Source organism: Bradyrhizobium cedriense, assembly GCF_054602315.1.
The window spans coordinates 1-55,534 of the sequence record NZ_JBTSWB010000011.1; the positions used below are offsets into that span (position 1 = coordinate 1).

General features: G+C 63.0%; 56 protein-coding genes, 1 tRNA gene and 4 pseudogenes (1 of these 61 cut by a window edge). 34 read left to right on the top strand and 27 right to left on the bottom strand.

What is annotated here, in order from left to right; genetic code table 11:
- On the top strand, window positions 1-164 hold a 164-nt coding region (locus ACYCVF_RS33775; RefSeq protein ID WP_459606558.1), incomplete at its 5' end, for a transposase.
- Window positions 165-268: 104 nt separating this feature from the next.
- Here ACYCVF_RS33775 and ACYCVF_RS33780 read toward each other — a convergent pair.
- The 13 genes from ACYCVF_RS33780 to ACYCVF_RS33840 form a co-directional block, all read right to left on the bottom strand.
- On the bottom strand, window positions 269-460 hold the full coding sequence (locus tag ACYCVF_RS33780; protein WP_459607284.1) for a hypothetical protein: 192 nt from the start codon (window positions 458-460) through the stop codon (window positions 269-271).
- 121 nt (window positions 461-581) lie between these two features.
- Entirely contained in the window at window positions 582-728 is a 147-nt protein-coding gene (locus tag ACYCVF_RS33785; RefSeq protein WP_459604034.1) for a hypothetical protein, read from the bottom strand.
- A 776-nt stretch (window positions 729-1,504) separates the two neighbouring features.
- Window positions 1,505-1,687: a hypothetical protein gene (locus ACYCVF_RS33790; protein ID WP_459604035.1), complete on the bottom strand. Its 183-nt coding sequence runs from the start codon at window positions 1,685-1,687 to the stop codon at window positions 1,505-1,507.
- Between the two features lie 862 nt (window positions 1,688-2,549).
- Complete coding sequence (locus ACYCVF_RS33795) at window positions 2,550-2,816, bottom strand: hypothetical protein (RefSeq protein WP_459604036.1); 267 nt, start codon at window positions 2,814-2,816, stop codon at window positions 2,550-2,552.
- Window positions 2,817-2,919: 103 nt separating this feature from the next.
- The gene (locus ACYCVF_RS33800) at window positions 2,920-3,147 is read right to left on the bottom strand and encodes a hexameric tyrosine-coordinated heme protein (protein ID WP_459604037.1); all 228 of its coding nucleotides are present in this window, start codon (window positions 3,145-3,147) and stop codon (window positions 2,920-2,922) included.
- Window positions 3,148-3,177: 30 nt separating this feature from the next.
- Complete coding sequence (locus tag ACYCVF_RS33805; protein WP_459604038.1) at window positions 3,178-3,567, bottom strand: c-type cytochrome; 390 nt, start codon at window positions 3,565-3,567, stop codon at window positions 3,178-3,180.
- Between the two features lie 36 nt (window positions 3,568-3,603).
- Window positions 3,604-4,599 (bottom strand): FAD:protein FMN transferase, encoded by a 996-nt coding sequence (locus ACYCVF_RS33810; RefSeq protein WP_459607286.1) that lies wholly within the window; start codon window positions 4,597-4,599, stop codon window positions 3,604-3,606.
- A complete protein-coding gene (locus tag ACYCVF_RS33815; RefSeq protein WP_459607288.1) occupies window positions 4,596-5,162 on the bottom strand; it encodes a nitrous oxide reductase accessory protein NosL in 567 nt (188 codons plus the stop codon). Before ACYCVF_RS33815 ends, ACYCVF_RS33810 begins: the two co-directional genes overlap by 4 nt.
- Entirely contained in the window at window positions 5,159-5,986 is an 828-nt protein-coding gene (locus ACYCVF_RS33820; protein ID WP_459607290.1) for an ABC transporter permease subunit, read from the bottom strand. The genes ACYCVF_RS33815 and ACYCVF_RS33820 overlap by 4 nt, the downstream gene beginning before the upstream one ends.
- Window positions 5,983-6,903 carry an ABC transporter ATP-binding protein gene (locus ACYCVF_RS33825; RefSeq protein ID WP_459607292.1) on the bottom strand — a complete coding sequence of 307 codons (921 nt, stop codon included), beginning with the start codon at window positions 6,901-6,903 and terminating at the stop codon, window positions 5,983-5,985. The genes ACYCVF_RS33820 and ACYCVF_RS33825 overlap by 4 nt, the downstream gene beginning before the upstream one ends.
- A complete protein-coding gene (locus tag ACYCVF_RS33830) occupies window positions 6,900-8,240 on the bottom strand; it encodes a nitrous oxide reductase family maturation protein NosD (protein ID WP_459607331.1) in 1,341 nt (446 codons plus the stop codon). The genes ACYCVF_RS33825 and ACYCVF_RS33830 overlap by 4 nt, the downstream gene beginning before the upstream one ends.
- Window positions 8,241-8,271: 31 nt before the next feature.
- Window positions 8,272-10,218, bottom strand: coding sequence for a TAT-dependent nitrous-oxide reductase (nosZ, locus tag ACYCVF_RS33835; protein ID WP_459604043.1), 1,947 nt, complete (start codon window positions 10,216-10,218; stop codon window positions 8,272-8,274).
- 23 nt (window positions 10,219-10,241) lie between these two features.
- On the bottom strand, window positions 10,242-12,554 hold the full coding sequence (locus ACYCVF_RS33840) for a 4Fe-4S binding protein (protein WP_459607294.1): 2,313 nt from the start codon (window positions 12,552-12,554) through the stop codon (window positions 10,242-10,244).
- Between the two features lie 202 nt (window positions 12,555-12,756).
- Here ACYCVF_RS33840 and ACYCVF_RS33845 point away from each other — a divergent pair, with 202 nt between their 5' ends.
- On the top strand, window positions 12,757-13,632 hold the full coding sequence (locus tag ACYCVF_RS33845; RefSeq protein ID WP_459612955.1) for a ferritin-like domain-containing protein: 876 nt from the start codon (window positions 12,757-12,759) through the stop codon (window positions 13,630-13,632).
- Between the two features lie 17 nt (window positions 13,633-13,649).
- Here ACYCVF_RS33845 and ACYCVF_RS33850 read toward each other — a convergent pair.
- Window positions 13,650-13,832 (bottom strand): annotated as a pseudogene (locus ACYCVF_RS33850) (SOS response-associated peptidase); the annotation flags it as partial.
- A gap of 612 nt (window positions 13,833-14,444) precedes the next feature.
- Between ACYCVF_RS33850 and ACYCVF_RS33855 the strand changes: the two are divergent.
- From ACYCVF_RS33855 to ACYCVF_RS33865, 3 genes are all read left to right on the top strand, one after another.
- Complete coding sequence (locus ACYCVF_RS33855; protein WP_459607298.1) at window positions 14,445-15,950, top strand: glucan biosynthesis protein G; 1,506 nt, start codon at window positions 14,445-14,447, stop codon at window positions 15,948-15,950.
- Window positions 15,938-18,061, top strand: a complete 2,124-nt coding sequence (mdoH, locus tag ACYCVF_RS33860) for a glucans biosynthesis glucosyltransferase MdoH (protein WP_459607299.1) — start codon at window positions 15,938-15,940, stop codon at window positions 18,059-18,061. Before ACYCVF_RS33855 ends, mdoH begins: the two co-directional genes overlap by 13 nt.
- 244 nt (window positions 18,062-18,305) lie before the next feature.
- A complete protein-coding gene (locus tag ACYCVF_RS33865; RefSeq protein ID WP_459607301.1) occupies window positions 18,306-18,497 on the top strand; it encodes a CsbD family protein in 192 nt (63 codons plus the stop codon).
- A gap of 129 nt (window positions 18,498-18,626) precedes the next feature.
- Here the strand turns inward: ACYCVF_RS33865 and ACYCVF_RS33870 are convergent, their stop codons facing one another.
- Entirely contained in the window at window positions 18,627-18,929 is a 303-nt protein-coding gene (locus tag ACYCVF_RS33870) for a hypothetical protein (protein ID WP_459612956.1), read from the bottom strand.
- 297 nt (window positions 18,930-19,226) lie between these two features.
- A complete protein-coding gene (locus tag ACYCVF_RS33875) occupies window positions 19,227-19,517 on the bottom strand; it encodes an exonuclease domain-containing protein (protein WP_459607305.1) in 291 nt (96 codons plus the stop codon).
- A 670-nt stretch (window positions 19,518-20,187) separates the two neighbouring features.
- Between ACYCVF_RS33875 and ACYCVF_RS33880 the strand changes: the two genes are divergently transcribed.
- The gene (locus ACYCVF_RS33880) at window positions 20,188-20,607 is read left to right on the top strand and encodes a CopG family transcriptional regulator (protein WP_459607306.1); all 420 of its coding nucleotides are present in this window, start codon (window positions 20,188-20,190) and stop codon (window positions 20,605-20,607) included.
- A 4-nt stretch (window positions 20,608-20,611) separates the two neighbouring features.
- Entirely contained in the window at window positions 20,612-21,799 is a 1,188-nt protein-coding gene (locus ACYCVF_RS33885; RefSeq protein ID WP_459607308.1) for an extracellular catalytic domain type 1 short-chain-length polyhydroxyalkanoate depolymerase, read from the top strand.
- 98 nt (window positions 21,800-21,897) lie between these two features.
- Here ACYCVF_RS33885 and ACYCVF_RS33890 read toward each other — a convergent pair whose 3' ends face one another.
- On the bottom strand, window positions 21,898-22,107 hold the full coding sequence (locus ACYCVF_RS33890) for a hypothetical protein (protein ID WP_459604053.1): 210 nt from the start codon (window positions 22,105-22,107) through the stop codon (window positions 21,898-21,900).
- A gap of 766 nt (window positions 22,108-22,873) precedes the next feature.
- Window positions 22,874-23,239, bottom strand: a complete 366-nt coding sequence (locus ACYCVF_RS33895) for a PRC-barrel domain-containing protein (RefSeq protein ID WP_459607310.1) — start codon at window positions 23,237-23,239, stop codon at window positions 22,874-22,876.
- 506 nt (window positions 23,240-23,745) lie between these two features.
- Here ACYCVF_RS33895 and ACYCVF_RS33900 point away from each other — a divergent pair.
- Window positions 23,746-24,168, top strand: coding sequence for a hypothetical protein (locus ACYCVF_RS33900; RefSeq protein ID WP_459607312.1), 423 nt, complete (start codon window positions 23,746-23,748; stop codon window positions 24,166-24,168).
- Between the two features lie 61 nt (window positions 24,169-24,229).
- Here ACYCVF_RS33900 and ACYCVF_RS33905 read toward each other — a convergent pair whose 3' ends face one another.
- A complete protein-coding gene (locus tag ACYCVF_RS33905; RefSeq protein ID WP_459604057.1) occupies window positions 24,230-24,649 on the bottom strand; it encodes a hypothetical protein in 420 nt (139 codons plus the stop codon).
- A gap of 273 nt (window positions 24,650-24,922) precedes the next feature.
- On the opposite strand from ACYCVF_RS33905, the gene ACYCVF_RS33910 reads away from it, so the two are divergent.
- The 5 genes and pseudogenes from ACYCVF_RS33910 to ACYCVF_RS33930 all read left to right on the top strand — a co-directional run bounded on the left by ACYCVF_RS33910 (window position 24,923) and on the right by ACYCVF_RS33930 (window position 27,734).
- Window positions 24,923-25,123, top strand: a complete 201-nt coding sequence (locus tag ACYCVF_RS33910; RefSeq protein WP_459604058.1) for a hypothetical protein — start codon at window positions 24,923-24,925, stop codon at window positions 25,121-25,123.
- Between the two features lie 12 nt (window positions 25,124-25,135).
- Window positions 25,136-25,537 (top strand): annotated as a pseudogene (locus tag ACYCVF_RS33915) (hypothetical protein); the annotation flags it as partial.
- Window positions 25,538-25,973: 436 nt separating this feature from the next.
- Window positions 25,974-26,531 (top strand): annotated as a pseudogene (locus ACYCVF_RS33920) (glycosyltransferase); the annotation flags it as partial.
- Window positions 26,528-26,996 (top strand): annotated as a pseudogene (locus ACYCVF_RS33925) (Ku protein); the annotation flags it as partial. The pseudogenes ACYCVF_RS33920 and ACYCVF_RS33925, both read left to right, overlap by 4 nt.
- Window positions 26,997-27,206: 210 nt before the next feature.
- A complete protein-coding gene (locus ACYCVF_RS33930; protein WP_459607314.1) occupies window positions 27,207-27,734 on the top strand; it encodes a hypothetical protein in 528 nt (175 codons plus the stop codon).
- Here the strand turns inward: ACYCVF_RS33930 and ACYCVF_RS33935 are convergent.
- A complete protein-coding gene (locus ACYCVF_RS33935; protein ID WP_459607316.1) occupies window positions 27,709-28,095 on the bottom strand; it encodes an isochorismatase family protein in 387 nt (128 codons plus the stop codon). The two genes, ACYCVF_RS33930 and ACYCVF_RS33935, sit on opposite strands and share 26 nt — an antisense overlap.
- 705 nt (window positions 28,096-28,800) lie before the next feature.
- Between ACYCVF_RS33935 and ACYCVF_RS33940 the strand changes: the two genes are divergently transcribed.
- The 15 genes from ACYCVF_RS33940 to ACYCVF_RS34010 all read left to right on the top strand — a co-directional run bounded on the left by ACYCVF_RS33940 (window position 28,801) and on the right by ACYCVF_RS34010 (window position 43,755).
- Window positions 28,801-29,388 carry an RNA polymerase sigma factor gene (locus ACYCVF_RS33940; RefSeq protein ID WP_459604063.1) on the top strand — a complete coding sequence of 196 codons (588 nt, stop codon included), beginning with the start codon at window positions 28,801-28,803 and terminating at the stop codon, window positions 29,386-29,388.
- 187 nt (window positions 29,389-29,575) lie between these two features.
- Window positions 29,576-31,531: a vWA domain-containing protein gene (locus ACYCVF_RS33945; protein WP_459604064.1), complete on the top strand. Its 1,956-nt coding sequence runs from the start codon at window positions 29,576-29,578 to the stop codon at window positions 31,529-31,531.
- Between the two features lie 113 nt (window positions 31,532-31,644).
- The gene (locus tag ACYCVF_RS33950; RefSeq protein WP_459604065.1) at window positions 31,645-32,874 is read left to right on the top strand and encodes a TetR family transcriptional regulator; all 1,230 of its coding nucleotides are present in this window, start codon (window positions 31,645-31,647) and stop codon (window positions 32,872-32,874) included.
- A gap of 288 nt (window positions 32,875-33,162) precedes the next feature.
- The gene (locus ACYCVF_RS33955; protein WP_459604066.1) at window positions 33,163-34,395 is read left to right on the top strand and encodes a branched-chain amino acid ABC transporter substrate-binding protein; all 1,233 of its coding nucleotides are present in this window, start codon (window positions 33,163-33,165) and stop codon (window positions 34,393-34,395) included.
- A gap of 115 nt (window positions 34,396-34,510) precedes the next feature.
- On the top strand, window positions 34,511-35,458 hold the full coding sequence (locus ACYCVF_RS33960; protein WP_459604067.1) for a branched-chain amino acid ABC transporter permease: 948 nt from the start codon (window positions 34,511-34,513) through the stop codon (window positions 35,456-35,458).
- A complete protein-coding gene (locus ACYCVF_RS33965; RefSeq protein WP_459604068.1) occupies window positions 35,455-36,753 on the top strand; it encodes a branched-chain amino acid ABC transporter permease in 1,299 nt (432 codons plus the stop codon). The genes ACYCVF_RS33960 and ACYCVF_RS33965 overlap by 4 nt, the downstream gene beginning before the upstream one ends.
- Entirely contained in the window at window positions 36,750-37,499 is a 750-nt protein-coding gene (locus ACYCVF_RS33970) for an ABC transporter ATP-binding protein (RefSeq protein WP_459604069.1), read from the top strand. Before ACYCVF_RS33965 ends, ACYCVF_RS33970 begins: the two co-directional genes overlap by 4 nt.
- The gene (locus tag ACYCVF_RS33975) at window positions 37,499-38,194 is read left to right on the top strand and encodes an ABC transporter ATP-binding protein (RefSeq protein ID WP_459604070.1); all 696 of its coding nucleotides are present in this window, start codon (window positions 37,499-37,501) and stop codon (window positions 38,192-38,194) included. Before ACYCVF_RS33970 ends, ACYCVF_RS33975 begins: the two co-directional genes overlap by 1 nt.
- 229 nt (window positions 38,195-38,423) lie before the next feature.
- A complete protein-coding gene (locus ACYCVF_RS33980; protein WP_459604213.1) occupies window positions 38,424-38,816 on the top strand; it encodes a DUF2231 domain-containing protein in 393 nt (130 codons plus the stop codon).
- Entirely contained in the window at window positions 38,813-40,147 is a 1,335-nt protein-coding gene (locus ACYCVF_RS33985; protein ID WP_459607318.1) for a PQQ-dependent sugar dehydrogenase, read from the top strand. Before ACYCVF_RS33980 ends, ACYCVF_RS33985 begins: the two co-directional genes overlap by 4 nt.
- A gap of 58 nt (window positions 40,148-40,205) precedes the next feature.
- The gene (locus ACYCVF_RS33990; RefSeq protein ID WP_459604072.1) at window positions 40,206-40,409 is read left to right on the top strand and encodes a hypothetical protein; all 204 of its coding nucleotides are present in this window, start codon (window positions 40,206-40,208) and stop codon (window positions 40,407-40,409) included.
- Between the two features lie 39 nt (window positions 40,410-40,448).
- Window positions 40,449-40,619, top strand: coding sequence for a hypothetical protein (locus tag ACYCVF_RS33995; RefSeq protein WP_459604073.1), 171 nt, complete (start codon window positions 40,449-40,451; stop codon window positions 40,617-40,619).
- Window positions 40,620-40,739: 120 nt separating this feature from the next.
- Complete coding sequence (locus ACYCVF_RS34000) at window positions 40,740-41,945, top strand: MFS transporter (protein WP_459604074.1); 1,206 nt, start codon at window positions 40,740-40,742, stop codon at window positions 41,943-41,945.
- Between the two features lie 176 nt (window positions 41,946-42,121).
- Window positions 42,122-43,351 (top strand): CaiB/BaiF CoA transferase family protein, encoded by a 1,230-nt coding sequence (locus ACYCVF_RS34005; protein ID WP_459604075.1) that lies wholly within the window; start codon window positions 42,122-42,124, stop codon window positions 43,349-43,351.
- A gap of 188 nt (window positions 43,352-43,539) precedes the next feature.
- A complete protein-coding gene (locus ACYCVF_RS34010; protein WP_459604076.1) occupies window positions 43,540-43,755 on the top strand; it encodes a hypothetical protein in 216 nt (71 codons plus the stop codon).
- Window positions 43,756-43,833: 78 nt separating this feature from the next.
- On the opposite strand, the gene ACYCVF_RS34015 is transcribed toward ACYCVF_RS34010, so the two are convergent.
- Window positions 43,834-44,499, bottom strand: a complete 666-nt coding sequence (locus ACYCVF_RS34015) for a TetR/AcrR family transcriptional regulator (RefSeq protein ID WP_459604077.1) — start codon at window positions 44,497-44,499, stop codon at window positions 43,834-43,836.
- 313 nt (window positions 44,500-44,812) lie between these two features.
- Here ACYCVF_RS34015 and ACYCVF_RS34020 point away from each other — a divergent pair, with 313 nt between their 5' ends.
- On the top strand, window positions 44,813-46,048 hold the full coding sequence (locus ACYCVF_RS34020; protein ID WP_459604078.1) for an acyl-CoA dehydrogenase family protein: 1,236 nt from the start codon (window positions 44,813-44,815) through the stop codon (window positions 46,046-46,048).
- Between the two features lie 140 nt (window positions 46,049-46,188).
- A complete protein-coding gene (locus tag ACYCVF_RS34025; RefSeq protein ID WP_459604079.1) occupies window positions 46,189-47,247 on the top strand; it encodes a phosphotransferase family protein in 1,059 nt (352 codons plus the stop codon).
- A 113-nt stretch (window positions 47,248-47,360) separates the two neighbouring features.
- Here the strand turns inward: ACYCVF_RS34025 and ACYCVF_RS34030 are convergent, their stop codons facing one another.
- On the bottom strand, window positions 47,361-47,657 hold the full coding sequence (locus ACYCVF_RS34030; RefSeq protein ID WP_459604080.1) for a GIY-YIG nuclease family protein: 297 nt from the start codon (window positions 47,655-47,657) through the stop codon (window positions 47,361-47,363).
- 305 nt (window positions 47,658-47,962) lie between these two features.
- Window positions 47,963-49,135, bottom strand: coding sequence for an acetylornithine deacetylase (gene argE, locus ACYCVF_RS34035; RefSeq protein WP_459604081.1), 1,173 nt, complete (start codon window positions 49,133-49,135; stop codon window positions 47,963-47,965).
- 53 nt (window positions 49,136-49,188) lie between these two features.
- Here argE and ACYCVF_RS34040 point away from each other — a divergent pair, with 53 nt between their 5' ends.
- Window positions 49,189-49,737, top strand: coding sequence for a hypothetical protein (locus tag ACYCVF_RS34040; RefSeq protein ID WP_459604082.1), 549 nt, complete (start codon window positions 49,189-49,191; stop codon window positions 49,735-49,737).
- 362 nt (window positions 49,738-50,099) lie between these two features.
- On the opposite strand, the gene ACYCVF_RS34045 is transcribed toward ACYCVF_RS34040, so the two are convergent.
- Window positions 50,100-50,885, bottom strand: coding sequence for an SDR family NAD(P)-dependent oxidoreductase (locus ACYCVF_RS34045; RefSeq protein WP_459604083.1), 786 nt, complete (start codon window positions 50,883-50,885; stop codon window positions 50,100-50,102).
- Between the two features lie 133 nt (window positions 50,886-51,018).
- On the opposite strand from ACYCVF_RS34045, the gene ACYCVF_RS34050 reads away from it, so the two are divergent.
- Both ACYCVF_RS34050 and ACYCVF_RS34055 read left to right on the top strand, forming a co-directional pair.
- Window positions 51,019-51,717 carry a histidine phosphatase family protein gene (locus ACYCVF_RS34050; protein ID WP_459604084.1) on the top strand — a complete coding sequence of 233 codons (699 nt, stop codon included), beginning with the start codon at window positions 51,019-51,021 and terminating at the stop codon, window positions 51,715-51,717.
- Window positions 51,718-51,838: 121 nt separating this feature from the next.
- Window positions 51,839-52,606, top strand: a complete 768-nt coding sequence (locus ACYCVF_RS34055; RefSeq protein WP_459604085.1) for an SDR family NAD(P)-dependent oxidoreductase — start codon at window positions 51,839-51,841, stop codon at window positions 52,604-52,606.
- 196 nt (window positions 52,607-52,802) lie between these two features.
- Here the strand turns inward: ACYCVF_RS34055 and ACYCVF_RS34060 are convergent, their stop codons facing one another.
- Complete coding sequence (locus tag ACYCVF_RS34060) at window positions 52,803-54,038, bottom strand: serine hydrolase domain-containing protein (RefSeq protein WP_459604086.1); 1,236 nt, start codon at window positions 54,036-54,038, stop codon at window positions 52,803-52,805.
- A 147-nt stretch (window positions 54,039-54,185) separates the two neighbouring features.
- Between ACYCVF_RS34060 and ACYCVF_RS34065 the strand changes: the two genes are divergently transcribed.
- Window positions 54,186-54,261, top strand: a tRNA-Trp gene (locus ACYCVF_RS34065).
- Window positions 54,262-54,388: 127 nt separating this feature from the next.
- On the opposite strand, the gene ACYCVF_RS34070 is transcribed toward ACYCVF_RS34065, so the two are convergent.
- Together ACYCVF_RS34070 and ACYCVF_RS34075 are read right to left on the bottom strand one after the other, a co-directional pair.
- Window positions 54,389-55,150: a glycosyltransferase family 2 protein gene (locus tag ACYCVF_RS34070; RefSeq protein ID WP_459604087.1), complete on the bottom strand. Its 762-nt coding sequence runs from the start codon at window positions 55,148-55,150 to the stop codon at window positions 54,389-54,391.
- A 131-nt stretch (window positions 55,151-55,281) separates the two neighbouring features.
- Window positions 55,282-55,534, bottom strand: the 3' portion of a protein-coding gene (locus ACYCVF_RS34075) for a hypothetical protein (RefSeq protein ID WP_459604088.1). Its footprint extends 227 nt past the window's final position; 253 of the gene's 480 nt are visible here — the last part of the coding sequence; its start codon lies off the right edge, out of view — the gene reads right to left on this strand; the stop codon is at window positions 55,282-55,284.

Consider the following 55,534-nt stretch of genomic DNA (forward strand, 5'->3'; position numbering starts at 1 on the left):
CGCATCGCTACGATAAGATCGCCTACAAAGGCCGAAACGTCATCGAACGGATGTTCTGCCGCCTCAAGGACTTCCGCCGGATTGCAACTAGATACGACAAGCGAGCAGACATCTTCCTGTCTGCAATCCTTCTGGCCGCTGCGATCACTTGGTGGATCAATTGAGTCCGGACCCTAGGGCGGGCTTGATTTGCTTAACCTGAGTTCTTCGCAGTTTGACCCGTAGCTGAAGTGGACATGGCGCCTTCAACTCCGTTTGGGAATGAGCCTCAAATGACGTTCGGCGCAATCAACTCTTTCACGCCGACGAGGTGCTCGAGGTCTTCGATCGCTTCAAGATCCCGGCGCCGAGACGTTCTTTCGCTATGTGATGTCCCGACTTCGATGACGTGTGGGTGACGCCCGTCGCGCTCAACGCACACATCTACTTGCGGATCAGGATCCCTTGAACTGAAGGTCATGCCTATCTTCGTCTAGGTCTCCGCGCCGGGCCGACCAAGCGAGCCCGTAGCCGCGAGCAGGGCTTTCGCCTCGAGGTATCTGTGACCTCAGAATATCTTCGGCACGTCACGGTGGCAGAATTCACACACTAGACCTCACCGGAATTTTATTCTTGCAGTGCGGACATTTCCGCACCCCGTAGTATCGGCGTATTTGGCCGCCGCTGCCGGCGCGGTTGGCGATGACGATCACTAAAATGATCACGATGACGACGATGAAGAGTTCCATGTTCTGTCCGCTGCCCATGGGCCAATCTAATTCTCGCGGTATGGCGGGGGGCGGGGCAGCCGGCTCCTGACAGTTTCCGGCAGCCTGTTCAGGCCGGGGTACCGGGAGTCGCTCGCTCAATTTCGTCTGCCAATGCGTTGAGATGATCGGCCAACCGCGAGAACAGCTCGCGCTTTTTTGGGGCAGTCGCAAGATCGCGGATCAGAGCGCATTCGGATGCGTCAGTGCGCAACTTCTCTGCTTGGGCCCGTATGTCCTTCATTGGTCGCCCCATGGTTGGGAAGGCTGGCTTTAGAAATGCTGAACTACGAGGCAAGGCGGGCAGGCGGCTGCGCAGGAGGTGAGGTTGTTTAGGGCGTTATACTCATTTTGTTCGAGGATCGTTCTTACCTAGGAGAACTACGGTGTCCCTCTAGAGGACACATCCTTTGTTACGGCCGTAGGCCGTCGAGCTGGTAAGGTTGCGAGCGAGCCTTGAAGCTCGCAACCCGTTTATCCAGCAACCAAAGCTCAGCGCTGTGAGTGTTCACCAACTGCGCGGCGCGAAGCATCGCTGCTCGGTCGTTCGGACAGTTCAGATCGTGACGGTCAATGATGTGTCCGCGGTCATCCAGAAGATAAAGCCGATAGCCTGGCATCAGCGCCGATCCACAGCATGATTTTAGCTTTCAATAGTGCCTGATCCCATCAGCTGACTTTTTGCGCTAGCGCAAAGACGAGCTTGAGGAACTCTCCCGAATCCCAGCGCCGACCTAGGAGCTGTATGCAATGCGGCATCAGTTCAGAGCATCAATCGTTCGTTGCAGCCGGACGATGTTCTTCTCTTCGGCTTCGATCTGGCGGGCAGCGTCAATGCGCAGGGATGGCGCATCGTCGGCCGCTCTGGTCTTCAGGCGCCGGATGCGGTCACGGGACAGGTCGATAACTTGTTGAAGCTGCTCTTTCCAGTCAGCGGACATGGTTGCAACGCCCACGCAAAACTAATCGGCTTCAGCGTCATCTCTAGTGTTAATAATATTTCTTGCTGCAGGTCGTGCCCACCCGGAAGAATACCGGCTGTCTTATGGGCGCGACCGTCGGTGGTGGCATACAATTGAAAGGGGCAGCCTCGCACCGACCCCTTGCCGGTCAAATGCTTGTTCGGAATGAAAATCCAGCCCCGGCATTTGACAGCTTAGAATTTTTCACGGGCTCGAAAATCCGTTGGAATACTGAAAGCGTTGCTGACCAATTTTTGGTCTTCCGTCTTTTCCAAACCGAGGACTAAAGTGCTCCGGTCGAGGAACGACAAGTTACCGTCAGATGGACGTGCTCCGACGAGCATTTGAACAGCTCAGTGCCCCGATCTGCACTGAGTGCGGCGTCGAGATGGCTTGGCTGCGCTCCAGCCTTCTCAAGGAGAAGCACGCAGTCTCGCACATATTCACGTGCGCCAACTGCAACAGCATCAGAGAAGCAAAAATGCCTTGGAAGGCTCAGGAAGAGTGACGTTGCCTCACCGATGGTGTGACTTGCCAACTGTCCGAGTTTCTCTCGCCTCTTCGTCGGCCAGCAGCTTCCGATCATGCTGCGCTTCTCCTCGTGCGTCTTCCTCAAGGAGCTTGCAATAGTGGCGGATGTTCGCGTTTTGAATGTAACGGTTCGCGGCACAACCCATGCTGCTAAGAGCATCAAATTGCCGCTAAGCTCCCGTCCCAGTCGACCCGTAAAACCACGGGGTGCGCAGCACATCACGAAAAATTTGTATTGAGGCAGCAATTCCCGAGGTCGCGACACTCGCCCTGAACACCCCCGGCGCAGCGGGCAATCGCGACGTTTTTTCTACGGGTCGCGGCCCTCCTCCCGGTGGCGGAACGGATCGGCGGCCTCGTCATGGCCTGAGCGGCTACTGAAGAACATCAGCGCCATGAGTCCGCACCCAACGAGGAGGGAGAAGAAGGCCCCGAGCCCCAAGGCGATCCAGCCGTGCTTGCCCATCTCGACGCCGCTGCTCGCGTTCCAAACGGAGACGGCCCAGAGCCCGGTAAGGATCAATATGGCGCCCAGAAAGACCAGCAGGACGATTTGACCGGTACTGAGAGCTCTCATGGCTGCACCTGTTCGTGCCTGGACTGGGTAAACCGCGAACGCGAGTCGGCGTTCCGGAGTGCGGCAATCCCGCCTCCCGAGCAGACGCGATGGCCGCGTCTCATCAGCGCCACCAATTGTTGGCGGCGGCGACCGTCTGGAAGTGGACCGCCACCACGTGGGATGTTGCGATCAATTGCTCCGAGTCCTGCTCATAAGCCGTCCGCAGGCGCGTACGGACCTCGTCCGATGGCTGCGTGATCTTCACCGCCATTCGTGAGAGCTTTACGGCCAGTTCGAAGCCTGCCTGGGGTGTATCGGTCTTCAACGATGGCAGCCAATTTTCGCTCATATGCCGTATCCTTTGTTGGGGCTGGAGTGCTCACTGCGTCAGCTTGACGGGCGCCTTGTCGAAAGTGTGCAAGTAGGCGATCAGGTCTTTGATCTTGTGCTCGTCCTTGATTCCGGCGAAGGCCATCTTGGTACCCGGGATCTTGGCCTTGGGGTCCTTGATGTATTCGGAGAACGTCGCGTCGTCCCAGGTGATTCCGGATTTCTTGTTGGCCTCCGAGTAGTTGTAGCCCTCGACCGATCCCGCTTTCCGTCCGATCAGGCCGTTGAGCACCGGGCCGACGACGTTCTTGGCGGTGTCGCCGACCTGGTGACAGGCCTTGCAGACGGCGAAGACCTTCTCGCCCGCGGCGGCGTCCTGGGCGCCAGCTTGGCCGAGACCTGCTGTGAGAAACAGGGCCACAAGTGCTGTCCGATTCATCAAGTTCTCCTTTTCCATGGGTTTGAATTCGATCGATCAAGCAGTGATTTCGGATGACTTGCCCGAAGCATCGATGAGATGCACGCGATCCACGTCGACGTAAGGTAGCAGCCAACGGATTCGCTCCTCGGGCATCAGGCTGAACGCGGTCGAGAGCGCATCGGCTGCAGTGGCGCTTCGAGCGACGGTTGTCACGCTTTGATAACGATGGGCGCTGCCTCCCGTCGCCGGATCGAACAGGTGGTTGAAGCGACCTTCGGCATCGAACCGGAACCCGTAGCTCCCCGAGATCGACACCGCCCGGTCGACGATCGGAAGGATCGTGGCGGAGCGGCTCGCGATCTCCGGATCGGCGACGCCCACTTCCCAGGGGCGGCCGTTCGGCCGCGCGCCGATGGCCCTGGTCTCGCCCATGTCGACCAGGCTGTGCGAGATGCCCTGGGCCTGGAGCAACTCGACGACCTTGTCCGTCACGTAACCCTGTGCAATCCCGTTCAGGGTCAAGGCCATTCCATGAGGCATCGCAATCCGATCGCGGCTGACAGACAGACGACGGTGGCCGACGCGCCGGAGCGCGGCCTGGATCGCCGTCGGCGGCGGACCGGCGGGCTCCGCCCCTTTTTGCGCAAAGTGGTCCTTATAGACCTCCCACAAGGGCTGCACCGTCGGATCGAACGCGCCTTCGGTTAGCGCCGAGTAGCGCTGCGACGCCGTCAGCAGTTCGACCATTTCGGGGGCGGGGCCGACGAGGATGCCGGTCCGGTTCAGTTCCGCGAGAGCGGAATCCTTCATGTAGAGACTGAACTGCCGTTCGAGCCGCCGCGCCTCGGCGCACGCCAGCGCGATCAGCCGCTCCGCCCGGCCACGATCCTCGTCGTGAATCTCCAACGTCGCAACCGCGCCCAGCATCGTGCCGCGCCAGGTCACCGGCGCGACCTCTGCACGAGCGGGATGACCTGAAGACAGCGCGCCGAGGCCCGCTGCCGCCGCGCTGATCCTGATGAAGCGTCGGCGCGTCAAGGTTGGCATCATGGCGTCCTCCTCGGTCGCTCGCTTGGCGGGCCTCCCGCCGTCTCGTCGGCCGCAACTGCGCCTGTAGTGTTCGTGGACGCCAGGACATAGTCCCGCGGCACTTCGTCAAACTCGACCACCCTGCCGCCGTTTTCACCGGCAAACTTCTCCGCCGCTGCCCGGTCCGAGAACGGAACAGCTTCGTCCCCACCCATGCCGCTCTTGACCCGGCTCTCGATCACAAACAACGCCTTGCGCGCCTCGATCCAATTGTCGGCGCCGGGCTTGTCCCAGTCGGGGGTCTTGCCCATGTCGGACACGTAGATCGCCAAGATGTCCTTGGGTTCGTCCGGCAGCATGGTGAAGGCGATCGTGTCCCGCACCGACGAGAACCACACGGGCTCCATCAGGCTCGCGGCGAAGATATGCCCCTTCGGTCCCGGGTGCTCGAGCACGTTCATGCCGCAGTAATGCCCGATGTCCTCCGCCGTCATCCGATGCGGCGGCGGGATCTTCGCCGCCTGCTTCTCGTTGCAGCCCGCGAGCGCAATCAGCAAGGCACAGGCGATTGCCAAGAGCCTCATAGCTCTCTCCGTGAGAAGGCGAGCGCGGCCAGCCCCAGCGGCAGCAGCGTCCAGCAGAGCAGGGCGGTCAGAAGGACCGGGATCGTCAGGGACGTGGTTTGGGCAAGGCCAGCCATGCCGGCGAAGGTGCTGACATTGGCGAACCCCGTCAGGTTGATCAGCCGGTAGGCGTCGGTGGGGTTCGCGAGCAGCATGGCGTTGAGCGCGCCCGCCGAGATGCTGCGTCCCTGATCAAGCGCAAGCACGCCCAGCAGCGCCATGTCGTAGATCAACACAAGCAACAGCCACAATCCGATGCAGATGCCCGCTGCCGTTCCGCGGTCGCGCACGAGCGAGCTGACCAGATATCCGATGGCGACGAAAGCGGCGCCGAGCAGCACCGAGGAGCCCACCATCGCCGCGAACGCCAGAAAGCTGTCGCTGTCGATCTGGCTGCCCGTCGCCGCCAGCGCTCCGACCGCCGCGCCGTAGCCGAGGCAGGTCGCAAAGCCGAGGACGGCGAGGTGGCCCAGGAACTTGCCGAGCAGCACCTGCCATCGCGCGACCGGATAGCTCAGCAGCAACAGCATCGTCCCCCGTTCCATCTCGCCGACGATGGCGTCGTGCGAGATCAGAAGCGCGATGAGCGGAACGAGAAAGATCGTCAGGCTCGACAGGCTGACGACCACCACGTCCAGCGTGCGAACGCCGACGTTCCCGGTTGGCGCGCTGCCGAGAAAGGTCAGTGACAGGGCGAGCCCTGCGAGCAGGAGCGTTGCGGCCAAGACCCAGCGATTGCGGATGGCCTGGTGGATTTCCTTGGCGGCGATGATCAGGACGTTCATGGCGCCTTCTCGGATTGCCGGAGGAAATGAGCATAGAGTTCGTCGAGAGTCGGCGGGACCACGTCGACGTCCTCGACGGAGTTGCCGGCGGCCGTCGCGCGATGCAGAAGCTCGATTTTCCGCTCCGGCGAGGCGTCGATCTCGACGATGTGGCCGTTCAAGCGGCGGCAGGTCGCGTCCTTGGGCGCCCAGCCCGGCAGCTCGCTCGAAGCAAGCCCTCCGACCCTGAGGCGGATCCTGGTGGGCAGCCGGGCGAGACGACGCAGCTCGTCGATCGACCCGTCCGCGACCTTGATGCCTCGGTTCATGATGATGACCCGGCCGGCGCGCTCTTCGAGCTCGGTGAGCGCGTGCGACGACAGCAGCACGGTCGCGCCCGCAGCGGCGAGCTGCGCGATGATGTCGTAGAAGGTCTGCCGCAGCTCCGGATCGAGGCCGGTGGTCGGCTCGTCCAGCAGCAGCACGCGCGGGTGACCGAGCAGCGCCTGCGCGAGCCCGAGCCGCTGGCGCATGCCCTTCGAATAGGTGTTGACCCTGCGGCGGCTGGCGGCGCCCAGGCCGACGGCGTCGAGCAGCTCCATCGCCTTGGTGACCGGCTCACGCTTCAGCCTGGCGTAAAAGGCCTGCGTCTCCCGGCCGGTCAGGGCAGGGTCGAAGGAGACGTTCTCCGGCAGATAGCCGAGTTGTCGTCGACCGGCGAACTCACCGGCGGCGGGATTGTCTCCGAGGACCTCGACGGCGCCGCTGGTCGGCCTAATCAAGCCGAGCATGAGCTTCATGAGTGTGGTCTTGCCGGCGCCGTTGTGACCGATCAAGGCGACCAGCTCGCCTTGGCCAAGCGCGAACGAGGTCCCGCGCACGGCCTCGACCCGACCATACGTCTTGGTGACGTCGCTGACGCGTACCGTCCCGGTCATCGCTTTTCCTTCCGCGCGCCGACCTTCGGCGGCGACACCAGGGGATGGCTGTCGACCACGCCGCCGGGCAGCAGTGCCGGAAACTGTGCCTGCGCCCAGCGGATCACCTGGACGGCGGGGCTGTTGATCAGGACCTTCGCAGCGGGGGCGGTCCACAGCACCCGATCGATCAGGTCGTTCGGCCGGTATGCCGTGTCAGCGATTCCATCCCCGTTCAGGTCGAAGGCGGGGTTGTCGCTCCAGTAGTTGCCGCGCCCCCCGATCGACCAGTCCAGATGCCGGGTGCCGACATACTTCACCTGGTTGGCGTTGCTGACGAAGGCATTGCCCGTGATCACGTTGCCTTCTGAGCCGGCCGTGAAGTGCACGCCGATGGCGCAGCGTTCGAACCAGTTGTTGCGGAATTTGTTGTGGTTAGTGTTGTAGATGAAGACACACTTCTCCGGGCCAGTCCTGAGACTGCGCTCCCGTTTCGGTTGCGGAAGCATGCCTCGCTCGTCGGACGGATTATCTTCCGTCCTGTCTGTTACCGTGTTCACCGGACCGCCTGTGACACGGTTGCCCTCGATCTCGGCATAGTTGGCGTAGTTGAAGAGAAGTCCGTAGTCGCGATCGCGATCGGAGCTGTTGCCACGGATCACCAGGCGGTTCGAATACATGATCGCGTAACCGACATGGTTGCCGATCGAGATGTTGCCGCTGACTTCGCTGTCGTTTGTGTACATGTAGTGGACCGCGAAGCGAACCTGCTCGAAGCGATTATCGACGAAGCGGTCCTTGCTGCTGGAGATCGAGAAGATGCCGTCGCGGCCGTAGCGGAAAATGTTGTTGGCGATGGTGACGTCAGGCGCATTCCACAGCGAGACGCCGTTGCCCGCTTCGCTGAGACGACCGCCGCGCAGTCCCTCGATCTCGTTGCGGACGACCCGGGAGCCCCTGGCGCCATGCACATAGACGCCGAACAGGTTTCCGACCAAACGGTTGTCCTCGATCCTCGCGCGTTCGGCCGTCTTCTGCAGGAAGATCCCGGAGTTCATCGCCTGCAGGTCGCGGCCGGACCCGCGAATGGTCACACCGCGAATTGTGACTTCGGGCGCGCTGACGGTGATGACGCTGTCGGTTCCGTCACCATCGAGCACAACGTCCGGACCGCCAATCAACTGCAAGGGACGATCAATCCGGATCGAACCGTGATACTCCCCCGGGCCAAGCTCGACGACGTCGCCGGCGCGCGCGCCGTCCAGCACCGCTTGCAACGGCTGGCCAGGCGCGGCCGTCAGCGTCGCCGCATCGGCGATGCCGGACAATCCGGCGGCGACCAGCGCCGCCGGAAACATGTGCGACAATAGACCCAACGGGCGGCTCCGATCAGACCGATTTCGGCTCGACGAACATCCGGCCCTTCATCTCCATATGCATGGCGTGGCAGAACCAGGAGCAGTAGTACCAGTAGACACCCGGCTTGTCGGCCGTGAAGGTCACCGACGAGGTTGCCATCGGCCCGACCTCCATGTTGATGCCGTAGTTGACGATGCAGAAGCCGTGCGTCAGGTCTTCGACCGCATCGATATTGGTGATGAAGACTGTCACTTCTTCACCTTGCTTGACCTGGAACTGTTCGAGGCCATAGGCCGGCGCGGTCGACGTCATATAGACCCGCACCTTGTTGCCGTCCCGGATCACCTTGGAATCCGCCTCGAGATCGATCCCGTCGGCCTTGGCCTGCTTGACCGCGTCTGCGAACATCGGATCCGCGCGATCCCAGATCGAGATCGGGTTGATCTTGGAGCGGTGGACGATGGTCGCGTCATGCGGCTCGGCGAAGCTCGGGCCGTCATGCACCAGCTTCATCTGATCGCCTGAAATGTCGATCAGCTGATCGTTCTCGGGCTTGAGCGGTCCGACGTTCAGGAAGCGGTCCTTCGAGAATTTGTTCAGCGAGATGAGCCACTTTCCATCCGCCTCCTTGGTCTGTCCCATCGAGGTATGGTTGTGACCGGGCTGATAGTGCACGTCGAGCTTCTGGATGATGGGGTTGACCTTCTCACCCTTGAAGGCCCGCTTGGCGAGATCGATGTTCCACTTGCAGACCTGGCTGTCGAGGAACAGGGTCGTGTAGGCGTTACCCTTGCCGTCGTAGGCGGTGTGCAGCGGGCCGAGGCCGAGCTCCGGCTCTGCGACGACCACGTCTCGCGGCTTGATCTTGTCATCGAACAACTGGTCGAACAGGCGCACGTCCATGACGGTCACGGTGGGCGAGAGCTTTCCGGCTGCGACGACGTGAATGCCGTCCGGGGCCGTGTTCATGCCGTGAGGATTGTTTGAAACCGGAACGTAGCGCGTGTAGGCCGACCCCTTGCGGCCGTCGATCACGGGGACGCCGTTCATTTCCTTGAAATCGCCCTTCTTCACGGCCTCCTCGATCCGCTTAATGTTGAAGATGACGACCCAGTCCTGCTCGCTGGCGGTCATCTCCGCCAGAGTGACCCCTTCTTCGCCGTTGTAGCAGGTTGCGAAGCAGTATTTGCCCTGGTAGTCGGCGTCGACATTGTCGAGGTTGCCGCTGACGATCACCTGCCAGGCCACCTTCATTGTGTCGCCATCGATCGCACTGAATATGGAACGATACTGTTTGGGATCGTCGAGGATCTTGCCGTCGTTGGGCAGGGGTACCCCATCCTCGCCGTTGGCGAACACGTAGCCGGTGCGCGGATATTTCTGCAATCGCAGGCCATGAACCGTGTGCTGGTTCGGCAGTTCGATGATCTTGTCGCACTTCATGACGTCGAGACGCACGCGCGCGACGCGACTGTTGGCCTTGTCGTTCATGAAGGCATACCGCCCGTCATAGGTACCGTCCGTGAAGGAGATGTGCGGGTGGTGGAGATCGCCGTTCAGGTAGGTGCCGCCGCGGTTCTTGAGGAATTCGCGCGTTGCGGGCTGCATCCCTTCGGTGAGCACCTTGAGACTCTCATTGGTTTGTCCCCAGCCGGTCGCACTGCAGCGGTTGAAGACGGGGACGCGCATCAGTTCGCGCATCGAGGGGAGGCCGACGATGCGCATCTCGCCGGATTGGCCGCTCGAGAAGAAGACATAGTATTCGTCGAGCTCGCCTGGCGCGACTTCCGTCTTCTGTACAGCCGGACGCGCCGGCGGCGCCTTGGGCGCGCCGGCTTTGGTCTGCGCGTCGGCGACCGAGACGAAGCCGCCGTCCTTCATCACAGCTCCGCCGGCGAGCCCAACGCCCGCAGCCGCGGCGGTGGTCCCCAGCAGGGTTCGTCGGCTGACGCTCTTTCCATTTTCGTTGTCGCTCATGATGGTCTCCTCGACTTTCGGTTTCAGGTTGCAGGTGGCGTGATGGCGTCAGTGGGCGACGCGCGGACGGGTTTCCCGCCAGCAGTGATGAGCGTGTCCGGACCCTTGCCGCCGGAGCGCATCGACGGCGACGACATCGCCTGGCGCTTTTCCCGCTTCAGCCGCACCTGGATCATGTGCGGGCAGCGGTGGTCGTCGAAATAGAGTTCCTGGCAGTGCATGCAGTAGATGCACTCATTGACGTTGATGTGACCTTCCGGATGGATCGCCTGCACCGGACACTCATTGGCGCAACGCTGACAGGGCGAGCCGCATTCCGGCCAGCGCCGCAGCCATTCGAACATCCGGATACGCCCTGGGATCGCCAGCGCAGCACCGAGCGGGCACATGTAGCGGCAGAAAAAGCGCTCGACGAACAATCCGGCCGCGAGCAGGGTCAGCGCATAGAGGACGAACGGCCACTCCCGCGCGAACTTCAGGATGATGGAGGTCTTGAATGGTTCGACCTCGGCAAGTTGCTCGGCGAAGGCGGTAGAATAGAGCGACATGCCGAACAGGCCGAGGAAGGTGATGTACTTGATCGGCCAGAGCCGTTCATGAAGTCCCCAGGGAACGCGGAATTGAGGCACCTTGAGCGCCTGCGCGACGTTGTTGAGCAATTCCTGCAGGGCGCCGAACGGGCAAAGCCAGCCGCAGAACGGTCCACGACCCCAGAACAGCAGCCCAGCCGCTATCGAGGCCCAGAGGATGAAGATCAGGGGAGCCGAGAGGAAATAGTCCCAGCTGAATCCGGTCAATAGGGAATTCGCGAAGGTCAGGACGTTAACGACAGAGAGCTGAGCGTTCGCATACCAGCCGAGCCAGACAAGGATGAAGAGCAGGTAGCCTCGGCGCACCCAAACGTACACGGCTGGACGTCGAACCAGCACATTCTGGAAGAAGAAGATCAGGGTGAGCGCGCCGAGCGCCGCCACGGTGAAGCCGACCTTGACGGTGTTGGTACGCCAGATCCGCATCCACAGCGGCTCCTCGTCGGACGCGGGCGGCGGCGTACCCACCTCGCGCGTCTCGGCAACGGAGGTTGCCGACGCCTTCGAAGCTGCCGCTTGTGGAGGCTGCGCCGGGGGCGCCTGGCGCTTCAGGTAGGCCTCAGGAAGTGCATAGCCGAGATCGAAGGTGACCAACGCCTTGTCCCGGGCGCCGACCACGCGCTGCACCAGGAGCCGCAGCACCCATGGTTCGATCGGATCGAACGCGAGTTCGGGCGGCACCGTGAACAGAGCGATTTCCGGAAAATCGGGCGCTCCCTCGGCGGCAAGGCTGCCGAGCCGCGTGTGATCGCGGTCGCGGAAGCGGACGCTGTTGGTGTCCTGAACCAGTTCGATGCGGTCGAAGATTCCGCCGCGGACGTAGGCGGCTCCCTTGAACGAGTAGCGGCCGGATCCGGCGACGACGAGCGCCTGCTGACCTGGCTTGAGGCGGCCCACGAGCCGTTGGTAGCCGTCGTCTCCGAGCAGACTGCGTCCGATCGTGGGAACCGCGACATCGGCGACGTACAGATCGATGAATGTGTCGTCGGGATCGCCTGCCTCCGGATGCGCGGTGGCGGCGGCGTTACCCGTGTTTTCGAACGCCTTGTTGATGTCCGCAACCGAGAGGAAGAGCCGCCGGACCGAGCCGTCTCCGAGGAGAGTCTGCCAATCGCGAACCTCGCTCATTCCGGGATCGATCGCTTTCGAAGCTTGCGGTGCTGCGCTGGTGGCTGCATCGCCTTGGGCCCCGAGCCGGCCGCTCTTGATCAGCTTCGTCGCGGAACGGACGATGCTGTCGCCGAACACGAGGACGGTCACCGTAGCCCCGCTGACGATGTCGACCTGAGGCGCCTGCGCGGCACCGCGCGCCACCTCGCTCATGTCGGCGCCGATCAGCTTGTTGACGGCTTCCAAGATTCTCTTCTCCGGAATCCCGACGAGAACAATCGGCTCCTTGTGCTCGACGAGTTTGAACCCCTTGATCACGCCCTTGGTATCGATGCCAATCAGGACCTGGATCGGCTTGCCGGAATAGCCCGTGGCGTTGGCGAACTGGGAATTGAGGTAGACAAATCCATCCAACTGCTCGCCGCGGTAGACCGGGACGATCGGCGGATTCCCCTGCGGCGAACCGAATCGGTCGGCGCCTTGGAAGAAGTCGGCGGGCGCGACCTTCGGCAGATACGTGGCGAGATCGCCGGCCGCTAGTGCCGCATGTGCCCACAACGTCGCGCAGATCGCGACGATGACCGCAAATGCTGCTGTAGATGCAGGCCGTTTGGCGGCGGAAAAACTCCGGACCATACAGTACCTCAAAGCGGAACGGGTCTGCCCGAGCACGCGTATTCCATTCGAACTTTGGATGTTTGATGTCCCGGGATCGCCGTTGACGCCGGACGGGAGGACCGATTGAGGCAACGCAAAACGAGCTGCGTCAAGGGGGTCTATCTAATGCTAAGAATGGCCTCGAAAATTGCGCTGCATCAAACAGCCGAGGAATATGATCATGCCGCTGTTGCGAACCACGCTCTTGAAGATGGAACCGGCGGGGACCCTGCAGTCGCTCGACGAACTGTTCGCGCTTGCTAATGCGATGGAGCAGGAAGCCGCGACGAAGTACGGGGAACTCGCCGAAGAGATGCGACGTCAGGACCGCGCCGACCTGCTGACGGTTTTCAGCGACCTCGCGGCGGCCGAGCGCGAACACGTCGAAAGCGTGCAGCGCTGGTCGCAGTCGCGACGCGGGAAGTTGCCGAATCCCGCCCTCGTCCGCTGGGAGGCGCCCGAGACGTTCGACAGTGACGAAACAGCCGAAATCAAGGCTTCGAACCTGATGACGCCTTACCGCGCGCTCGCCACTGCAGTGCGCAACGAGGAACGCGCCTTCGCCTTCTGGTCCTATCTGGCCGCGTATTCGAAAGATCCCGAGATCAAAAAGGCTTCGGAGGCGATGGCCAAAGAGGAGCTCGGCCACGTCGCGACGCTGCGAAAGGAACGGCGCCGTGCCTTTCATCAAGAGCACGACCGGGCGCGGGCAGACGAAGCGCGCCTTCCTGCGGAGCGGATCGAGGCGCGGAGGCTTGAGCATTGCCTTGCCACCCACTTTGCGGCCCTCGAGCGGCGCCTGGAAGGGGCGGCTGCGGTGCGCACGCGCGAGCTCCGCGAAAAGACGATGCGGATGGCCGACGAGGCCCGTGATTTCGGAAGCTTTCCGGGTGCGCTCGAGCAGCGGGACGCGCTGACGATCGCCGAGGCGCTGGCCGACGCCTATCTCGAGGGTGCCGAGCGCTCCGGCGACGCCGAGCGCGTCGAAACCTTGCAGCACCTGGCGGAGCGGGCAATCTCGAGGCTGGCTTGGCTGCGTTCGCTCGACGCGGAGTGACTCGCCCCAGCGCCGCGGGGTGGCATGCCCCAGCGCATCAGCAACATCACTTCGGCATCACCGGCGTTGCGGATCATCGGCGCCAGATAGTCCGGAAAGACACCGGGCATCGGCGCCAGATTGCCCACATACTGGTTCATGCGCCTGAACAGTCCGGCGATCGCCGCCTGGTTGGTGGTGATCGAATAGAGATTGCACATTGTTCAGGGTCTGGCTTTCACCAAAGAAAGCCGTGATCGAGATTTTTGACCCCTTGTTTTATAGGCCACCCGAACGAACTTTTCTGCGAACAATTCACAGGATAGTGCGCCCGCGAGTGGTGTGGGCGCTCCGCTTTAGACGATGGCCGAGTGGGCATTGTGCTAATTTCTCGGGATTTGAAGCGCCGACGCAACAATCGCGACGCGGGTCGCGAAAGCTCCCAATGGAAAGCGCAAGGCCGCGCGCGAGGCGAGTTCCGGATGCTGGTTAGGTGATCGAGGCGAGGAACGGGTAGGGAGAGAGTGGGACTCTCTTTCCCGATGCTGCGAATCCGCGAAAACCGCCGAAGAACAAGGATTCCTGAAAAGACCGGTCGGATTTTGTGACCACCGCCGTGTACCACCGATTCGGCTCAGCGGGCGCTCGATCTCAACCGATTTCGAGGCGGCTCAGGAATGAACTGGAGCCGAAGCTTTCCCGCCCGCCCTTATCCGTTTGCGCCGCCGCGACCGCAAGCGCTCGGAAAGCCGTTCGTCTTCCGCCCGCCAGTGGAACTCACGGGCACGGTGGTCGTTGCTTGGCGGCGGCAGCAGTAGCGAGAAGGAGAGCGCGTGAACCGACGCCAGCTTGTTCAAGGGTCGGCGTTGCTGCCGGCGTTGCTGCTCGCCTCGCGCAGCGGTTTCGCCGCGGCATCGGGTGATGCGTTTGGGTCGTCCACGGTGAGGGACCTGGCCCGTATGCTGGCGGGCAAGTCGTACGAGGCGCCGGACGAGAAGCTGCCGAGCGGATTGAGCGACCTCGACTACGATCAATACCGTTCGATCCGCTTTTTGCCCGAGCGCGCGCTTTGGCGCGGCAAGAATCTTCCGTTCGAGGCGCAGTTCTTCCATCGCGGGTTCTTCTACAAGAACAGAGTGAACATCTTCGAGGTCGCGGACGGAAAGGCAAGCGAGCTCAAGTATCGCAAGGCGGACTTTTCTTTCGGCGAGAAAGTCCCGGCATTCGAGGACATCGATCTCGGCTTCGCAGGCTTCCGCATTCATGCGCCCATGAATCGCGCCGATTATTACGACGAGGTCTGCGTCTTCCTGGGCGCAACTTACTTCCGCGCCGTTGCCAAGGGGCAGACGTATGGTCTTTCCGCCAGGGCACTTTCGATCGATACGGGCGAAGCCAAGGGCGAGGAATTTCCGTTCTTCAAGGCCTTCTGGCTCGAGCGGCCGGCGCCGGGTGCCACCTCGATGGTGATCCACGCTCTGCTCGACAGTAAGAGCTGCGCAGCGAGCTACCGATTCACTGTCCGGCCCGGGGACACGACCGTCTTCGACGTGGAAATGTCGGTGTACCCCCGCGTCGAAATGCAACGGGCCGGTCTCGCGCCCATGACCAGTATGTTCTTCTACGGTCCGAACGACCGCAACGACATCGACGATTTCCGTCCGTCCGTCCACGATTCCGACGGCCTTGCGATCTTCAACGGCAAGGGCGAAAGCCTCTGGCGGCCGCTCAGCAACCCCCGCGATCTTCAGATCAGCACTTTTCAGGATCTCAATCCGCGCGGTTTCGGGCTTATGCAGCGGGAGAGAAACTTCTTCGCCTATCAGGACATCGAATCCAGCTTCGAGAGACGGCCCAGTCTCTGGATGGAGCCGGTCGGGGACTGGGGCGAGGGCGGGGTCGTGCTGATCGAAATCCCGACCAAGGAGGAGGTCCACGACAACATCGCCGCATTCTGGCGTCCTAAAAGCCCGCTGCAGGCCAAGGGCGAATACAACTACACCTATCGGCTGCACTGGAGCCCCGACAGTCCGAAGCCGCATTCCCTGGCCAGATTCACGCGAAGCGGGATAGGGGCGAGGGGCGAGGACGCGCGCCTCTTCGTTCTCGATCTGATCGGCGATAACCTGAAGGGCGTCGATCCTGCGAGCGTCAAGGGCGTCGTCACGGCGGAGAAGTCCGAGGTGAAGAATATCGTCACGCAGCCCAATCCTTACACCGGTGGTTGGCGGCTGAGCTTCCAGTGCCAGGTGAAAGGGGAGCCAATCGAGCTGCGGGCATTCCTGGCCGAAGGCGACAAGCCGTTGTCGGAAGTCTGGGTTTATCGATGGGCCCCCTGAGCACAACACCGCAACGGATCGCCGTCGAGATCGCCAGCCAACGCCTGTTGCCGAGCGAGTCCCCCCTTCCCATGGCTCCGAGCGATCTCGGAAAGAACCCGGTATCGAACCGCGTTCCTGCACCGGTCGCCACCACCATGGCATGGCGGCGCAGCGTCATCCTGCTCTCGACGGCGGCGCTCACGGCGGCGGGCGCCTATGAGATGTATCGGGTGCTGCAGGTCGGCGGCATCACCGTCCTCGAAGCCATGGTGCTGGTGCTCTTCCTGGTCCTGCTCGCCTGGGTCGCCTTCTCGTCCGCGTCCGCCGTGGCAGGCTTCGTTGTGCTGTTGGGCCATCGTCCGGACGGGGGCGCCTTGGCGCCTGGCGCGGAACAGCCTGCGATCGCAAGCCACACCGCCATGCTGCTTCCCACCTACAACGAAGACCCGCACCGATTGACGGCCCGGCTCCGTGCGATCATCGAATCCCTGGAAACGACCTCGCGCGGCAAGCTGTTCGACTGGTACGTCCTGAGCGACAGCACCGATCCGGACATCTGGGTCGCAGAAGAAAAAGCGCTCCTCGCATTGCGACAGGTTGTCGGAACACGGCTGTACTATCGGCACCGAGCCGACAATACGGCCCGGAAAGCCGGCAACATCTCCGAATGGATCACGCGGTTCGGCGGCCTCTACGACTTCATGATCGTGCTCGACGCCGACAGTCTCATGAGCGGGCAGACCATCGTCCGGTTGGTCCATGCCATGGAAACTAAGCCGAGCGCCGGGCTCGTCCAGACGCTGCCCATAATCGTCAATGCGCGCAGTCTGTTCAGTCGCGTCCAGCAATTCGCTGGCCGCCTGTACGGACCGATGATCGCCGCCGGCGTCGCCTGGTGGCACGGCTCCGAGGGAAATTACTGGGGACACAACGCGATCATCCGGGTGAAGGCGTTTGCCGAAGCGGCGGCGCTGCCGCAGCTTCGCGGGCGCAAGCCATTCGGCGGACACATCCTCAGCCACGATTTCGTCGAGGCTGCGCTGATGCGGAGGGCCGGATGGGGCATCTACATGCTGCCGACGCTCGGGGGAAGCTATGAGGAGGTTCCGCCATCGCTGCTTGATTTCGCGGCGCGGGACCGGCGGTGGTGTCAGGGCAATCTTCAGCATCTCGCCGTGGTACCCGCGCGGGGTCTCCACTGGGTGTCACGCCTGCATTTCATGGTGGGGATTGGGGCATATTTGATGGCACCGCTGTGGCTGCTGTTCTTGCTGATGGGGATGCTGATCTCGCTGCAGGCCCGCTTCGTGCGTCCGGAGTATTTCCCGAAGGGTTTCTCCCTGTTTCCGAGCTGGCCGGCCCAGGACCCCGTGCTCGCTATCTGGGTGTTCGTCGCCACCATGGGTCTACTCCTGCTGCCGAAGCTGCTTAGCCTGGCCCTTGTTTGGATGCGGCGTCCGGCGCGACGCCAATTCGGCGGCCCATTGCGAGCCTCGGTCGGACTTTTCGCAGAGATTGTCTTATCGGCGTTGATGGCGCCCGTGATGATGATCTTCCAGTCGATCGCGGTCGTCGAGATCCTGGCCGGTCGCGATGCGGGCTGGCAGACCCAAAGGCGCGACGACGGCACCGTGGAACGCCGCGAGCTTTATCGAAAATACGGCTTTCCGACCTTGTGCGGCGTTGCGATGGCGGCAAGCGCGTACGCGGTTTCGCTGCCCCTTCTGCTCTGGATGTCGCCGGTCATCGTGGGGCTGCTGTTCGCCGTTCCCATAGGGGCGCTGACCGCCCGGCCCGCGCTCGGCAAACTGTTCGCCACCCCGGAAGAACGAGAGCCGCCCCCGGTCCTACGGCGAGCGAACGAATTGAGCGCGTCGGCGGACGTGGGGATCAAGCCCGCACTGGTGGAGCTGCGTTACGACGCCGCGCTCCTGGCCTTCCACCTCGCGCAGCTGCCGCCTCCTCGCGCCGCCCGTCCGGGCACGATCGACGCGAACCTGGCGGTCGGCCGTGCCAAGGTCGATGCAAGCGATACGTTCGAGGAGGCCGCGGCGCATCTGTCCTCTCGGGAAGTCTTTTCGATCTTGAACGACAGTTCGGCGCTCTCTACCGCCTTGCAAAAGCGATGAACGCGCCCGCACTTTCGCGTCCGTCGATCCATGGCATGATCTAAGTGGTAACTAGTTCTACAATTCGACGACTGGGACGAAGGATAGGAACAATCCAAGAAGCGTCCCCTGCGGGCAAGGACTAGACTCGCAGCTGGGCGCCCGCTTTTCAGATGCGATGAGTTTGTTGTAACGCCGGCGCTATTTGAGGAACTACTTCGAGAAGCTTTCGTTGGCCCGTTCCCCAACGCGAAGGAACACGATCATGGACCGCGAACATGTTAAGGGAGCTGCCGACAAGGTAAAAGGCGCGCTCAAGCAAGGTGCCGGCAAGCTCAGTGGCGACAAGGATCTGGAAGCTGAAGGTAAGATCGATAAGGCCAAGGGATCCGCGCACAACGCTGCTGGAGATGTGAAGGACGCAGCGCGGGACGCCGCGGACGCCCTCGAAAAGTAAGCAGAAGAGGGAAGACCAAGAACTAGCCGCTTCCGGGCGGCTTTTTCTCTACGTGAAGAAGGTCGGCAATAGCCGCAAGTGTGTTGGGAAGCGCCTCGCTCGCTAAGAAGAAGCGGCCGAGCAGTCTTTTCAGACACGGCTGGAAAAACGTGTGAAGGCGGTCAACGTCTGCAGACGCGGCTTGACGTCACGCAGGTAGATCTCCGCTCTCAGGAAAGCGAGCTCGTCGTCAACGGTGGAATCGCCGACGTCGACGTACCAGGACTTGGGCCCGCCGTCCGTGCCGTCGCTCCAGCGGTAGCCACGGCACTTTAGCGAATCCTTGAGTTCGAACGGCGACTGTTCGGCCCAGACGCGGACAGTCTTCTTTCGCGCCTTGTCGAGCAGGACGGCGAGCACCGGCGCGGCGGTCGTTGGTAGGTCGAAGTCCAAGATCTCCAGCAGCGCGTGACAGTCGCCCACGGCCCTGTGTGCCTGGTGGAAGTAGCCGGCTCCGTTGAGGAGGTAGCGAGTTGCAAGCCCGCGAAGCCGTATTTTCGCCAGTCGATCTCGCTCATGCTGCAACCCCAGGCCTTATGCTCGAACACGGGCCAGTAGCGCTCGACGAACCTCCTGTCGAAAGCGCTGCTATGCGCGATCGTGATGACTGCGCTTTCGGCGAAGGAGTGATGGCGGCATCGTCGAATCTGTGACTGGCGACCATTTCGTTGGTGATGCCAGTGAGTACCGTCACTTCCGCGGAAATCGGTGCACTCGGCTCGTTGAAAGCGGAGAACGTGTCTCTGACGCCGACGATCCCCCGTCCGGCGTGTAGTCGAACTTGACCATCCCGAGCTCGATGATCTCGTCCTTGTCGTGGTCGAGACCCGTCGTCTCGGTATCCAGCGTCCCGGTCCTGCAATCCTGCCCGATCGTCGGTTGGCAGGCGGCCCGCGGCACGAGGCGCTGCAGCACCCGGTAGTCGGCCGACCGGCTCAAAGCCTCGGCCATTGCAGTCAGATCTATCAGAGTTTGCAGCATGGGGACTTCGAGTGTTGCGATCCGGCGAGTCCCGTGTCGCATAATTTGCGCCGCTAGGTATTTCAGAGTCGAGCGATTCACGGTGCTTTCGGGGGAGGTCGAGTTCGATGGTGTGGCGGTAAGACGGAGCCGCGACGGTCTGCTCGAACAATCATAGCCCCTCCGTGGGGCGACTCGGGTAGTTTTGGCATCGTTCCGGAGCACCATCGAGGACTATGGTGGCTGTCGATCCGAAGCCGTCCAGGCACGTGAACCGAAAACGCCGGCGCAAGCCGCGCGCGGGGATTCTCGACTACGTCGTTGAGATCGACGGCTGGGACTAGGGGTACTCGTTCTCGCTCAACGCCGAGCGGCAGCCGATGGACCCGTACCACGAATTCCGACACTGCAGATCCAGGGCCGGCTACTAACGCCGGTTGGGCTGAAGACCGAGAGGGCGGAGATCTCGCTGCGGCCGTCGTCCGACCTGGTGGAAGAGCGCCGCCGGGACCCCTGACGCCGGTCGCGCTGCTCGCTCGCTGTCGGTCCGGACGGCCCTGGGCAACATTGGGCTCCCTTGGGACGCTGTGACGCCGATCCTGCGCTTTTTCACTTGAATCATTCCTTCGCACCTCCATATGCCATCTTTCTACCATCCGTAGGGATGGTGCATTAGATCGGAACTCATCCCATGGCTGACAATGTCCGCGAACTCCGGCCGAAGCCCCCGGACACCGAGAAGATCACGATCAACCTCGGCTACGTCGATCTCGGTCAGGTCGATCTGATGGTGCAGGAGGGGTTCTATTCCAACAGGACCGACTTCATCCGGACGGCCATCCGCAATCAGCTCGAACGGCATGCGGACGTGGTCAAGAAGTCGACGGCACGCAAGAGTCTGGACCTCGGGCTGCGAAACTACACCCGCCATGATCTTGAAGCGGCGCAACGCGCCGGCGAAATGCTCCACATCAACGTCCTCGGCCTGGCGATCATCGACCATGACGTCACGCCTGATTTGGCCCGCGCCACCATTGCTTCCGTCTCGGTGCTTGGAGCCCTGCATGCCACTCCCGCGGTCAAGGCCGCTCTCGCCGACATAACGAGGTGATGCGATGTTGGATCAGAGCATAGTTCGCGAGGCCACTCGCCTCACGCGGGCGGGTCGATTGATCGAGGCGACCGCGCTCTTGCAACGCATGCTTCACGGCCGCGGCGCGCCCGCGGCAACGACGGGACATGCAGTTCCAGTCGAGCTCGCCAGGCTCGAGCCGCCGACCCTCGATTTGAAAGCCCAGGTCGTCGAGGAGAAGAAAAGCGGACCGCCGGCAGAGCATGCCGCTTCCGTCCTGGGATGCAGAAGTCCCGCGCCGCTCAAGGGCGTGAAAGACTTGGAGGGGCTCGGACTGCACGGCCTGAGCATGCGCGCTCCGCCGTCCAGGTCGGACGTCGTGCCCGATGGTGCGCGCTTCATCGAAGGCACCTTCGGCAACGCGGCGGGAAGCCGAACCTACAAGCTGTTCATCCCGAGCCGCGCGCCCGGGCGACCGCGCCCATTGATCGTCATGCTTCACGGCTGCACTCAGTCGCCCGACGACTTCGCGGCCGGCACCCGGATGAACTTTTTGGCGGAAGAGCAGGGCTGCTTCGTGGTCTATCCGGAGCAGCCGCACAGGGCCAATCAGGCGAAGTGCTGGAATTGGTTTCGCACCGGAGACCAGAAGCGGGGCGGCGGCGAACCTTCGCTGATCGCGGGCGTCACCCGCCAGATCATGCGCAACCACGGCATCGACCCCAAGCGAGTTTACGCTGCGGGCCTTTCGGCCGGCGGGGCCGCAGCTGCCATCATGGGGGCGACCTATCCGGACCTATACGCTGCGGTCGGCGTCCATTCGGGCCTGGCGTGCGGGGCAGCCAGCGATCTTCCCTCTGCGTTGACCGCGATGCGGCAGGGCGGTGCGCCCGGAGCTACCGTGAAGGCTTGCTCTCCGGTGCCGACCATCGTGTTTCATGGCGACCGCGACACCACCGTGCATCCCGACAACGGCGACCGGGTTCTCGGTGGCCGCGGCGAGGGCCGGGAAGTCATGGTGGTTCGCGGGCGAGTGCCGGACGGGCATTCGTATACGCGAACGATCCTGACCGCTGCGCAGGGACGAGACAACTCCGAGCACTGGAGTGTCCACGGTGCCGCGCATGCCTGGTCGGGCGGCAGTCCTGCGGGCTCCTATACCGATCCGCGCGGGCCGGACGCGACGAGGGAGATGTTGCGCTTCTTCATGGATAATCCGTTGAGCGCTTAATGAACTTCCCATCGCGCTCAAATATTCAAGAAGGCAATTCGAAGTTCGGCGACTGCAGACGTCATGTGCTCTCAGATATGCCTGCCGCCGCCGGGGCGTCAGGCCTCGCCAAGTCCAGAGAAGATCGAAGCCGGAGATGTCGTGCGCGGCACCGGCAGCGGCCGCTCGGTCGGTCGCGATCGCGAGCTGCCCCCCTTGGCGTCGTACCGTTTGGCGAGATCCAGCAGGCGTCGCCTGGTGAACGGGTCGGCCTTCTCGGCGATGGTACGGACCCGATGGGCGAGACCCCGATAGAATTCCTGCTCCACGACGCACCCTCCCGCAACATCATTGCCCAGAGCTGAGTAGCCTGCGTCCTTCAGTCAACAAGAGCCGACGCGGGCATATAATTCCGCGAACAGTCTTGAGATCGCGATGTCGACGGACGTAGAGCCTGCCGATCGAGCTTTGGATCCAACGATGGGCGACGACTGAACGCGACGGCGCCGGCATGACCGGGCTTACGGGACAGCGCCTCCGCCCGCCTGACCCCGGCGTTGGCGTTGAAGCACTCCGTCGCGTCGCCGGCAGCCACGCCGTCGTCGGAGAAAACGAACGGTAGAGCGACATAGTAGGTCGCTTCAGCCATCTGCCTCATCCCTTGCTTCTCGCGCCCCTGGGAGCCGCCCCGGGCGTAGCCTGTCGACACCTCTTGCCGAGGCTAGGCGGCCTCGGCCTCAAGAAAGTGGAACGTCGACGAGTAGTGTCTTGACCGCTTCCCGGGCGTCTCCGCTGCAGGCCGCAATCGCCTGGTTGGCGGCGAGATTGACGTCTCCTTCGAGGAGCGCGACAGTCTCCCGTTGGTCGCAAAGAAGTCGTTGGCCGGGCCGCAGAGGTGGTCGGCTTGGCGCCGACTGCTCGTCCTCCGAGCGATCTCGACTGCAGCAACCCAAGTCAGGTCCAAGCGGGACAGGACGGTCCACGTCGCGATGGGCTGACCTCGCGACGTCGGCCTGAGCGCCGGCACACGAAATGCGAGCGGACGCTCCTCTGCGCGTCAGTCAGCAGCGGAGTTCGTGCTGTGCGACCGCCGCCCTACGGAGCCGGAATGCCCGCGTAGTAGTCATCCACCGACTGGGCGACAGACGAGTCTGACCAATTCCAGCTGCTCTCGTTGCTGTATTTTGGCGCCCCTCTCAGCTGACTGTCGCTGATCCCGGTCACGTAGCCTCCCAGGTTGGTGTCGTACTTCAGCGATTGCCAGGGAAGCGGATAATGGTCGTCGCCTATGCCAAGGAAGCCGCCAAAGCCCAGCACGGCGTAGGCGACCTTGCCGCTGATCTTGTCGATCATCACGCGTTCGATCGAACCGATACGCTGTCTGTCGGCGCCATAGACGGCCGTGCCCTCGACCTTGTCGCTGCCGATCAGATTTCCTGTTTCCCGTTCTTCATAGGCCATGCGAGATCTCCTCCCATGAGCGGGATCAACGGAGGACGATCTCACGCGTTCCTATCCGAAGATGTTGCAACGAAGCCGCAGTCTCCTCGCAACATCACCCGCTTATCTCGCGAACCCGAACGTCGAAGCAGAGAGTCCTCAGGCGACGCTCCGCAGCGACCAGAAATGTCGAGGCCGACGTTTGGTCACCGACACCTACTCGAGGGCGTGTCTCGAGGTGCTGCAGGGGCATTCCTGCTTCCTTTATCGAGAGCCGGGAAAAGATCGTGGTCGGCTCGCCCGTCCCGCGCGAGGTCGAACTCGAAGCGGTGCCCGCTGAGTGGGGCCCTCGTTGACGATCGATACGTCTACTCCGGCGAGCGTGTGATGCTTGTCGATCCGTCGACGCGCACCGTGGTCCAAGAGGTGGACTAAGTCCTGCGAGGCGGGTCGTCGAGAAAGCGGCCCGTCTCATCTCACGTCGGGCCCCGCCTCATTTCCAGTTTCTCATTCGCGAGCGGCGGTCCATGCCGATCATCAGATACTTCGTATTCGTGGGCGGGCTGCTGCTGGCCATGCTCTTCGCGACGGACCGGTACCTACCGGCCCCGATCGAGCGGGCGGCCGCAACCGATCCCGACAGGACGACCATCCGGATCAGCTCGGCGAGAAGCCTTCCGGAGAAGATCGTGTTCGACACGCGACCGCGAGCCGAGGTGCCGAATGTCGCGGAGGCCGAACCGATCCCCGAATATCCGCAGGAGCATGTGCGCCAGGCTATGGCCGCCATGCCTGCAGCACCTTCCGCCGAGGTCAAGAAAGAACAGCCCGGACGCATCGCCTCACAGGCGCGGCCGCATCCCAGGCGCTCGACGAAGCCGGCGACGAGAGCGCCCGAACGACGCCTTGCCTCCGAACGGCACGACCCGTTTTCCGGTGGATTGTGGTAAGCGGAAAAGAAAGGCCGCGCCTTCGGGTGCGCGGCCTTCCTTGCGTTCAGATGGACCGCTCTCACCAGTGGTGGTGATGCCAGCGGTGCCGAACGACCGGGTAGGATCCGCGGTAATAGGCGTATGCAGGTCGCACGACTCGACGGTAGCGGTAGCCGTAGGACACGGGCGCCGTGTAGTAGGTCGTGGTGGCGTACCCGCCACCCCAGCGATACGGCTCGTCATACCCGTAGTCGTAGGCATAGGGTCCCGCTCCATAGTAGCCGGGGCCATCGTAGTAGCCATAACCAGGTCCCCACCCATACGCCGACGAGGCAAGCCCACCGATCACAGCGCCGGCCAACAGGCCGCCGGCGATGCCCGGTCCCCAGCCACCTCGCCAATGAGCCTCGGCAGGAGACGTGGCGGCCACCGAGGACAGACCAAGAGCGCCGACCAGCAGCGCCGACATCGCGATCTTCTTCATCGAGATTCCTTTCACATTGCTCGCGCCCTGCCGATAACGGGAAAAATAGGCAATGGTTGCTGCTGACCCCGGCGGCGAAGGGCAATGGATCCTCGCCGCCGGGGCAGCGTCAGCTTCGAGTTCGGACCACAACACGCGAGGACGCGCTGGGTTCGGCCCACGCTGCGGCGCAAAAGCTTTCATGAGAGCGCCCCGAACATCCGCCTGATGTCTGCGGGCATTAACAATGTTGATTCCACCGGAATAATTCTTTGCGGTAGGCTATCGCTTCTAGCGTTTGGGGTTCCCATGTTCGATCCGGCCACGACGGCGCTTTTTCGCGCCGTGCTCGACGAGGTTTGCGAAGAGGTTTCGCGTTTCGAAACCGGTGCTCGCACCCATGTCGCTTCAAGGATTCTGGAAGCCGCCGCGAAGGGCAACGTCACCCCGGAGAGTCTGAAGCAGGCCAGTCGCGAGGCGCTCCATCAAGCTCCCAGCACAGCGCGATAGCGGAGCGCAGGGGTGAATTTCCAGGTCACAGTGCTCAAGATCCTGGTGAGTTATCCCGATGGATTCGCCGTCATGGCGGATCTTAAGCGCGACATGGCTATCCTGGCGACGAGCGGACCGGATTGGGCCGAGCGGACCAAGCGCTTGGCTGCGCGAGTCGCCGATCTTGACGTCTTCTCGCAGGCGCTGATCGAGCGGCTGAACGGCGGCTGGCGCATCACCGACAAAGGGCGCTCGGTCCTCGAGTTCATGGAAGCCAAGCGCCCCGAGCCAGAGACGGCACGCGAAGCGCCAGCGGCGGAGTCGACGGCCGCAGCGCCGACGCCAGCTCCCCTCGCAACCAGAAGCTCAGGCCGAAGCCACCGCCTGCAGCGCCGCCGTGCGGCACGTGCGCGGGCGCGCGCCAAAGCATCCTGCCTCTCCTCCCTTCGTCTACTTCCGGGAAAAACCGGAAACTTTCCAGATTGCCTTGAGTTGGCAGCGACTGGGTTTGGTCTCCGGAGAGAGTATGGTCGACGACGTCGTCTTGAAGAACGCCACGGAGACCGCCTGGACGGTGTATCGGGCGCGGCACCCCCGAGGTCGATGCGCACGACACCCGGCGCTGCCTGCTGGAGCGCCACGTCCACAGCAGGTCGGAAGCGCGAGAGAGCGATACCGAAGAACTCGCTGGCTTCGGAATCGCCTACCTGCAGCGGCTTCCTCGAGACGAATGTTGACGGTCGTGAAGACGCTCGCAGCGCGCGTGGCCCGCGGAAGTACGAGGCCCAGTTGGACGCTGCTCGCGATTTCGTCCTCATTTCCGCGACGATCGTGACGGTCCTGCAGTTCGTGTTCGGGGCCTAGCGCGATGCGGATTGCCCAGCTTGCTCCGTTGGCCGAGAGCGTGCCTCCCAAGCTCTACGGCGGGACCCAGCGTGTAATCGCCTGGCTGGTGGACGAACTGGCCGAATCCGGGCACGACGTCGCCCTGTTCGCAAGCGGCGACTCGAAGACGAAGGGAAAGCTCCACGCGGTGTGGCCGCGCGTTGCGCCTGGGGCGGAAGGGGGCGGATCCGAACGCCGCCTGCGCACTTCTGATCGAAGCAATCGCCGAGCGCGCGCGCGACTTCGATGTGATCCACTCTCACGTCGCTGGTTGTCTTCCTATGCTGAGCCGGATCGACGTGCCTTTCCTGACGACGATGCACGGTCGGCTAGATCTTCCCGGTCTACCCCAGGTAATCGGCCGGACGCTCCCTTCGTCTCGGTTTCCGCCGACCAGCGTCGGCCGCCTCCGGAGGCGAACTGGATCGCGACGATTCAGCACGGACTGCCCAAGGATATGTTTAGGCCCTCCTACGAACCAGGTTCGTACCTGGCCTTGGGTGCCCGCCACGCCGTCATGAGCGGCAACAAGGAGCAATTGACGCGCTCGAGCCGATGGACAAAGGACTCGTCGGCAGGCTCCTTCGCTATCCCTACGAAGTGCGCAGCGAGCAGGAGTATTTCGACGAGATCCAGGATGTCAAAGTCACCAAGGACATGCTCGATCTCGCCAGGCACGTCGTGAACCAGAAGGCGGGTCGGTTCGAGCCGGAGAGGTTTGAGGACCATTACGAGACCGCGCTGATCGAGCTCATCAACCAGAAGCGCGCCGGCAAGACTATCCGCCCCAAGGAGCGGCCGAAGGGCGAGAACGTCGTCGACCTGATGGACGCGCTGCGCAAGAGCGTCGGCGGCGCAGTTGTAGAGAGCAAGGCTGCAAAAAGTCCGACCAAAAAGCCAAGAAGGCGGCGGCCGGCCAGAAGGAGATGCTGATGCCCCCGGCAAGAAGCCGGCCAAGGAAACCGCAACGAAGAAGCCCGCATCAGGGGCGCGGCGAAGGTCGGCCTGGAGGGGCCTACCGAACGCCGGGAGGAATCATGAAGCTCCGAATGTTTCTGGCTATCCTCTGCTTGATTGCGACCTTGCCGTACCGCGCCACCGCCCAACAAGATCGGTCCCCCGATAGCGTTTCCGATTTCCAAAAGGACTTTGCGGAGGCCTATAACCGTGGCGATGTGGACGCGATGGCGGGGCATTCACCGAGAGCGCCGTCCGGGTGACTCCGAGCGGCATTTTCGAGGGCCAGCGGCTTGGCAGCCTTCGTGATGCCTGCGCTGCAGTTGAGGCGCAGATCGTCAACACTGAACGGAAGATAGCCACCGAGACCGAGCGCGAAGAGCGGGATGCCGCGGCGAAGGAGATCACGGCTACGGCTGACGTACTTCAAGAAGGTCTCGAGTCGGTGCTCCGCGAGTTGCGCCGTCTGGGAGAGAACCTCACCCCAGTCGAGCACTTGTCGCTCGAGACCTTTAACTTTGGTCATTTCCTCCGGAAGACAGCCGGGGAGATCGAGGCTGCTTCGGCCATCACGCCGCCCTACTGCGTGGCGTGGCAAGAGTCGTCGAACGGGGCGAAGCGACAGGCCGCCAGGACACTCAGGGCTGATGCACCGCAGGCGCGGGTACCCGCCGGCGATGCATCGCAAATGAGGCAGGCGGCTGTCCTGGCCATATCGGCGATGCCGTCACAGGAGGCGTTGCCCCTGCCGATGCGCGAGATCAGGCGCTCTGATTCAGCAACTTGACGAAAGTGTCGGAAGAAATGACCTTCGCGAAGAAATTGTTGATCCGTTCCATCGCGGCGGCCTCCTGTTCCGGCTTCTGGCACCCGCAGGCATCACCGATGACGATCGGAAGGTAGCCGGCATCGCGGGCCGCACGCGCATTACCTTCAATGCACCAGTCGAGATGAATGCCGGTGAGCACGATGACCTTCACGCTCTTGCGCGAAAGTTCGAGGGGCAATTGGGTTCCAACAAAAGCTGTCTGCAGCGCCATCTCGTTGAACTCATTGTCGCCGGGGCGAACCAGCGCGCGCAACTCGCCGACCAACTCGTCGTCCCACTTCTTTTTCCCGGCTGTCCAGTTCAGCCCACTAAACTTCATGCTCGGATCTCCTGCAGAAAATTCTCTTGCGCTTTCACTTCCTTGTCGGTTCTGACGGCATTTCAATGCGTACACGTTGGTGACGACACACGTGTCTATCTCACTCGGAATCCGCCAAATACTGGCACACTTTATGGTTGTCTGGCCAGTAGACCGCCAATTCGAACATCATTCCGACAAGACCAAATTCTGTAGTGATCTCAACAAGCAAAAAAGCTGAGCATTGTCGGAACGGATTTGAGAACACTACGGAAATTCGAAGACTTCCAAGCTGAATACGAGGGTTCGATTCCCTTCACCCGCTCCAGCCTTTCAGAGGGTTGGCGAGAGGGCGCCGATTTCAACCTGGTACATGGTGCGTCGCCGAATTCCCTTACCGGTACGAGCGGCTGAAGCGGGCTTATTGGACCGCGCCAAGCCTGACGCCGAGACGCCCGAATCGTGTTCGCGGCCATGATCCCTGGCGCTGCCGCCACCGCAGAGCGCGGTGAGAACCTTCGGATAATTTTTCAAACCTTGCCAAGGATTCCGGCGTCTCATTCGTCTCAATGCGTGAATGGCCGGAAATCTGCCCGGCGCGCCCCGACTTGTGGGTGGAACAGTATGGTAAAGCGCATGGAATGGCGGTTCTGGACCAGACCGGCCGCAAGGTCGGGTGACGGTCCCCATTGCGTCGCTCAACCCGGTCGAGCTTGAGGGAAGGGCATGGGGGGCACCATTCAGCTCACGACGGCAGAGGTGACGGAGCCACCGGATGGCGCCGCGGATGATGACCTCGTCAGCCTGGCCACGCAGGGCAACCGGGCCGCATTCGAGGCCTTGTTGCGGCGTCACTACGACCTCATGCACCGCGTTGCGTGGCGCATGACCGGCTCCCGGACCGACGCGCAGGACATTTGTCAGGATGTCTGCTGCGCGCTGGTGGAGCGGATCGCTTCTTTCAGGGGAGAGGCGAAGTTCACAACCTGGCTGGTCGGTATCGTGCGCAACGCCTGCCATGACCATCATCGGCGCCGTTCGACCTTTACGCGGTGCAAAGGCCATCTTGCCGTTCTTGCCGAACTAGCGGCGCCGCCCGACGGGCGGGATCTGTTTCGTCGCAGCTGGCTCGCGAGCGAATTGGCGCGGCTTCCGCCGCTGCTGCGGGAGACGGTCGTGCTCGTGGTCGGTGAAGGCATGACGCATGCGGAGGCCGCCACGGCCCTGGGCGTCTCCGAGTCGACCATCTCCGGCCGCATGCACGAGGTGAGGCGACAGGCAGGCCTCGCAAAGGACATTGGCGATGAGTTCTGATCACAACATCATGCGTTTGCCCGACCCTCCGCCGCCCGCGGCGGACTCGCGTGACGCTTCTCTGCAACAGGCATTGCTGCGCTTTGATCAAAAAAGCGCCGAGAACGGCCAAGGAATGCCGACCGACATCCGTCTCATCGAGCGAACCGCTGCGGCGCCCCTGCAGCGGTCGCGCGAGAGGTCTGTGATGAATCGTACGCGATATTTTCTGGCTGCCAGCCTGGCCTGCATCGTTGCCGGATCGGGCGCCTATTTCCACCTCATGCGGTCGCCGCAATCGCAGGACGTCGCTGCACCCGTCGAACAGAAGCTGGCGAGCAACGAGGTCGCTCAGGCTCCTTCGACGGTGCAAGCAAAGAAGGAGAGCGGAAGCCCGGCTCAGCCGCAAACGCCTGTCCGAACCGCCCCTCCGGCCGTAGGGTCCAACCAGGAAGCCGCCGCGCCCTCGGCCGCTGCGCCGCCTGTCGCCAAACTGCGCGCGGAGAATCACGTCGCCGGCCGGCTCGCTCCGCAGGCGCCGTCCACGAGCACGCCCGGCCAGGCGCAGGGCGTCGCTCCGCGTGTCGCGTTGCGTAGCCGCAGCGGAGAACCAACTGCTGACGGCACCGCGCGCGCGTCGCCGTCAGTATCTGCACAGCATAGGGCGCCGGCCCTCGTCTTGCGCGAGCATAGCCAGCGCGAACCCGCTCCTGGCGCACCTGAACCTGTCGGCCGCGACAAGTTTGCGAATGCGCCGGAGAACGCCTTCAAGGTCGCGCGCGATGTGCCCGTCTCGACATTCTCCATCGACGTCGATACGGCGTCGTACGCGTTCGTCCGCGCCCAGCTCAACCGCAATATCCTGCCGCCAGCCGCCTCCGTCCGGACCGAGGAGCTGATCAATTACTTTCCCTATACCTATGACACCCCCGTATCGGCGGACGAACCATTCCGGACCAACGTTGCCGTGTTTCCGAACCCCTGGGCGGAAGGCCGCAAGCTCCTTCGCATCGGCGTTAAGGGATATTCGCTGCAACAGACAAGCCGCCCTCGCGCCAATCTCGTCTTCCTGATTGATACGTCAGGCTCGATGCAGCCGCAGAACCGTTTGCCGCTCGTGAAGCAGTCGCTTGCCATGCTGGTGACCCAGCTGCAACCCGAGGACCGCATCGCGATCGTGACCTATGCCGGAAATGCGGCCGCCGCGCTTCAACCCACGTCCGTGTCCGAGAAAGCCAAAATCCTCGCGACGATCGATCGGCTCGAGGCGGGCGGCAGCACGGCGGGGGCCGAAGGCATCAGGCAGGCCTATGCGCTGGCAGAGCAGAATTTCGACGCCAGCGGCGTCAACCGTGTCATCCTCGCCACCGACGGCGACTTCAATGTCGGGATTACGAACAAGGACGAATTGAAAGGCTTCGTCGAGCGTCAGCGGGAAAAGGGCATTTTCCTGTCCGTGCTCGGTGTCGGCGCCGGCAATTACAACGACGCGCTGGCACAGACGCTGGCGCAGAACGGCAACGGCGTGGCTGCCTACATCGATACGATCAACGAGGCACGGAAGGTGCTGGTCGAAGAGGCAAGTTCGACGCTGTTTGCGATCGGCAAGGATGTGAAGATCCAGGTCGAGTTCAATCCCGCAACCGTCGCCGAATATCGGCTCATCGGCTACGAGACGCGACTCCTCGATCGTGCCGATTTCGCCAACGACAAGGTCGATGCTGGCGACGTCGGCTCCGGGCAAACCGTGACGGCGCTCTACGACATCGTGCCTGTCGGCGGACCTCGACTGGCCGATGATCTTCGATACGGTGCCCAAGCCCCGGCGAACGGCGCGCCGTCAGGGGCCGAGTACGCCTTCGTCAAGATCCGTTACAAGCTGCCGCGATCCGATCGGAGCTTGCTGATCAGCACACCAGTCGATCGCACCTCGGAGCATGGCCGCTTCGAGGACGCGCCGCTCGATGCCCGCTTTGCAACCAGTGTGGCGGCGTTCGGCGAGATATTGCGGGGCGGAAAGCACACAGGCCAGTTCGGCTATGACGACGTGCTGCGCATCGCCTCGGCAGCGCGCGGTGACGATCCCTACGGCTATCGCTCCGAATTCCTTCAGCTGGTGCGCGCGGCCAAAACTGCCAGCGCAATGCAGCCGCTGCGCCCGTGAATCAGGCTTGGCGGACGGTTGTCAGATGATACCGGCCGAACTAACAATATCCGACATGGGGTGGTGGTCACCTCACGTGGATGAAGCCATCCGTGCTCAGGAGGATGTCGAGCTTGCAGATTGCCGCCGCCTTCCCGTCGGACCGAGCTGAAGAAATCCTCGCGTCAGCTTCGAGGCTGTTTGCCCGCCATAGCTATGCGAATGTGACGATGGAGCAGGTTGCAGCATCCGTTCGATCGGTGCCGGGGGCGCTGTACCACTACTTCCGCGACAAGGAGGACCTGATCTATCACTGCTACCTGCGCGGGCTTGCGATCTACAGGAACGAGATCGAGACGGCGGCCGAACCGGGTATCGATGGGCTCGAGGTCGTCAGGCGCATCATACGCGCCCGGCTGCGGCGTGAAGGTCAGCGTATGATCCTGTTTTCCGACATCGATGCACTGGCCGCGTCTTACAGCAATGATGTCCACGCCAGGCGCTGGCAGAATGCCACGCTGCTGGCCGACATTTTGAGGCGAGGCGTTGCGGACGGCTCGATAGCTTGCGACGAGCCGCTCCTAGTCGCCGTGGCTCTCATCTCCATCCTGGACTGGGTTCCGTTCTGGCTCTCCGAGCGCGATTACTACACGCGCCAACAGGCGATTGATGCGATTGACGACATCGTCACGCATGGAGTTTATCGGCGCGAGATCGCCTTACCGGACATGCCTGAACCACCGAGTCTCGGGCCGTTTCTCCAGGCTCGCTCGAGATTGAATAAGCGCGCCGCGAAGCTGGACAGGATGCTCTCGATTGCTTCGGACAGTTTCAATCGACGGGGGGCATTGGGCACGTCTCTTGAGAGCATCGCGGCGGAAGCTGGGATGACCCGTGCGGGCATCTATTATCACTTCAGCGAAAAGGAGAGTCTCTTGCTGGCTTGCCTGCAAAGAGGGCTCGTCGGCGAGATCGGCATTCGGGAACATTTGCAGGATCTGGGGCTTGGAGCATTCGATCATGTCATTCAGAGAGTTCGTCTGTTGTTGATGCTGCACGACACTCCCTGCGGTCCCAAGGCGACCTATCACAACATCAACTATCTCAACGATGTTGACCGAAAACACTATGTGGAACAGGTGCTCGCAACGATCGGACAGGACCAGAAGAACCATCAACGCTGGATCGACGAGGGGCTCTTCCGGACGGTCGACACGCACTTCGCGGAACGTGTCTTGACCGGCATGAGCCATTGGTACCCGATCTGGTTCAGAGATGTGCGGAGCTGGTCACCAATTCAGATCGCCGATCATTTTTCGCAGCTGTTCCTCGCGGGGCTCAAGCCGCGTCGTCATTCAGTCTGAACAGCCGATCCGGCCCAGATCGTCCCATTGAGGAATCGGCATCCTCTAACTGGATCGTTCGACACAAAGCCCCGAGAAAAAAGCCCGTGACAAGCAGGCGGACAAAAGTTGACTTGACTTTCAATCTCGGGGAGAGAGCGACAATCTCTGTGTTTACGACGTAATTACGGCTTGCGTCAAAACTTTACACAGTATTCAATATTTGGGATAGCAAAGGTGGCGCGACCGACGTTGCGAGGCAGCTTCGATCGCCAAGGAACAAGAACATCCAAAAGGGAGAAAGCCAGGATGCACAAGCTCGTAATTGCTGCGGCGGCAGCGCTGACGGTGCTCGGAGGAGCGGCATTCGCGCAGGAGACCATCAAGATCGGCTACATTGATCCGCTGTCCGGCGGCGGCGCCAGCGTTGGCGAAGGTGGCTTGAAGACGTTCCAGTATCTGGCCGACGAGATCAACGCCAAGGGCGGCATACTGGGCCGCAAGATCGAGATCCTGCCCCTCGACAACAAGACCAACCCGCAAGAAAGCCTGGTGCAGGCGCAAAAGGCGATCGATGCCGGCGTCCGCTATATCACGCAAGGCAACGGCTCGTCGGTGGCCGCTGCTCTGTCTGATTTCGTCACCAAGAACAACACGCGCAATCCGGGGAAGGAGGTCCTTTACTTCAACTATGCCGCTGTCGATCCGAGCCTGACCAATGAAAAATGCAGCTACTGGCATTTCCGCTGGGATGCCAGCTCGGACATCAAGATGGAAGCGCTCACCAGCTATATGAAGGACGTCCCGGCGATCAAGAAGGTGTACCTGATCAACCAGGACTATTCCTTTGGTCAGTCGGTCCGCGCCGATGCGCGCAAGATGCTGGGCGCCAAGCGGCCGGACATCCAGATCGTCGGCGACGAACTGCATCCGCTGTTGAAGATCACCGACTTCTCGCCTTACATCGCGAAGATCAAGGCGTCAGGCGCCGATAGCGTCGTGACCGGCAACTGGGGCCAGGACATTGCACTGCTGCTCAAGGCGGCTGCCGATGCCGGCCTGAAGGTCAATTGGTACACCTATTATGCCGGCGGCGCCGGCGGTCCGACTGCGATCAAGCAGACCGGCCTCGACCATCAGGTGTTCCAGATCACGGAAGGCTTTGCCAATTCGGGCCACCAGTCGGCAATGGACTTCGAGAAGGCGTTCCGCGCCAAGGTCAATATGTCGCTGTGGTATCCGCGTGCGGTCAACGAGATGCGCATGTTCAAGGCCGCGGCCGAGAAGGCCAACTCGCTCGACCCCGTGAAGGTCGCGGCAGCCCTAGAGGATCTCAAATTCGAGGTGCTCGATGGCGGAGAGGGCCTCATGCGCAAGGATGATCACCAGTTCTTCCAGCCGATCTACATCTCCTCGTTCGGCAAGCTCGCGGCAAACGAGCCGTTCGACGAGGAAGGCACTGGCTGGGGATGGCACCTGGTTTCCAAGATCGATACGTCCAAGACGATGGTTCCCACCACCTGCAAGATGTCCCGGCCGTAAGCTGTAGAACTGCGCCTTTCCGCGGCCGATGGCGGCCGCGGAAAGGTCGTGCTTCGCGTTGCGGGACCGACGAATTTGCCGAGGCCTTTTCGGTCCGGCCAGAGGTGTGACTACTGTGCTTGAACTGATCGTTATATCGACACTGAACGGTCTGTTGTTCGGCATGCTGCTGTTCTTGCTGTCGAGCGGCTTGACCGTCATCTTCAGCATGATGGGCGTGCTCAACTTCGCCCATGCCAGTTTCTACATGCTTGGCGCCTTCTTCGGCTTCCAGCTTACCAAATGGATCGGCTTCTGGCCGGCGCTGCTGCTGGCGCCACTGCTGGTCGGCGCGATCGGCATGGCCGTCGAACGCTACGGCTTGCGCAACACGCACAAGCACGGCCACGTGGCGGAGCTGCTTTTGACCTTCGGTCTCGCGTTCGTGATCGAGGAAATCGTGGCGATGATGTGGGGCAGGAGCCCAGTCGACTACCGCGTTCCGGCGCTGCTGGACTTTCCGGCCTTCACGATCTTCTCGACCAACTATCCCGCCTACAAGCTCTTCATGCTGGCCGTGTCGATCGCGATCTTCGTCGTGCTGTTGATCGTGCTCAAGCGCACGCGGGTCGGCCTGATCGTCCAGGCCGCGTTGACGCACCCCCACATGGTCGGGCATCTCGGCCACAACGTCGGGCGTATATTCATGCTGGTGTTCGGCGTCGGCAGCGCGCTTGCGGGAATTGCGGGCGTGATCGCCGGTCCAGCCCTCGTGACGCAGTCCGACATGGCGGCGGCGCTGGGGCCGATCCTGTTCGTCGTCATCGTGTTCGGCGGCCTCGGCTCATTGCCGGGCGCCTTCATCGCCTCGCTCGTCATCGGCCTGGTGCAGACCTTTGCGGTGGCGTTGAACGGTTCGCTGGCGAGTGCTTTCGGTCCGCTCGATCCGTCGACGGGCCCCTCCGTGCTTACCGACGTCTGGAACGTCACGATCGCCCAAGTGGCGCCGATCGTGCCGTATCTGCTGCTGGTGATCATTCTAATCGTACGCCCCATGGGCCTGATGGGGACGCGCGAGTCATGAACGCCACGACGACTTCCGCATCGAAGATCTCAGGCAAGCCCGCCGGCGACAGCCTGCGCTTCTATGGCGTCTGGCTGGTCGGCATCGCCGCGCTGATCGTCCTGCCGATGATCTTCTCCTCCGGCGGCTCGCTCACGTCCTTCAGCCTGATCGGCATCGCGATCGTGTTCGCGCTGTCCTACAACATCTTGCTCGGTCAGACCGGCCTCCTGTCGTTCGGCCATGCGGTGCATTACGGCCTCGGCGGCTTCGCGGCCTGCCATGCGATGAATGCTGTGGTCTCACACGGCTGGCCGATCCCGCTGCCCTTCATCCCGTTGTTCGGCGGGCTCGGCGGCCTCGCTTTCGCGATGATCATCGGCTGGGTGATGACCAAGCGCGCCGGCACCGTGTTCTCGATGATCTCGCTGGGCATTGCCGAACTGGTGGCGTCCTCCTCGCTGATCCTGCGTTCCGTGTTCGGAGGTGAGTCCGGGATCTCGACCGACCGCACGGCTTTGCCGAAAATGTTCGGCTGGACTTTCGGCCCTCAGATTCAGGTCTACTACCTGATCGCGTTCTGGCTGGTGATCTCCGCGATCGCAATGTACGCGCTGACCCGGACGCCGCTGGGGCGGATCAGCAACGCCGTTCGCGACAACCCCGAGCGTGTCCAGTTCATCGGGTATGATCCGCACGTGGTCCGCTATATCGCCTTCTGCTTCGCCGGGTTCTTCGCCGGCGTGGCGGGAGGATTGGCTGCGATCAACTTCGAGATTGCCAACGCGGCCTATCTCGGCGCGATCCAGTCCGGCCTCGTGCTGTTCTCGACCTTTATCGGGGGTGTCGCATTTTTCTTCGGCCCGATCCTTGGCGCGATCCTCGTGACGTATCTGCAGCTTGGGCTGACCAGCGTCACGGGCGTGTGGCAGCTCTATTTCGGCATTATCTTCATCGGCATCGTGATGCTGTCCCCGGGCGGAATTGCCGGGCTGGTCATGATGCACCGGCCGCTGGCTCGTGCCGGAACTCTGCCGACGTTGATTCCGTCCTATGTCGTCGCGGCGGTGCCGACCCTGGCGCTGGCCTGCGGCGTGATCCTGACGATCGAATCGATCGCGCGCACGCATAGCGGGCAGGGCAGTCCGATCAACCTGTTCGGCGTTGCCTTCAGCCCGGCGTCGCCAACGACGTGGGCGAGTGCGGCGATCCTTGTCGTCGGCGGCTTCTTCGTGGCGCGCCTCAGTTGGCGACGAGTCGCCGGTGCTTGGGATCGCGCGGCGACGACCGCGCGCGACCGGGGGTATCTGGCATGACGGCAGCCATCGAACTTCGCGCTGTCGAAAAGCGCTTCGGCAATGTCGGTATTATCCGGGACCTCAATCTGCGCGTCGCGCAGGGCGAGCGTCACGCCATCATCGGTCCGAACGGTGCCGGCAAATCGACGACGTTCAACTTGATCAGCGGCCATATCAGACCGAGCTCGGGCGAGGTAAGACTGAATGGCGATGCGATCTCCGGCCTCAGGCCCTTCGAGATCAACCGGCGCGGCTTGTCGCGGTCGTTCCAGGTTACCAACGTGTTCTCGCGCATGTCGGTCTGGGAGAACGTCCGTTGTGCCGTGCTGTGGGCGACGGGGCATCGTTACGCCTTCTGGAAGAACGTCGACAGCCTGCCTGAGGTGCGCGAGCGTACCGCTCAGATACTCGAGGATATCCATCTGACGCACCGGCGCGATGTTCCGGCGGGCTTGTTGACCTACGCGGAGCAGCGCGAGCTCGAGATCGGCATCACCATCGCCGGCGGTGCCAGCGTCGTGCTGCTGGACGAGCCGACCGCCGGCATGAGCCATGCCGAAACCGAGCGTGCGGTGTCGCTGATACGGCGGCTGACGGAAGGCAAGACTCTCGTCATCGTCGAGCACGACATGAGCGTCGTGTTCGGCCTGGCAGATCGCATTTCCGTGCTGGTCTACGGCCACATCATCGCCTCGGGCACGCCGGAAGAGATCCGGCGCGATCCGAAGGTCAAGGAAGCCTATCTCGGCGAGGAGGCGCACTGATGCTCGAGGTCAGGGACCTGCACGCCTACTACGGCAAGAGCCACATTCTCCAGGGCGTCGATCTCGATGTGGCCGCGGGCGAAGTCGTGAGCCTGCTCGGCCGCAATGGTGTCGGGCGTTCGACCACGGTCAAGGCGATCATGGGCGAGGTTGCTCCGCAAGGTACGGTCCGCTTCAAAGGCAAGGACATCGCCGGACTGCCGAGCTACAGGATTGCGCGTCTCGGTCTCGGCTATGTGCCGGAGCATCGGGACATCTTTCCCAGTCTGACAGTTCGCCAGAATCTGCTCCTCGGTATCAAGGATACGCGCCGTCCCGGCAAATGGCAGCTTCAGGACATGCTCGACATGTTTCCCAATCTTGCCGCGCGGGCCGACACGCCTGCAGGGGTGCTGTCAGGCGGCGAGAAGCAGATGCTCACGACCTGCCGGACCCTGATGGGCGATCCCGATCTCATCATGATCGACGAGCCGACCGAAGGTCTTGCCCCGCTGATTGTACAACAAGTCGGCGATCTCATCGCCCGCATCGCGCAAGCCGGAGTCGCGATCCTCCTCGTCGAGCAGAAGCTGTCGATTGCAATGAAGATCTCTAACCGCGTCTACGTCATGGGACACGGTCGTGTGGTTTTCGAAGGTACGCCCGACCAGTTGAAATCGAACGAGGAGGTTCGAGCGCAATGGCTGGAGGTGTGAGACCGGCGCGTCGGCCGGTCAATGCAGGGTTAGAGCCGTTGGCTTCATGGGAGCTCCAGAAACCCGGAGAGCTCCATCGCCTTTGACGGGCTCACCCGCTCCGCCCCAGGAACCTTCGCCCCGCGCGTGAGTTTCCCGGTCGGGCAGGGCGAAAGTCACGAGGCCGACCGTGCAACAAGATGCGCGCGTATCCACCACCGCGCAGATCGCAGGCCATCCGATCCATCCGATGCTGGTGCCGATCCCGATCGCGTGCTTCATCGGGGCGCTGCTGACCGACATCGCCTATGTGGCGAGCGCCGAGATCATGTGGGCGGATTTTTCCGCATGGCTCCTGGTGGTCGGCGTCATCTTCGGCGTGCTGGCTGCCATCGCGGGCCTGACTGACTTCATCGGCAACCGCCTGGTCCGGGCGCAGCCGCCGGCCTGGCCGCATCTGATCGGCAACGCCGTGGTGCTGGTCCTTGCGGTCTTCAACACGATGATTCACATGCGCGATGGCTGGACCTCTGTGTGGCCGGCCGGGCTCGTGCTTTCGGCGATCACCGTGCTGATCCTGCCCGTCACTGGCTGGCTCGGCTGGGCCATGGTCTATCGCCACGGCGTGGGAGTCGCGCGATGAAATCTTCGATCGCCCGCGCGCTGTTGTGCGCATCTCTATTGTGTCTTGCCGGCTGCAATGACGGCAGCGGCGACCCCAAGGCACAAGTGGGCGCCAACCCGACACTCCCTAACATCCAGCAATATCTGCTGCCGCCGATCCACATCGCCCGCGTCGTCGGCTGGAAGAAGGACGAGACGCCGGCCGTCGCGCAGGGCTTGCAGGCCAAGGCCTTTGCCACGGGCTTGCAGCATCCGCGATCGCTCTACGTGCTTCCCAATGGCGACGTGCTGGTGGTGGAATCCAAGGCGCCGAAGGGCGCCCCGATCAAGCGGCCCAAGGAGATCGTGATGGGCTTCGTCGAGTCCTGGGCGACCTCCGGCGGCGAGACCGGGAAGAGCAACCGGATTACGCTGCTGCGCGACCGCAATGGCGACGGCGTGCCGGAGACGCAAAGCGTCTTCCTCGACCATCTCAACTCGCCGTTCGGCGTCGCGCTGGTCGGCAATGATCTCTATGTCGCCAACGCCGATGCGGTCGTCAGATATCCCTACACCGAAGGCGATACGAAGATCACCGCGCCAGGCACCGTGCTGACGCCGCTGCCGGGCGGTCCGATCAATCATCACTGGACCAAGAGCTTGGTCGCCAGTCCCGACGGCTCGAAGCTCTATGCCGGCGTCGGCTCCAACAGCAACATCGCCGAGAACGGCATGGAGGCCGAGCACAACCGGGCCGCCATTCTCGAGATCGATCGCGCCAGCGGCCGCTGGCGCGTGTTCGCAAGCGGCCTGCGCAATCCCAACGGGCTCAGCTTCGAGCCGCAGACCGGCGCGCTGTGGACGGTGGTGAACGAGCGCGACGAGCTGGGGCCTGATCTCGTTCCTGATTACATGACCTCGGTGAAGGACGGCGGCTTCTACGGCTGGCCCTACAGCTATTTCGGCCAGCACGTCGATCCCCGCGTCAAGCCGGAGCGGCCGGATCTCGTCGCCAAGGCGATCATGCCGGACTACGCCCTGAGCTCGCATGTCGCCCCGCTCGGGCTTGCCTTCAACACCGGCACCGGTCTGCCCGCCGCCTACCGCGGTGGCGCTTTCGTCGGCGAGCACGGCAGTTGGAACAGGCAGGTGCTCAACGGCTACAAGGTCGTGTTCGTGCCGTTCACGGACGGCAAGCCCAGCGGCCCGCCGCAGGACGTCGTGACGGGCTTTCTCAACGGCGACAACCAGGCGCGTGGTCGTCCCGTCGGCGTCGCCATCGACAAGACCGGCGCGCTGCTGGTCGCCGACGACAGCGGCAACACGGTCTGGCGGGTGAGCGCGGCTCATCCGCAGCTGACGCAACGTTAAGCTCGATCCTGCGTTGAGAGGAGGGACGATCTCTAAACGCCAAGCCAGGAGTAGGACAATGGGTCTCGCTCAATACGCCATCGTGCCGGTGCAGGACGAATGGGGCGTGCTGCATGACGGCGACGTCAAGAGCAGATACGCGACCAAGGAAGCCGCCTTCGAGTCGGCGATGGCCGCGGCCTCCCTGGCCCTTCGCGAGGGACATGAAGTCCATGTCAGCGTGCCCGGCCGCGAAGCCGGCGACAATGCGCTGGGCGTGTAGAGCTCGCCGCAGACACGGCATTCGAGCGAGGAGGCCGCGATGACCAAGCCCCGTGAGCAGAACGGCGTCGAGCCGTCTCGGTCCGAAGACGACATCCAGCGCGAGCAGCTCGGACCGCGCGGCGTGCCCGGAGCGCCCGACCCCGCCAGGATGACGCCGCAACGCGACAAGAAGACGCCGAAGCATATTGATCCCGGCCACACCTCCTGACGTCCGTTCTGCGGCTGGCGCCGCAGTGCCATTCGGAACCGACATTCCCGCCCGTCCTGTCTACCGGCTATGAGGTGCTGACGGGCGCAATCTGCGCCCGTCGGGCAGGCGACGTTTGGAATGCGGTTCTCGAAATCTGACGGCAGGCTGATCGGCGTCCTGCCGGTGCTCGCGATCACGCAATTGGTCGGATGGGGCACGATAGGCCTTCCCGCCATCGTCGGGCGCGATCTCGCCGCCGACCTCGGCATGAGCCTGCCGGCGGTGTTCGCCGGAACATCGGTTCTCTACGTCTCGATGGGACTGTGCGCCCCGTGGCTCGCCAAGTCGTTTGCGCGGCATGGCGCGCGGACGGTCATGATGGCCGGCACGATCGTCACTGCGCCGGGCTTCGTGCTGCTGTCGCTCGCGCGCGAGCCGATGCTCTATTTCGCCGCGTGGATCGTGCTCGGCATCGCCGGCAGTGCCACGCTGTCGACCGGCGCCTATATCATGCTGAACGAGGTTGCCGGGCGGCGGGCCAAGAGCGCGATCGGCGCGCTGATGCTGGTGACGGGCCTGTCCAACAGCATCTTCTGGCCGACCACCTCATTCCTGAGCGGTCAGCTCGGCTGGCGGGGGACGTGCCTCGTCTATGCAGCGATGATGCTCGTCGTCAGCCTCCCGCTCCATGCGATTTTCGCGCCGCGCCGGACCGTTGCAAAGGACGATGGCGCCGAGCCGGCCAGGCGGTCGCCGCAGCCTGCGATTCCAAGGAGCACGTTCGGCCTCGTCGTCGCCGCGATCACGCTGAACGCCTTCGTCACTTTCGGCATCAGCGCCATCCTGATCGAGCTCTTGCGGGCGGAAGGGCTGGCCCCGGCTCAGGCACTGGCGTTCGGCTCGATGCTGGGCGTGATCCAGGTCAGCGCCCGCGGGCTGGATTTTCTCGGTGGCGGGCGGTGGGACGGGATCACGACCGGGCTCGTTGCGGGCACCGCATTGCCGGTGGCCATGGTGCTGCTGATTATGAGCGAGGGCTCCACCTGGCCGGTCGCGGTCTTCATCCTGCTTTATGGCGCCGGCAGCGGCGCGATGGCGGTGGCGCGGGCGACCATCCCGCTCGTGTTCTACGACCAGGCCGAGTTCGCCAAGGCCATGTCGATGATCGCGCTGCCGCTGAATCTGGCGTCGGCGCTCTCGCCGCCGCTTCTCGTCGGCCTGCTGACCCAGTTCGGCAGCCGCGGTGCGCTCGGTCTCACCTTCCTCTTCTCCTGCGCCGCGGTGCTGATCCTGGTCCAGCTCGCCCGCCGCCGGCCGCGGGTGGTCGCGGCGGGCGCAACCTGAGCCCTTGAGATATTCGCGGCGCGGAAAGTTGCGGGCAGGAATTGGCGCTGCTGTCCGGCAGGAGATGGCCGTATGCCGTCAGTGCAGTGCTCAGGGCGCGAAAATGGTGTATCCGCAGGGAGCGCGGACAGCGATCTCGCCCGCTGCGCCAAGATCAGCTCCCCGGAGGAATAGACATGTCGGCCTTGCCGCTCTCAGGCATCAAGATCCTTGACCTCACGCGCGTGCTCGCGGGTCCGCTGTCGGCCCAGATGCTGGGCGATCTCGGCGCTGACGTGATCAAGCTCGAGCGGCCCGGCACCGGCGACGACGCGCGCGCCTTCGGGCCGCCTTACCTGAACGACCCCGAGGGCAAGGCCAACAACAACAATTCGTTCTATCTCTGCGCCAACCGCAACAAGAAGTCGGTCACCGTCAACATCGCCAAGCCGGAGGGGCAGGCGATTGTCCGCGAGCTCGCCAAGGACGTCGACGTCTTCATGGAGAACTACAAGGTCGGCGACCTCAAGCGCTACGGCCTCGACTACGACTCCATCAAGGCCATCAATCCCGGGATCATCTATTGTTCGGTGACCGGCTTCGGCCAGACCGGGCCCTATGCGCCGCGTGCCGGTTATGACGCCATCCTCCAGGCCATGGGCGGCCTCATGAGCGTGACCGGCCATATGGACGGCGAGCCCGGCGAAGGCCCGATGAAGGTAGGCCCGTCGATCGTCGACTACATGACCGGTATGAACACCTCGATCGCGATCCTGTCGGCGCTCTACCATCGCGATGCCAATGGCGGCGAGGGGCAGCGCCTCGACGTCTGCCTGCTCGACACCGTGATCGCCTCGCTCAGCCACTGGCTCCAGATCTTCCTGGTCAACGGCAAGACCCCGCCGCGCCGCGGCACCTGGGGCAATGGCGGCATGCCGGCGGGCGTGTTCCGCTGCACCGACGGCGAGCTGATGCTGGTGGTCGGCAATGACGGCCAGTTCCAGCGCACCTGTGCAGTGCTCGGCGAGCCCGAACTCGCGAACGATCCGCGCTTCCTCAAGAACAACGATCGCGTCGTGCACGGCAAGGAGATCATGGCGATCTTCGCCGGGCTGTTCCTGAAGAAGCCGGTCGCCTACTGGCTGGAAAAGCTGGAGGAGGCGGGCGTGCCGTCGGGGCCGATCAACAATTTCGAGCAGGTCTTCGCCGATCCCCACGTGCAGGCGCGCGGCATGCGGGTGAAGACGAAGCACAAGTTCGAGCCGGAGCTGTCGCTGATCCGCAACGCGTTGACCTTCTCGGGCACGCCGATCGAGACCTACCGCGCCCCGCCGCTGCTCGGCGAGCACACGGAAGAGGTTCTGGGTGCCAGGCTCGGTTATGATGCGCAGAAGATCGAGGCGTTGAGAAAGCAGGGGATCATCTAGCGCGTTCTTACCCTCTCCCGGGTGAACCCTTGGGAGAGGGAGGATCGCCTCGCAGATCCGCGCGCTGCTCAGCCTTGCCTGAGCCTTGCGCACAATCCCCAGATAATCCCGATCCGTAGTCGCACAGGCTTCCCCTTGGCGCGAGACTCTGATTCGATCCTTCCACTTGAGTTCGGGAGGGAAGTGAGATGTCCTACACGATCGGGTTCCAGGCCAAGGACCAGAAGGCCGTTCTGGCGACCGAGGCGGCCACTGCCAATCAGGCCATCGCCATCATTACCGCGCTGCAGCAGAGCGCCGACGAAATAAAATTCATCCGCTCTCCGCAGGAAGGCGACATGGGCATCGAGATGCTGCTGCTGCTCGCCAAGGAAGAGGCTGAGGAGATGCCGCAGCGGGCGTAGCCGCTGCTACACCGGGAGCTGCGAGGTCTGGTCGCAAGCGGGACTGACCTCGCTCGGCTTTCGGCCGATATTCATTGATCAGCGCGCATCCCGCGCCAGCGCGCGTGGCTTTGCCTCGACCTTTCCTGCCGTCAGCGCCATGGTCGCCACGCCGACCACGCGCGCGACCACGTCCTCGACGTCGTCGAGATCGCATTTGCCTTCCGACAGCTTCGTCAGCCGCTCGCTCTCGCGGATGGTGTGGTGCGCCATCGCGAGTGCGAAGTTGAGGCCCCAATAGATGTCGACCTCGCTGCGCTCGGGCAGGGCGCGGCGCATCGCGCCGGCGAATTTCCGCAAATGGTCGATCTCGCGGTTCTTGATGCGGCGGATCGGCGGCACGGATTCGATCGAAGCGCGGATCATGAAGCGCGCTGCGGTGGAGCGCTGGTTCGCCGGGCCGAGGCAGCCGCGCAAGGTCGGCCCGACCAGTGCGCGCAAGATCACCTCGATCGGCGCGCGGCCGCCGCCTTGCTCTTCCGCTTCCTTCAATTCCCTCAGTCGCTCGCGGTTGGTGGCGATCGAGCGCGTGACGAACAATTCCGCGATCAACTCGTCCTTCGAGCCGAAATGATAGTTCACCGCCGCCAGGTTGACATTGGCCTCCGCGACGATGTCGCGCAGCGTCACGTCGCCGAAGCCGCGATCGGCATAGAGCCGTTCGGCGGCGGCGAGAATGGCAGACCTCGTATGATCGCTGGCCATGTCCCTTTTCCCGTCATTCCGGGGCGACGCACCAGCGTCGAACCCGGAATCTCGCACCACAACTTCGAGATTCCGGGTTCAGCCCTGCAGGCTGCCCCGGAATGATGCCGTGAGCGAGGGAGTTGCAATTCAAACAGTTGTATGAAACTATCGTTTGAAGGCCGGAAATGTCAATCCGCAATCCAGACCCATTCGCAACTGCGATCGGTTCCGGTGCGCCTCGCAGCTTCGCGCATTCGCGCTTGCGGGCCGCGTGCGGCGGGAGGACAGTCCGGCGCAAAAGGGTTTGCCAGAGAGAAACGAGGAGCGTCCCATGGATTTTGATCTGTCCACCAAGCAGAAGGAATGGCTCGACCGTGTGCAGTCCTTCATGACCAAGCACGTGCGCCCCGCGGTGCCGGTCTATAACGAGCAGGACAAGGCGGGCGACCGCTGGAAGGTCATCCCGATCCTGGAAGACCTGAAGAAGAAGGCCAGGGCCGAAGGCCTCTGGAACATGTTCATGCCGCCGAACGAGCATGAAGATGACGAATTCCGCGGCGCGGGACTGACCAATCTCGAATACGCGCTGCTGTCGGAGCAGATGGGCCACATCTCCTGGGCCTCGGAGGTCTTCAACTGTTCCGCGCCGGACACCGGCAACATGGAAGTGTTCATGCGCTACGGCACCAAGGAGCAGAAGCGCAAATGGCTGCGTCCGCTGATGGACGGCGAGATCCGCTCGGCGTTCCTGATGACCGAACCGGCAGTCGCTTCCTCGGATGCGACCAACATCGAGACCCGCATCGAGCGCGACGGTGATCACTACGTCATCAACGGCCGGAAGTGGTGGTCGTCCGGCGTGGGCGATCCCCGCTGCAAGATCGCGATCCTGATGGGCAAGACCGATTTCAAGGCCGCCAAGCACCAGCAGCAGTCGCAGATCCTGGTTCCGCTCGACACCCCCGGCATCAAGGTCGAGAAGATGCTGCCGGTGTTCGGCTTCGACGATGCGCCGCACGGCCATGCCCAGGTGCTGCTCGAGAACGTGCGCGTGCCGAAGGAGAACATCCTGCTCGGCGAAGGCCGCGGCTTCGAGATCGCGCAGGGCCGCCTCGGCCCGGGCCGCATCCATCACTGCATGCGCACCATCGGCAAGGCCGAGGAGGCGCTGGAGAAGATGGTGAAGCGGCTGATGTCGCGCACCGCCTTCGGCAAGAAGATCGTCGAGCATTCGGTGTGGGAGCAGCGCATCGGCGAGGCCCGTACCAACATCGAGATGACGCGGCTGCTCTGCCTCAAGGCGGCCGACATGATGGACAAGGTCGGCAACAAGACTGCGCAGGCCGAGATCGCCATGATCAAGGTCGCGGCGCCCAACATGGCGCTGAAGATCATCGACGAGGCGATCCAGGCCTTCGGCGGCGCCGGCGTCTCCGACGAAGCCGGACTTGCCAAGGACTATGCGAACATCCGCACGCTGCGTCTCGCCGACGGTCCGGACGAGGTGCACAATCGCGCCATTGCCAGGCTCGAGGTTCGGAAGTATGCAAACTCTCCCGGTCATTGAGCGGGAGAGCCTGGAGGCACTCCCGGCTTGACAAATGAGAGGGCCATGATCCGGTGACCGCTTGACGCAAGTGCGTCAGCGGTTACCGATTAGGATCATGCTCGGCCTGAAATGGTCAGGACTGAAGAGGGAGCGTCACTTTGGCGGACGGCGTCAGGAAAGACGAAGAGTTCTCCGGCACCAAGCCGGTCGAGGAGCGGCATCGCTTCGACGAAATGCGGCTCGAAGCGTGGATGCGCGACAATGTCGAGGGCTTCGAAGGCCCTCTGGTCGTGCTCCAGTTCAAGGGCGGACAGTCGAACCCGACCTATCGCCTCAATACGCCGAACCGCTCCTACGTGATGCGCCGAAAACCGTTCGGCAAATTGTTGCCGTCGGCGCACGCGGTCGATCGCGAATACCGCGTGATCGCGGCGCTCGGAAAGCAGGGCTTTCCGGTCGCGCGCGCCTACGCATTGTGCCAGGACGACAGCATCATTGGTGCCGCCTTCTACATCATGTCGATGGAAGAGGGCCGGGTGTTCTGGGATCCGACGCTGCCGAGTCAGACGCCGGAAGATCGCCGCAAGATCTTCACTAGCAAGATCGAGACGTTGGCGAAGCTGCACATGTTCGATCCGAACGCGATCGGCCTCGGCGAGTTCGGCAAGCCCGGAAACTATTTCGCGCGCCAGATTGACCGCTGGACCAAGCAGTATCGCGCCTCCGAGACCCAGCACATTCCGGAATTCGAAAAGGTCGCCGAATGGCTGCCGCGGACTGTGCCGGAACAGGCGCGCGTCTCGGTCGTCCATGGTGACTATCGCCTCGACAACATGATCTTCCATGCGACGGAACCGCGTGTGCAGGCGGTGTTGGATTGGGAGCTGTCGACGCTCGGCGATCCCATGGCCGATTTCACCTATCTCCTGATGCAATGGATCATGCCGGGCCTCGATGGCGCCGACCTCAAGGCGCTCAACATCCCGAGCCTGGAAGAGGCCGCGCAGATCTACTGCAACGTTACCAAGATGACGGTGCCAGATCTCAACTGGTACTTCGCCTACAACCTGTTCCGCCTCGCCGGCATCACCCAAGGCATCGCCGGCCGTGTCCGTGACGGCACTGCCGCCAACGCCAAGGCGCTCGAATCCGCCAAGCGCACGGTGCCGCTGTCGAAGGCCTCGTGGGAGTACGCGCAGAAGGCGGGCGCGGTTTAGGAGCGACCAAGGCGCGGCCGATGGCCGCGCTTTTCCTGTATCTTAACACCCGCCTCTCTTATCCCGGACGCGGCGCGGTACGAAGTGCTGCTCCGCAGAGCCGAGGGACTTGGTCACGTCGCTAAAGTATTCAGCTCATCCGTGAGATCGCGCCAGTCCGGATTGAGCTCTTCGATTAGCTTGAGCTTCCACGCGCGTCGCCAGCGCTTTAACGAATGTTCGCGTGAGCGTGCTTCGAGTACCGACTCAAACGCTTCGAAATGAACGAGCAGTGTCACGTTATACTGTCGCGTGAAGCCGGGGATGAGCTTGGCTTTGTGCTCGCCGACTCGGCGGACGAGGTCGTTCGTAACTCCGATGTAGAGAGTGCCGTTTTGTTTGCTTGCGAGGATGTAAACGAAGTAGGGCATGGTCGTGCCATCTTGGCCGGAAATGCGACCTAGAGTTGCACAGTTCGATGCCCTCGCCAAGCTTCTCTGGGTCCCGGCTCTGCGGAGCGTCACTTCGTGCCGCACCGCGTCCGGGACACAAGATCTGGTTCGTGACTTCGACGGTTTGGCTTCCGTAGACGGATTGGAGCTCGCTGCGCTCAGCGCGGAGAAGCGGCAAGTCAGTCTGACGCGGAAAGCCCCTGCCATACTCTTGTGTCCCGGACGCGGTGCAGCACGGAGTGCTGCTCCGCAGAGCCGGGACCCAGTCAAGTCACAGGCACCAATCACCCCTTCGCACAATGCGCGATCAGCTTCTCCACGAAGCCTGCGCATTTTTCCAGCTCCGCCATCTCCACGAACTCGTCCGGCGTATGCGCTTGCGCGATCGATCCAGGGCCGATCACGACCGAGGGGATGTCGGCCATGCTGGCGAACAGGCTCGCCTCGGTGCCGAAGGCGACCTTGGCGTGGTCGTTGCGACCCGCCAGGCTCTTGGCCAGGGTGACGATGGGCGCATCGGCTTCTGTGTCGAGCGCGGGGTAGTCGAGGATCTCCTCGAATGCGATGCCGCACTCCGCATTCCCAGCCTTCATCGCAGGCTCGAGCTCGGCCTTGGCCCAGGCGACGATCGCATCGGTGACCTCGCGCGACTCGGTGATGCCGATGCCGCGGCACTCGAATTCCACCGTGCAGGCGTCGGGTACGATGTTCAGCGCCGCGCCGCCATGCACGATGCTGGTGAGCAGCGTCGAATGCGGAACGTCATAGAGGCTGTCCGATGATCGCGCAGCGGCGAGCTGTACGGCACGGCGGCGGATCTCGGTGATCAGCTCGGCGGCATACTCGATGGCGTTGACGCCGTCGGGTGCGATCGATGAATGTCTTGCGAGGCCCTTGAACGTCGCGCGCACGCCGTGCTTGCCCTTGTGGCCGATGATGACCTGCATTTGGGTCGGTTCGCCGACGAAGCAGCCGAGCGGTCTGATCCTCTTCTTGGCGACTTCGCCCAGCATCGGCCGCACGCCGACGCAGCCGATCTCCTCGTCATAGGAGATCGCCAGATGAATCGGCGTCTTGAGCTCGGCTTTGACCATCTCCGGCACCATCGCGAGACACACCGCCACGAACCCCTTCATGTCGGTGGTGCCGCGGCCGTAGAGCTTGCCGTCGCGCTCGATCAGCCTGAACGGATCGTGGCTCCACTCCTGGCCCACCACAGGCACGACGTCGGTATGTCCCGACAGCACGTAGCCCGGGCGGTCTTCGGGCCCGATCGTGACCCATAGCGAGGCCTTTTGCCCGGTCGCATCGACGATGCGCTCACTGTTGACGCCGAACGCGGCGAGGTAGGTTTCGATATGCGCGATCAGGGGCAGGTTGGTGCGGTCGCTGATGGTGTCGAAACCGACGAGGTCGGCGAGGAGTTTTCGGATCCGGTCGGGTCTTGAGCTTGGCATTGTCTCGTTCTGTCGAGGGAATGGAGGCTGAAACGCTTGCAGGAACCATACCAATGTGGCGCCCGGTCGGGCAAATCAACATCGCAACCGTCATTCCAGGGCGATGCGCAGCGTCGACCCCGGAATCCATCGGCTTGCATCGCGCGCAGCGAAATGGATTTCGGGTTCGCGCCTTCGTTGCGCCGGGGAATGACGCGTTGAAGCTACAACACCTTGCGTTGACGACGGGCAAAACACCCGAGACATCGGTCAAGAATCGCCGGCGAAAATATTCCACTTTACCGAATTTCGGAAACGGCGTATGTGTCGCGGCAACCCGGCCCAAGGAAGAGGGGCGTATCGCGATCGTCACGAACGCGGGCCGGGCGGCGGTGGACGCAGGTGACATCGGCGCGAAGGGTTTTGCAACCGTGAGCAAGGCCGTCGCGCACACGACCGGTGCCATCTGCGTACGGCAAAATCGTGTGGTCCTGGCGCCCGGGGTCTGTGCGCCAAGTCTTGTGGTGATGTCGCGGTCCAACCGGGTCCGCTCATCAGTCATCCGCAAGGCGACGGGGGCAATAGCGCAACGCTCCCCGGGGAGAGCACGACATAAGCCGTAAAGCCACTGCGCAGGGAAGGCCGGGCTGTCCTGGCTACACCTGTATGCCGCTGTGCAGCTTTTTGTTACGCAGAATTCGCACAGTGGACCGCGGGTGCCAGCCGGCGCCCGGTCTTCCCTGCGCCCTCGTTCAAATGGAGGGCGAAGAGATCAAGCAAAACTCGGGTGAAATGCGCCGCGAGGATGCGATCCCATGCCAGTCATTCAACAAAGCTCTCGTGCCCCGGACGCGGCGCAGCGTCCCTTCGACGATGCGCCGCAGAGCCGGGGCCCATGCATCAACGGGCGCCGTGGCTTGCTGGGTCCCGTCTCTGCGCAGCAACGCGAAGGGCGTTGCAGCGCGTCCGGGACATGAGACCGCTGCTAAACCGGCTTGCCCGCATACGGCATCGAGGCGGTGAGGCCGCCGTCCACCGGGAACGCCTGGCCGTTCACATACGAAGCTTCGTCGCTTGCCAGGAACAACCCCATCGCGGCGAGCTCATGCGGCTGGCCGGGGCGCTTGAGCGGGTTGAGCTGGCCGATCTTGTCCTGGGTGCCGCGCTCCTTGGCGCGGTCGAAGATCGGCTTGGTCATGCCTGTTTCGATCAGGCCGGGGCAGACCGCGTTGATGCGGACGCCGGTGCCGGTGAGCGAATAGGCCGTGGTCTGTACCAGGCTGATCACGCCTGCCTTGCTCGCCGCATAGGGATGACCGCTGGCGCCGGCTTTGAGGCCCGCAACGGACGCGGTCAGCACGATCGCGCCGGACTGCTGCTTCACCATGTGCGGCATTGCGTATTTCACCGCGAGAAACGGTCCGATCAGGTTGATGCGCAAGATCTCCTGCCAATGCTCCACCGTCTGTTCGGCGAGCGGAACGAGCCCGCCCGAGATGCCGGCATTGGCCCAGATCACGTCGAGCCGGCCATGCGTCTTCACTGCCTTGTCGATGACGGCGATCACGTCGGTCTCGGAGCCCGCGTCCGCCACCATGGCTTCCGCAGTGCCGCCGGCTTTCTTCACTTCCTCGACGGTCTCCTTCACCGCCTCGCTGCGGTCGACCGCGATCAGCTTGGCGCCTTCCCGGGTGAACAGCAGCGCAGCCGCGCGGCCGATGCCGCTGCCGGCACCGGTGATGATGACGGATTTGCCTTGCAGGCGGCCCATGCGCTTCTCCCTTTGGCATGCGCGCGGCCCTTGCCGCGCGACGGAATTTCAAACAAGATTTCAAACGGTAAAGTGTCTTGAGACACGTTCGCTACTGACGTACAGCGACATGACACGGGATGGAAGGGTTTCGATGGCAGGCGCAGACAAGCCAAACGTGGTCGTCACGCGATGGTGGTGGGTCCGGCACGCGCCGGTGCGCAACGACGGTGGCAACATCTACGGTCAGTCCGACATCGCCTGCGACACCAGCGACACCTACGTGTTCAATGCCGTTGCCAAGGTGCTGCCACGCAAGGCGGTGTGGTATTCGAGCAATCTGATGCGGACGCACCAGACCGCCGAGGCGATCTGGGCGGCCGGCTTTCCAAAGCCTGCGTCGATGACGTGGGAAGCGGACCTCGCCGAGCAGAATCTCGGCCGCTGGCAGGGCATGAACCGTGCCCAGTTCATCGCGAGCCGCCCCGTCGGCTCCAGTTGGTTCGCCGACATCAACGAGCCCGCGCCCGGCGGCGAGAGTTTCATGGACCTCTACAACCGCACGCGCCGCACCATCGAGCGGATCACCAACGAGGCGGCAGGGCAGGACATCGTCGCAGTCGCGCATGGCGGCACGATCAAGGCGGCGCTGGGGCTCGCGCTCGAGGGCCAGCCGGAGCGGGGGCTGTCGTTCGACATCGACAATTGCTCGGTGACGCGGCTCGATCATTTCGCAAGTCCCGAGCGCACCGTCTGGCGGTTGCCGATGGTGAACCAGCAGCCATGGATCGCGGACGCGGCGCACGCGGCGATGCATCAGCCAGCGGGACCGGAAGTCAAGAAGCTGGCGTGAGTTAGGCTGTCATTCCGGGACGGTCCGCGAGGACCGGACCCGGAACCTCGAGATTCCGGGTTCGATGCTTCGCATCGCCCCGGAATGACATTGAATAGCAAGATCAATCTGGGAGAGAAGCATGACCTTGTTCGACATGAAGGGGAAAGTCGCCGTCATCACCGGCTCGACGCGCGGCATCGGGCTCGCGATCGCCGAGCGCATGGCCGAGCACGGCGCCAAGGTGGTGATCTCCTCCCGCAAGGCCGACGTCTGCGAGCAGGTCGCCAAGGGCATCAACGACAAGTTCGGCAAAGGTACCGCGATCGCGGTTGCCGCCAACATCTCGTCGAAAGAGAACCTGCAAAACCTCATCGACGAGAGCAACCGCGCTTTCGGCAAGATCGACGTGCTGGTGTGCAACGCCGCCTCGAACCCGTATTACGGTCCGCTAGCCGGCATCTCCGACGATCAGTTCAGGAAGATCCTCGACAACAACATCGTCGCCAACAACTGGCTGATCTCGATGGTGGTGCCGCAGATGATCGAGCGCAAGGACGGCTCCATCATCATCGTCTCCTCGATCGGCGGGCTCAAGGGCTCGACCATCCTCGGCGCCTACGCGATCTCGAAGGCCGCCGACATGCAGCTCGCGCGCAATCTCGCTTGCGAATACGGCAAGCACAACATCCGCGTGAACTGCATCGCGCCCGGCCTGATCAAGACCGATTTCGCCAAGGCGCTGTGGGACAATCCGGAGAATTTGAAAGCCTCGACCTCTCGCTCGCCGCTGGAGCGCATCGGCATCCCCGACGAGATCGCGGGCGCCGCGGTGTTCCTGGGATCAAGGGCCGGCGATTTCATGACCGGCCAGACCATGGTGATCGACGGCGGCGCGACGATCAGCTGAGGCGGCGGGTGGGAAGGGGCACGCAGCCTCTCCACACTCAGGAGTCATCGCCCGCGAAGGCGGGCGATCCAGTATCCCAGAGGCCGGCGTTAGGGAGTTCGCTCTTCCACATCCGCCGCGGAGTACTGGATGCCCCGGTCAAGCCGGGGCATGACAGCGAGAATGTGGATGCAGCTCCGCGTCTAATCGACGCCGTCTACTCCACCGCAGCGTAAACCAGGTCCCGCACCAGCGTCCGCGTGTAGTCGCGCTGTCCGGGGCCCTGGCTCATGAACACCGCGAACAGATCCTCCTTCGGGTCGATCCAGAAGAACGTGCCGGCAATGCCGCTCCAGAAATACTGGCCGACGCTGCCGGGGAAGGGCGCGATGCCGGCCTCCTTGCGCACAGCGAAGCCGAGACCGAAGCGGTGGCCAGGCGAGAGCAGGGTGCCGTTGATCGCAACGTCCGGCCCGAGATGATCGGCGGCCATCAGGTCCAGCGTCTTGCGGCCGATGATCCTGTTGCCGTCGAGCGTGCCGCCGTTGCGCAGCATCAGGCAGAAGCGGGCATAGTCCATCGTGGTCGAGACCAGGCCGCCGCCGCCGGACTCCATCACCGGCTGCTCGAGCATGTTGAACAGCGCCACCTTGTCGCCGGTCCAGGGATCGGCCGCGAACGGCTCGGCGAGCCGGCCGGCATTGGCCTCGGATGTCGAGAAGCCGGTCTCGGCCATCTGGAGCGGCGCGAGCACGCGATCGGCGAGGAAGGCGCCGAGTGTCTTTCCGCTGACGACCTCGATGATGCGGCCCAGAATGTCGGTGGAGCGGCTGTAGTTGAACTCCGCGCCGGGCTGGCAGACCAGCGGAAAGCTCGCCACCAGCGCGGCGTGCTCGGCGTTGCTGATCTTGCGGCTGCGGACGCGGGACTCCTGGTAGAGCTTGTGCACGGGGCCATCGCCCTGGTGCTCGTAGGTGAGCCCGGAGGTGTGGCGGAGCAGGTCCTGCACGGTCATGGGCCGCGTCGGCGGCACCAGCTCCAACTTGCCGTCCCTGATAAGGCCGACCTTCTGGTTCGCGAACTCCGGGATGAATTTTGCGACGGCGTCGCTGAGCAGGAGCTGGCCATCCTCGACCAGCGCCATGATGCCGACCGAGACGATCGGCTTGGTCATCGAGAAGATGCGGAAGATCGAATCGCGGGCCATCGGCGCCGCGCCCGCCGGGCTTTGCCTGCCGAGCGCCTCGAACCAGCCGATCTGGCCGCGCCGGGCCACCAGCACGGTGACCCCTGGAACGGTTCCCTTGTCGATCTCGCGCTTGAAGGCGTCCGACATGGCTTGGAGACGGGGACGCGACAACCCGAGCGTCTCGGGGCGCGCTTCCGGCACAGGCGGGGTCTGAAGCGCGGTGGTGGCCTGTGGGGCGGCTGTGGCGGTCGCTGTCGCGGTCATGGGCACTCCCGGTTGTTTCTCGTTGTCGCCAACGGACTGTGGCCAGAAACCCCCGCACAAACAAGCGAAGCCGGCGCGGTTCACCCTTGCAAAGCGGCCGTCCCTTGTGCTTGAAAGCGCGCCTGATCCGCGGTGACGCGGGTTCGTAGGAGTGTAGCTCAATTGGTAGAGCACCGGTCTCCAAAACCGGGGGTCGCAGGTTCGAGCCCTGCCACTCCTGCCAGCAAATTCAACCACTTAGATCAAATGCTGGCAGGATAGGGACGAGACGTCCCAAGTACGATCCAGGTACGATCGCCAAGAAACCCGGCCCAAACCGCCGGACACCTTGCGCTGAGGCCCGCGAGGCGTCAGAGCGCGGCGGTTCGTTCCGCGTCGGCGGGAATTTGTCTGAGATCGACGTTTCGGATGGGAACGCGGCGCAGCAGCGAGACGATGGTCCCGCCGAGCTCGAAATAGGTGCGCAGCCGCAGCGCACGTGAGGAGCCCTTCAGCTCCGCGTTCAAGCTCACGGGCACCTGGACATAGGTGAGGCCGAGCTGGAGCAGCGAGATCAACGCGCAGATCTGATAGCCGTAGCCATCGGCCTTGACCGCGATCTGGCGCAGCCATTTCACGGGGTAGACGATCATGCTGTGGTAGTCGGAAAGCCAGAAGCCGAACAGGCAGTTCAGGATGAACCGCAGCGAATGCGACTGGATGGAGCGATTGACCGAGCGGTCCGACTGGTTGTCGCGGTAGGTGATGACGATGTCGGCGGCGCCCGCCGCCTTGAACATCCGGGCAATACCGTCGTTCTGGAAGGCGTGATCGCCGGGAATCAGCGTGATCGCATCAAATTTCGCGCGCGACAGCGCGTATTCGAAGCCGGCGCCGACACCTCGCCGTTCGGCGTTGTGATGCACGACGATGCGCGGCTCGCCGGCCGCGAACTCGTCCATGATCGCGCCGGTGGCGTCGGTGCTGCCGTCGTCGATCAGGATTATCTCGAAATCGTCGAGCAGCTCGCGGGCGAGCGGCAGCACGCCGTCGATGGTGTCGGCGATCTTGTCCTGCTCATTCAGCGCAGGGATGACGATCGTAAGCCTCTTTGCCGCCCTGGAAGGTGTCATCTCATGCCGCCTGTTGTCGGCCACTCTTACTGGTGGAACCCTGGTGCGACTCTAGGTCATCTGAGCCGGCCCAACAATGTGGCTCGCAGATATGGTCCACACGAAACCGGCAATGTGTGTGTTTCGCGCAACTATTCGGAAAAATCATAGAGGCTGGTATCGCCGATGCCGAAAGCGCGGCGCAGCCGTCCAATGCGGCCGGCTAAATTCCGGCCCGCCGCGGTCGCCACGAAATGCGAATCGACGAGTTCGACCAGGCCGCCATCGACCAGGTTCCCAATTCGTCCCCGGAACAGATCTGGAACCTGCCGTTCGACGATCTCCGAAAGCGGCGCCCTCCGACCGGGCCGGTCGACGAGGCCGAGCAGGATGTCCAGCGAAACG

Coding starts and splice junctions, on each gene's coding strand:
- ACYCVF_RS33815 (WP_459607288.1), bottom strand. CDS start 5,162: ATGAGGCTCTTGGCAATCGCCTGTGCCTTGCTGATTGCGCTCGCGGGC.
- argE (WP_459604081.1), bottom strand. CDS start 49,135: ATGCCAAGCTCAAGACCCGACCGGATCCGAAAACTCCTCGCCGACCTC.
- ACYCVF_RS33990 (WP_459604072.1), top strand. CDS start 40,206: ATGGGTCTCGCTCAATACGCCATCGTGCCGGTGCAGGACGAATGGGGC.
- ACYCVF_RS33825 (WP_459607292.1), bottom strand. CDS start 6,903: ATGACCGGGACGGTACGCGTCAGCGACGTCACCAAGACGTATGGTCGG.
- ACYCVF_RS33800 (WP_459604037.1), bottom strand. CDS start 3,147: ATGAGCGAAAATTGGCTGCCATCGTTGAAGACCGATACACCCCAGGCA.
- ACYCVF_RS33810 (WP_459607286.1), bottom strand. CDS start 4,599: ATGATGCCAACCTTGACGCGCCGACGCTTCATCAGGATCAGCGCGGCG.
- ACYCVF_RS34000 (WP_459604074.1), top strand. CDS start 40,740: ATGCGGTTCTCGAAATCTGACGGCAGGCTGATCGGCGTCCTGCCGGTG.
- ACYCVF_RS33865 (WP_459607301.1), top strand. CDS start 18,306: ATGGACCGCGAACATGTTAAGGGAGCTGCCGACAAGGTAAAAGGCGCG.
- ACYCVF_RS33780 (WP_459607284.1), bottom strand. CDS start 460: ATGACCTTCAGTTCAAGGGATCCTGATCCGCAAGTAGATGTGTGCGTT.
- ACYCVF_RS33830 (WP_459607331.1), bottom strand. CDS start 8,240: ATGTTTCCGGCGGCGCTGGTCGCCGCCGGATTGTCCGGCATCGCCGAT.
- ACYCVF_RS34055 (WP_459604085.1), top strand. CDS start 51,839: ATGACCTTGTTCGACATGAAGGGGAAAGTCGCCGTCATCACCGGCTCG.
- ACYCVF_RS33885 (WP_459607308.1), top strand. CDS start 20,612: ATGTTGGATCAGAGCATAGTTCGCGAGGCCACTCGCCTCACGCGGGCG.
- ACYCVF_RS33875 (WP_459607305.1), bottom strand. CDS start 19,517: ATGCTGCAAACTCTGATAGATCTGACTGCAATGGCCGAGGCTTTGAGC.
- ACYCVF_RS33820 (WP_459607290.1), bottom strand. CDS start 5,986: ATGAACGTCCTGATCATCGCCGCCAAGGAAATCCACCAGGCCATCCGC.
- ACYCVF_RS33795 (WP_459604036.1), bottom strand. CDS start 2,816: ATGAGAGCTCTCAGTACCGGTCAAATCGTCCTGCTGGTCTTTCTGGGC.
- ACYCVF_RS34010 (WP_459604076.1), top strand. CDS start 43,540: ATGTCCTACACGATCGGGTTCCAGGCCAAGGACCAGAAGGCCGTTCTG.
- mdoH (WP_459607299.1), top strand. CDS start 15,938: ATGGGCCCCCTGAGCACAACACCGCAACGGATCGCCGTCGAGATCGCC.
- ACYCVF_RS33985 (WP_459607318.1), top strand. CDS start 38,813: ATGAAATCTTCGATCGCCCGCGCGCTGTTGTGCGCATCTCTATTGTGT.
- ACYCVF_RS33965 (WP_459604068.1), top strand. CDS start 35,455: ATGAACGCCACGACGACTTCCGCATCGAAGATCTCAGGCAAGCCCGCC.
- ACYCVF_RS33895 (WP_459607310.1), bottom strand. CDS start 23,239: ATGGCCTATGAAGAACGGGAAACAGGAAATCTGATCGGCAGCGACAAG.
- ACYCVF_RS33945 (WP_459604064.1), top strand. CDS start 29,576: ATGAATCGTACGCGATATTTTCTGGCTGCCAGCCTGGCCTGCATCGTT.
- ACYCVF_RS34030 (WP_459604080.1), bottom strand. CDS start 47,657: ATGCCCTACTTCGTTTACATCCTCGCAAGCAAACAAAACGGCACTCTC.
- ACYCVF_RS33840 (WP_459607294.1), bottom strand. CDS start 12,554: ATGGTCCGGAGTTTTTCCGCCGCCAAACGGCCTGCATCTACAGCAGCA.
- ACYCVF_RS33975 (WP_459604070.1), top strand. CDS start 37,499: ATGCTCGAGGTCAGGGACCTGCACGCCTACTACGGCAAGAGCCACATT.
- ACYCVF_RS33955 (WP_459604066.1), top strand. CDS start 33,163: ATGCACAAGCTCGTAATTGCTGCGGCGGCAGCGCTGACGGTGCTCGGA.
- ACYCVF_RS33790 (WP_459604035.1), bottom strand. CDS start 1,687: ATGTCCGCTGACTGGAAAGAGCAGCTTCAACAAGTTATCGACCTGTCC.
- ACYCVF_RS34050 (WP_459604084.1), top strand. CDS start 51,019: ATGGCAGGCGCAGACAAGCCAAACGTGGTCGTCACGCGATGGTGGTGG.
- ACYCVF_RS34070 (WP_459604087.1), bottom strand. CDS start 55,150: ATGACACCTTCCAGGGCGGCAAAGAGGCTTACGATCGTCATCCCTGCG.
- ACYCVF_RS33805 (WP_459604038.1), bottom strand. CDS start 3,567: ATGAATCGGACAGCACTTGTGGCCCTGTTTCTCACAGCAGGTCTCGGC.
- ACYCVF_RS33980 (WP_459604213.1), top strand. CDS start 38,424: ATGCTGGTGCCGATCCCGATCGCGTGCTTCATCGGGGCGCTGCTGACC.
- ACYCVF_RS33910 (WP_459604058.1), top strand. CDS start 24,923: ATGTTCGATCCGGCCACGACGGCGCTTTTTCGCGCCGTGCTCGACGAG.
- ACYCVF_RS34045 (WP_459604083.1), bottom strand. CDS start 50,885: ATGGGCCGCCTGCAAGGCAAATCCGTCATCATCACCGGTGCCGGCAGC.
- ACYCVF_RS33880 (WP_459607306.1), top strand. CDS start 20,188: ATGGCTGACAATGTCCGCGAACTCCGGCCGAAGCCCCCGGACACCGAG.
- ACYCVF_RS33970 (WP_459604069.1), top strand. CDS start 36,750: ATGACGGCAGCCATCGAACTTCGCGCTGTCGAAAAGCGCTTCGGCAAT.
- ACYCVF_RS33785 (WP_459604034.1), bottom strand. CDS start 728: ATGGAACTCTTCATCGTCGTCATCGTGATCATTTTAGTGATCGTCATC.
- ACYCVF_RS34040 (WP_459604082.1), top strand. CDS start 49,189: ATGTGGCGCCCGGTCGGGCAAATCAACATCGCAACCGTCATTCCAGGG.
- ACYCVF_RS33995 (WP_459604073.1), top strand. CDS start 40,449: ATGACCAAGCCCCGTGAGCAGAACGGCGTCGAGCCGTCTCGGTCCGAA.
- ACYCVF_RS33935 (WP_459607316.1), bottom strand. CDS start 28,095: ATGAAGTTTAGTGGGCTGAACTGGACAGCCGGGAAAAAGAAGTGGGAC.
- ACYCVF_RS34020 (WP_459604078.1), top strand. CDS start 44,813: ATGGATTTTGATCTGTCCACCAAGCAGAAGGAATGGCTCGACCGTGTG.
- ACYCVF_RS33845 (WP_459612955.1), top strand. CDS start 12,757: ATGCCGCTGTTGCGAACCACGCTCTTGAAGATGGAACCGGCGGGGACC.
- ACYCVF_RS34015 (WP_459604077.1), bottom strand. CDS start 44,499: ATGGCCAGCGATCATACGAGGTCTGCCATTCTCGCCGCCGCCGAACGG.
- nosZ (WP_459604043.1), bottom strand. CDS start 10,218: ATGAGCGACAACGAAAATGGAAAGAGCGTCAGCCGACGAACCCTGCTG.
- ACYCVF_RS34005 (WP_459604075.1), top strand. CDS start 42,122: ATGTCGGCCTTGCCGCTCTCAGGCATCAAGATCCTTGACCTCACGCGC.
- ACYCVF_RS33940 (WP_459604063.1), top strand. CDS start 28,801: ATGGGGGGCACCATTCAGCTCACGACGGCAGAGGTGACGGAGCCACCG.
- ACYCVF_RS34060 (WP_459604086.1), bottom strand. CDS start 54,038: ATGACCGCGACAGCGACCGCCACAGCCGCCCCACAGGCCACCACCGCG.
- ACYCVF_RS33900 (WP_459607312.1), top strand. CDS start 23,746: ATGCCGATCATCAGATACTTCGTATTCGTGGGCGGGCTGCTGCTGGCC.